The sequence below is a fragment of the Kribbella jiaozuonensis genome (assembly GCF_005233875.1).
Classification (GTDB): domain Bacteria; phylum Actinomycetota; class Actinomycetes; order Propionibacteriales; family Kribbellaceae; genus Kribbella; species Kribbella jiaozuonensis.
Window position 1 is genome coordinate 167,983 of the sequence record NZ_SZPZ01000003.1, and the last position, 56,422, is coordinate 224,404.

Below are 56,422 nucleotides of genomic sequence, written 5' to 3' on the forward strand. Positions count from 1 at the left end.
GCCGCTGGCACCACCATCAGCGCCACCATCTGCACCGCCGTCCGACGCACCCTCGTTCGCGCCGCCGTCCGCAGTACCTTCGCCGTAACCACCGGAGCCGCCGCCAGCGCCATCACCAGCACCACCGTCGGCGCCACCATCCTGCGCACCCTGCGAAGCACCACCGTCAGCCGGACCCTCACCAACGCCACCAGCACCACCGTCAGCGCCGCCGTCCGACGCACCCTCGTTCGCGCCGCCATCCGCGGTGCCCTCGCCATAACCACCGGAGCCACCGCCCGCGCCGTCACCAGCACCACCATCGGCGCCACCATCCGACGCACCCTGCGAAGCACCACCGTCAGCCGGACCCTCACCAACGCCACCAGCACCACCATCGGCGCCGCCGTCAGCCCCAGCATCGGAGGACGAGCTGTCGCCGTACCCACCGGACGTGTTGCCGCCCGCGCCGCCGTCGGCTCCACCATCGGTGCCGCCCGCGGTGGCACCCCCGTCGGCCAAGCCTTCGCCACCTTCGGACGAGGTGTTCATGTCGTCGTCGCTGAGACCCATTGTGCTGCTCCCTTCGCGAATGGCCAGAAAGATGCCCCGGACATCATCAACGGAGCACCCTGGCCATCTTGTGCGCAAAGTGGAGCCCGGCTAAACCCCCCGAGCGTTACAGCGGCAACTCGATTCAGCAGCGGAGTTTCAGCGAAGGAGATCCGCGAGTACTTTCACAAACCCGTCGGTGACATCCTCCGGCCGTACGGCGATCCGCAACCAGTCCGGCCCCAGACCAGGGAACGTATCCCCACGCCGGACCGCAAACCCCTGTGCACGCAGGGATTCCCGCACTTCCGCAGCCCCACGAACGTGGACGAGAACGAACGGCGCCGACGCCACGCCGTACGTCGAAAGGCCAGGCGCCGCACTCAGCTTGTCAAGCAAATGGACACGCTGCCGGGAAATGTCGAGCGCAGCCTGGGCCGCTTCCGTGACGGCACGCTCGTTGCTGCAGGCAATTGCCGCTGCGAGAGCAGGAGTGGACACCGGCCACTGCGGTTGAACGGCTGACAATTGTTCGATCAAACTCGGCGCCGCGAGCACATATCCGACCCGCAGCCCGGCAAGCCCCCAGGTCTTGGTCAGGCTGCGCACCACCACGAGCCCTGGGATCGAGGCCCCCGCGAGCGACTCGGGCTCACCCGGTACGGCGTCCATGAACGCCTCGTCGACGACCAGGATCCGATCGGGCCGCGCCAGCTCGCGCAACGAGTCGGCCGGGTGCAGCACCGACGTCGGGTTGGTCGGATTACCGATGACGACCAGATCGGCGTCCCGGGGTACGGCGGACGGGTCCAGCACGAACCCGTCCTCAGGCCGCAGGATGACCCGGTCGACCAGGTGCCCGGCCGAACGCAACGCCGCTTCGGGCTCGGTGAATTGTGGATGAACGACGACCGGATGCCGAGGCCGGAAGGCCCGCGCGATCAGCACGAACGCCTCCGCAGCACCCGCGGTGAGCAGCACCCGATCCGGCGACACGCCATGGCGTCGCGCGACCGCGTTGACCGCGACACCGGGCCGTGGGTACGCCGCGAGGTCCGTCAGGCTCGCCGTGATCGTTTCGACCAGCCACGGCGGCGGAGTGCCCGCGCGGACATTGACGGCCAGGTCGACGAGACCCTCGCCGACCTCTAGATCACCGTGATGCTCCAGATCAAACGCATCCACCACGCCAGGAGGTTAACGTGTCAGTGACCGTTTCGGACCAGTCGGTCCGCGCACTGGGCGATCAGCGGGGCGTGACGGCGTACCGGCGGTTCTGCAGAGACGGGTTGCGTTTGCGTACGTCGGCCAGCCGCTCAGCCGTGATCTCAGCGAACGCATGTCCGTCCGACTCGCCCACGGACGCCAGTGCGACGCCCTGCGGGTCCACGATCTGGCTGAGGCCGCAGTACTTCTTGCCGTTCTGTGCGGCGGCTGCGACGTAGCACGTGTTCTCCACCGCGCGTGCGGTGAGCAGAGTGGTCCAGTGGTGCTCTTTGAGCGGTCCGCGTACCCAGGCCGCCGGAACGACGAGTACCTCCGCTCCAGCGTCGATCAGCGCGCGGGAGAGCTCCGGGAAGCGCAGGTCGTAACAAGTCATCAGACCGAGCTTCCGGTCGCCCACCTGCACCACCACCGGGGCTACGTCGCCCGCAGTCAGCTGGTCGGACTCCTTGTACCCGAAGGCGTCGTAGAGGTGGATCTTGCGATAAGCGCCCAGCAGCGCCCCGTCCGCGCCGACAGCCAGCAGAGTGTTGTACGGACGGTGCTGGTCACAGCTGCGCTCGAACATGCCGGCCACGATCGCCACGCTGTGCTCGACCGCAGCCTTCCGCAGCGTCGCCACGAACTCGCCGTCGAGCGACTCGGCCGCCTCTGCCACCGACTCACCCTCGACAGCGAAGTCGGACATCATCGCCTCCGGCAGCACGACCAGATCAGGCCGTCCCTGCGCGGCGTCCGCGACCAGACGACCGACCAGGTCCCGGTTGGCAGCCTTGTCATAACCACTGGCGGTCTGCACCACAGCGATCCTCATCTCTCCATGGTGCCGCACAACCCGAGTGCGAGACTGCCTCCGTGGAGTTTGACGCGGTGGTGCTGGCTGGGGGCGGGTCCACTCGGTTCGGTGGGGTGGACAAGGCGATGTTGGTGCTCGACGGCATGACGTTGCTGGACCGGGTGCTGACGGCAACGGCGGGCGCGGCCAACACGACTGTGGTCGGGCCGGTGCGTACGACGTACCGCGAGGTCGGCTGGACCGTCGAGGATCCGCCAGCAGGCGGTCCGGTCGCGGGGCTCGCGGCCGGCCTCCAGCGAGGGACCGCACCGATCGTCGTGGTCGTCAGCTGCGACCTGCCCTGGCTGACCGCAGCTGACGTCACCACGCTGGTCGACGGGCTGGCCGAGGCCGACGGGCACGGGCTGCGCGACTCCTCCGGACGGGAGCAGCAGCTCGCGACGGCGTACCGACGTACCGCGCTGGCCGACGCGATCCAGCGCGTCGGCGATCCCCGGGACAAGTCGGTACGCCGGACGCTCGCCGGCCTCAACCTGACCTGGACCGAACCAACCCGATCCGGCGACGACGTCGACACCTGGGCCGATCTGGACGACTGAAACAGACTGAAAATGGATGGACACGGCTCGTAGCGTCGAGCCTGTGGATATCGCCCGCGTCGTGGCCGAAGCCCGCCCCGGTACCGAGATCGTCGAGATCGTCGAGCGCACCGGCGGGCAGCTCAGCACCGTCTACGAAGTACGCACGGACACCGACCCGCTGATCGTGAAGGTCTACGCGCCGGAGTGGGCCTGGAAGCAGGCGAAGGAAGTCCACGTTTACGGGATGCTGGAACAGGAGCTCAGCGGCTCGATCCCGCGAGTCGTGCACGTCGGTGACAGCGTCACGATCCTGACCAAGCTCGACGGGGTCCCGCTGTCGGAGCTCGAGCCGCCGGACTGGCGCGCGACGTACAAGCAGCTCGGCGAGCTGCTCGCCCGCATTCACCGCATCGGGCAGCCGGAGTACGGCTATCTGACCGACCGGATCCTCGATCCGCTGCCTGACAACGAGCAGTACATGGACCGCCAGTTCGCGAAGAAGCTGACCGAGTTCGAGCAGCTCGGCGGAGACCCGAAGCTGCAGGCGAAGATCTCCACGTACGTCGATCAGCATCGGCACCTGTTCGCCGACAACGAGGCCGCCGTCCTGTGTCACAACGACTTCCACGAAGGCAATGTGCTCGTGGATCCGGATACCTGGCGCGTCACCGGCTTCATCGACGTCGAGAACGCGATCGCCGCGGACCCGCTGATCGACATCGCCAAGACGATCCAGTACTCCGCGCACGACAACGCCGAGAAACTCGCCGGGCTCACCGCCGGGTACGGCGAGCTGCCGGCGGACCGGACCGACCTCTACCGGCTCTACCACTCGCTCGAACTATGGGACTGGTTCCAGTCGATAGGCGAGACCACTTACCTCGACAGCATCGCCCGGGACATGGAGCAGCTCGTCGCGACCTGAGGGTAGGTTGTGGAACATGCGAGCTGTCGTTTGTGAGGGTGCCGGCGGAATCGAGGTCCTCCGGATCGGCGAGATCCCGGACCCGCAACCAGCCGTCGACGAGGTCGTCATCGACGTCGTCGCCGCGGGCGTGAACCGGGCCGACCTGATGCAGCGGCAGGGCTTCTACCCACCGCCACCCGGCGCCCCCGGCACGATCGGCCTCGAGGTGTCCGGCCGGATCTCCGCGGTCGGCGCCGAGGTCGAGGGCTGGTCCGTCGGCGACGAGTGCTGCGCGCTGCTGGCCGGCGGCGGGTACGCCGAGAAGGTCGCCGTACCCGCTCCGCAGGTGATGCCCGTGCCGGACGGCCTGGATCTGGTCAGCGCCGCCGCGCTGCCCGAGGTGGTCGCGACCGTCTGGTCGAACATCTTCATGACCGCGCACCTCAAGGCCGGCGAGACCCTGCTGGTGCACGGCGGCTCGTCCGGGATCGGCTCGATGGCGATCCAGCTCGGGGTCGCACACGGCGCGCGGGTGCTCACCACGGTCGGCAGCAAGGAGAAGATGGAGTTCTGCACCCGGCTCGGTGCGGACGTCGCCATCAACTACAAGGAAGCCGAGTGGGCCTCGGTCGTCCAGGAGGCGACCAAGAACGCCGGCGCCGACGTGATCCTCGACATCATGGGCGCGAAGTACCTGACCGACAACGTGAAGTCGATCGCGTACGACGGACGCCTGGTGGTGATCGGGATGCAGGGCGGCGCGAAGGGCGAGCTCGACCTCGGTCGGCTGATGAGTCGCCGCGGCTCGATCATCGCCACCGGCCTGCGGTTCCGATCGGTCGAGAACAAGGGCCAGATCCTCGCCGAGGTCGTCGGCCACGTCTGGCCGCTGATCGCGGCGAAGAAGGTCCGCCCGATCGTCCACACCACATTCCCGCTCGCCGAGGTCGCCGAGGCACACAGGACCCTCGAGCAGTCCACTCAGCTAGGCAAGGTTCTGCTGACTCTGTAGCCAGGCCGGGTCGGGTTCGACCAACTGGATGACGTCGATCCAGGTGCCGGCGGGGTCGCGGACGAAGAAGTGCCGCTGCCCGAACACCTCGGTGACCGGCTGCGTCTCGAGCTGGACACCGCCTTCGCTCAACTGCGCTGCGACCTTGTCCACGTCGTCGACGATGAAGCCGAAGACGGATCCGCTCTCCGTCAGCGCCGATACCGCTGCCGGGACGGTCGGATGACCGCGCTCGCAGATCGCCAGCTCCCAGTCCGCCGTACCCCGGCGAAGTGTGATGAACCAGCCGAGGTCGATGCCGACCTGTAGGTCCAGGTACTGCGTGTAGAAGGCGGCGACCTCCGAAGGCCGGTCTGTGACCACGGTTGCGCCGAATGCCGCGGGTTGCATACGTTCTCCTGACTACTACAGCTGTCGTTGTTGTGTACGACAGTTGTAGTGGAACATCTGCTAGCCTGTCAACATGCCGCGGAACCCGGAACGCCGTACCCAGCTCGCCGACGCCGGCCTGGCCGTCCTCGCGGAGGCGGGCGCCCGCGGGCTCACCCATCGGGCCGTCGACGCTGCCGCGGGACTCCCTGCCGGTACGGCGTCCAACTACTTCAAGACCCGCGACGCGTTGCTCGGCGCGCTCGGGGAGCGGATCTTCGAGCGGCTCGCACCGGATCCGGCCGTCCTCGAACCGCTGGCCGAGCGCAAGCCGGATGTCGATCTGATGACCGACTACGTGCGCTACATCGTCGAGCGACTGCTCGGCCGTCCCGAACTCTCGCTTGCCCTCCTGGAACTCCGCCTCGAAGCGGCTCGGCGACCCGGCCTGCACGAGATCCTGGCGCGGACGATCCGGCAGGGGTTCGACGCCGACGTCGCGTTCAACTCGAACGCAGGCCTGCCGGGCGGCGCCGAGGAGATTCGCCTGCTGCACTTCGCGATCGACGGCCTGGTCCTCGACCAACTCACCCCGGGCACCGGTCATCCGTACGACGTGGACGCGACTACGGCCCGCCTCGTCCGCCGCCTTACCGCGAAGGACTGATCGCGACCTCGGGGTACGCGACGGGGTACGGGGGCGTGCCGGTGATGCGCCATTGTCCGCAGGCGCACCGCTGGTAGACGACCAGGCCCTCGCTGACCGGGTGGGACGAGACTGCACTCCAGCGATGCCGATGGGTTTCTGTCATGAACCCATCGTGATGTAATGGCATTATGCATCTCAACCCTTACGGCGCGGACGCCGTCCTGCTGGCGGTCAACCTGGTCACCCGGCCCGCGACCACGCCGGAGGAGCTGGCCGAGCGATGCGAGGAGAACGGCGTCGACAGCTGGCTCGTGCGTGAGCGCCGTGTGACCGCGGCGGACCTGGCGGCCGTCAACGTCGCGATCGAGGAGTGGCTGCAGGTAGTCGACGCGGAGGACGAGCAGACCCGCGTGGATCTGGTCAACGCGATGCTCGCGAAGTACACCGAGCATCCGCGGCTGACCAACCACGCCGGCGACGGCTGGCACATGCACTACCGCCCACACAACGTCCCGGTCGGTCGTCTGGTCGCGACACTCATCAGCACAGGTACGGCGCTGCACCTGGCCGGCCGTGGCATCACCCGACTCGGCCGCTGCGCCACCGAAGGCTGCGACAACGTGTACGCCGACCTGTCCCGCACCGGTCGCCAGCGCTACTGCAGCCCCACCTGCGCCAACCGCGACGCCGTACGCCGCCACCGCGCTCGCGCGTCATGAGGGCGTCCTAGGATGGGCAGATGACCGAGAGCAGCAGCGAGGGCCAGGGTGTTCCGATGGCCGGGGCGAGGACCGAGGACGGCAAGGTGCTGATCGTCGGGCCTGACGGCATGGCCGTCGAGGGGCCGCCGCGCTCCGACGACGATCACGACGACCGCGAGGACGAACCACGCTCGGTGACCGAGCTGGTCGAGCAGCCGGCCAAGGTGATGCGGGTCGCCAACATGATCCGGCAGCTGCTGGAAGAGGTGAAGTCGGCGCCGCTCGACGAAGCCTCCCGGGCGCGGCTGCGCTCGATCCACGAAGCGTCGATCAAGGAGCTCGAGAGCGGCCTGGCGCCGGAGCTGGTCGAGGAGCTGGAGCGACTCAGCCTCGACTTCACCGACGACAGCACGCCGACCGACGCCGAGCTGCGGATCGCGCAGGCGCAGCTGGTGGGCTGGCTCGAGGGTCTGTTCCACGGCATCCAGACGGCGCTGTTCGCGCAGCAGATGGCCGCGCGTCAGCAGCTCGAGCAGATGCGTCGCGCACTGCCCGGCGGCCAGCAGCTGCCCGAGGGGCAGCCCGGCTTCCCCGGTGGACCGCAGGCCGGCAACACCGACGATCCGCGCAGTGGTGGGATGTATCTGTAAACGCCTTATTTCAAAGGCTGCAACAACTCCTCGAGGACGGCGGCGACGCCGTCCTCGTCGTTTGTGGGACACACTTTGTCCACCACCGCGAGTACTTCGGGATGTGCGTTCGCCACGCCGTACGACGTACCCGCCCAGGCAAGCATCGGCAGATCGTTGACGGAATCACCGAATGCGATCGTCTCAGCAGCCGAGATCCCTTGTTCTGCAGCGAAATCGGCGAGCATCGCGGCCTTCGAGACACCGGTCGCGGAAATCTCCACCAACCCGTGACCGCCGCTATGGCTGGCCGTCACTCGTTGGCCGACCAACGGTGTCACGCGGGCCAGCAGTTCGTCCGAGTGCAGACTCGGATGCCGGACGAGCAGTTTTGCGGCCGGCTCCGAAAGTAGCTCCTCGACGGCCGCGACCAAGGTGTTGTCAGGTTTAGGCCAGCGATTGAGGTAGACCGGTTCCTGTCCGTAGCGGTCCGGTCGCTCGATCGCGAACTGCACGTCCGGGATCGCCGTACGGATCGCTTGTGCGACCTCGAGCGCGACCGCGGGATCGATCAATCGGGTCCGAATCGCCTTACGATGCAGGACGTCGTACAAAATAGCGCCGTTGGCAACTATCGCGATTCCGTGATCACCGACGAGGTCGGACAGGTCGTGCAGCCAGCGAGGTGGCCTCGCGGTGACCATCACGAAAACACTTCCGGCGCGCTGCGCGGCACGCACTGCTGTCAAGGTCCGGGCGGACACGGTTCCGTCACTGCGCACGAGCGTTCCGTCGAGATCAGTGGCTATCAGGCGGGGGTACTGCGAAGCCGTCACCAGGTCACCGTATCCTCGTGGCAGCCGGCGTCGCACTACTCCTCCCGACACCTCGGGCGCAAGCTATTGGACGTCGGTTTCAGCCCTTTTTGACTTATCTGATTGAGCTTTTGACAACGTCATCAGACCGTTACGGCAGGATGCTGCAAAGGCAGCAAGTTCCCCTGCGCGGCACGGTTGGCGCGTGATTTCATGCGTTGGGTCTGGTGGGGAACCGGCGGCTGTTCGGCCGCGTCCTAAGCGTGTTCTGGATCAGCGCGACTGATGCCGCCCCACCCCGGTAAGCACACACAAACGTCGAAGAACTGTTGTGGAATTGGCTGCAACCAAAACCTCGGCAGTGGCGTCAACAGTTATGGATCGGTGCGTCCCGCGCCCGGGACGACATGGTGGGCCGGCAACAAAGCGCGGGTCCATCAGCTAGCGGATCCGTGCGGACGAACGGTGTTCATCGTTCGTTCACTCGGGTCTTGATACTTGGGGAGCCTTGATGACCGTCAACAGCGCCAATCTAGCGGGGCCGGGGGGCAGTAGCTCCCGAGCGGCTGTCGACACATCTTCCATCAAGGAGGGGGCAATGACCGGCTGCATCGCCCGTTCCGACATCTTTCAGCACCGCCTGATGGAAGAACCGCCGCCAGCGTCCGCAACCCGTCGCACTCGGGAGCGGTACGAACAGCTCGTCCGCGAGGCAAAGGCGTTGTGCGCGTCCTGCCCGCTCTTCACCGAATGCCTGTACAGCGCCGTCGCCGAGCACGATGTGAGCGGCTTCGTCGCCGGAACCACTGCTGTACAACGGCGTTCGATCCGCAACCTGCTCGACGTCGAGGTGCAGGCCGATGACTTCGACCAACTCGCCGGTGCACGGGGCACGCGCCGGCCGGTGAGCCACGAAGAGGTCCTCCGGCTGCGCACGCAGTACCCGAACGACAGCCTGGAGTCACTGGCCATGCGGCTGGGCTGCTCGCTGTCGACGGTGAAGCGTCACCTGCGCCGTGCGCGGCGCGGTCAGAGCCCGGCAGCCAAGACGCCGCGGCCGCGGCCCGAGGTCGGCGCGGTGCTGGACGCGTTCGACACCGTCGTCGACCACCAGCAGTGCCAGCCACGCCGGACCGGCAGCACCCGGGTTGCTTGATCCGATACTCGGCCCGCCAGCGGACTATCGGACAGAAGGCCCGGAACTCCTGTACGCACAGGGGTTCCGGGCCTTTCGGTTGCCTACAGCAAGTTGATCGTGTCAACCCTTTCGATTCTGACCGAAAAGGGTTGGTCTCAGAACCAGCGGTTGAGTATCGTGGCGACGCCGTCGTCCTGGACGGACTTGGTCACCTCGTCGGCGGCCGACTTCACCTCGTCAGGAGCCGAACCCATGGCGATACCGAGACCGGCGTACGTCAGCATCTCGATATCGTTGCGTCCGTCACCTATCGCCAGCAGACCGGACGGCTCCAGGTCGTACTGCGCGAGCGCGACCTTCAGCCCGGTCGACTTGTCGACGCCCTCCGGCGCGATGTCGAGCCAGGCGGTCCAGCCGACGAAGTAGCTGACGCCGTGCAGCCCGAGGCGTTCCGCCAGGTGGACGAAGTCGCTCTCCGACTGGTCCGGGTCGCGGATGATCAACCGGGTCACCGGCTGCGGCGCGAGCTCGTCGTCGCCGACCACGCGGATCCTCGCGTCCCGGCCGAGGTCGCCGTCCGGGAACGGCGCGGTCACCAGGTAGGTGCCGTCGGACTCCTCGACCGCCATCCGCGCGTTCGGTGCGTACTTGCGGACCGACGTGATCACCGTCGACGGGTCGAAGGTCCGCTCGTCGACGACGTCACCGTCGGGGAACCGCATCGTCCGCGCACCGTTGCTGCAGACAACGAACCCGCCGGCCGGCAGGCCGAGCCGCTCGGCCACCGGTCTGGTGGTCGACCAGGCCCGGCCCGTGGCCAGGATCACCGGCACCTGCGCCGCGGTACGCCGTACCGCGTCGAGGACCGCGGGCGACATCCCCTCGTCGTGATCGATCAGCGTGCCATCGATGTCCAGGGCAACTGCCGTCGGCTTTGCCCTCATTTACCGACCGGTTCGAGGACTTCGCGGCCGCCGACGTACGGCTGCAGGGCGGTCGGGACGCGGACCGAGCCGTCTTTGAGCTGGTGGGTCTCCAGGATCGCGACGATCCAGCGGGTGGTGGCCAGCGTCCCGTTCAGCGTCGCGACCGGCTGTGTCTTGCCGTCGGCGTCGCGGTGCCGGATGTTCAGCCGGCGCGCCTGGAAGTCCGTGCAGTTCGACGTCGAGGTCAGCTCGCGGTACCGGCCCTGCGTCGGCACCCACGCCTCACAGTCGAACTTCCGGTACGCCGAGACGCCGAGGTCACCGGTCGCGGTGTCGATCACCCGGTAGCTCAGCTCCATCTTGTCGAGCATCTCCTTCTCCCAGGCCAGCAGCCGCAGGTGCTCGTCGGCGGCGTCCTCGAGCCTGCAGTAGGAGAACATCTCGACCTTGTCGAACTGGTGGACGCGGATGATCCCGCGGGTGTCCTTCCCGTGCGACCCGGCTTCCTTGCGGTAGCACGACGACCAGCCGGCGTACCGGATCGGGCCGTCGCTCAGGTCGAGGATCTCGTCCATGTGGTACCCGGCGAGCGCGACCTCCGACGTACCGGTCAGGTACAGCTCGGGGTCCTCGAGCCGGTACACGTCGTCGTGCGCCGACAGGTACCCGGTGCCGCCCATCACCTCGGGCTTGACCAGCGTCGGCGTGATCATCGGGGTGAAGCCGTTCTCCACCGCCTGCTGGATCGCCAGCTGCAGCATGCCGAGCTGCAACAGCATCCCGGCGCCCTTGAGGAAGTAGAACCGCGAGCCGCTGATCTTCGCGCCGCGCTCCATGTCGATCGCGCCGAGCAGCTCGCCCAGCTCGAGGTGGTCGCGGGGCTCGAAGCCCTCGGCGGCGAAGTCGCGCGGCTTGCCGACCTCCTCGACCACGACGAAATCGTCCTCGCCGCCGACCGGGGCCTCGTCGGAGACCAGGTTCGGCAGGGCCTTGGCGAGCTCGTCGAAGCGCTGCTCGGCCTCCTTGGCGGCAGCATCGTTGGCCTTCACGTCCGCGGCCACGGTCTTGGTCCGCTCCAGCAGGGCGGTCCGGTCGTCGCCCTTCGCCTGGGCGACCTGCTTGCCGAGCGACTTCTGCTCGGCCCGGAGCGCCTCGAAGGCGGAGATGGACGATCGACGCTCACTGTCGGCGACCAGGATCTGGTCGACCAGGTCCGTACTCTCACCGCGCTTGGTCAGGGCCGCGCGGACGACATCGGGGTTCTCACGGAGCAGTTTCGCGTCAATCACACCCTGAGGGTATCGGGGCGTGTCAGAACCGGCGAAGTGTATTCGGGATGATGGGGTGGCGTCAGGTGACCACAGAGGGGGATCTGAGCGGGCGATGAACCACCACCCACCCAGTCAAGTAGGCCGTGCGCTCACGGTCGTGCTGGGTGCGGTCCCGTTCGCGGTGATCACGCTGCTGGTCTTCGAGCACTGGTCGCCGCTGGCGCGCTGGGACCAGTCGGTCGCCGACCGAGCCGCGTCGTACGGCGTCGGGCACGAGGGCGTCGTCGACTTCTGGCAGGTCGTCGGCGCGGTCGTGCTGCCGTGGACCTCCCGGGCGGTGATCGTGATCGTCGCGGCGTACCTGTGGCACCGCCGGGCTCGGCTGCTGACGTTCTGGCTGCTCACGTCGGCGGTCGCCGAGCTCGTGCTGGTCCAGGTGGTCGAGCAGATCTTCGAGCGCGAGCGGCCGGCCCAGATGCTGGTCGAGACCGATGGCTTCTCGTACGTGTCCGGCCACGCGACGGCCGCGTTCGTGATGGCCGGCGCGCTCGGCGTCGTCCTGCCGTCGGTGCGGGGCTGGCGGCGGCGGTTCCGGCTGCTGGTGCTGCTGCCGGTGATCGGTGTCGTGTGGATCGCGTCCGGCGACCGGATCGCGCTGAACGTCAACTACGTGTCGGACGTGCTCGGCGGCTGGGCGCTCGGGCTGGGCATCCTGACCGCGACCTCGATCGGCTTCGGTCTGCGCCCGGGGCTGCGGCGCCGACGCCGACGTACGCCGTCCGATGGCGACGGTACGGCGGCCCCGCCGCGGGCGGCCGTGATCGTGAACCCGATCAAGGTCGGCGACGGGGTCGCGTTCCGCCGGAAGGTCACGCGAGCACTCGAGATCCGCGGGTACGACGAGCCGCTGTGGCTGGAGACCCGCGAGGACGACGCCGGCAACGCGATGGCCAAGCAGGCGATCGAGAACGAGTCGGACCTCGTTCTGGTGGCGGGTGGCGACGGTACGGTCCGGGTGGTGTGCTCGGCGCTGGCGCACACCGGAATCCCGGTCGGGGTGATCCCGGCCGGCACCGGAAATCTGCTGGCCCGCAACCTGCACATCCCGCTCGACCTGGACGATGCGCTGGAGCGGACGCTCGAAGGTCGCGACCGGCGGATCGACCTGGTCCGGGTGCACGGCGATGGCCTGGATACGGACCATTTCGCGGTCATGGCCGGGCTCGGGCTCGACGCCGCGATCATCTCGGACGCACCGCCGCATTTGAAGAAGCAGATCGGGTGGACGGCGTATCTGGTGTCGGCAGCCAAGAACATCAACCACCCTTCGGTGCGGGTGACTCTCGCGTTGGATGACGCGGAGCCGATCGAACGACGGGTGCGGACGGTAGTGGTGGGGAATGTGGGGATGCTGCAGGCGAACATCCCACTGCTGCCTGACGCGCGGCCGGACGATGGGTTGCTGGATGTGGTCGTGATCGCACCGCGCCGGGTGACCCAGTGGCCGATCGTGCTGTGGCGCCTGATGACTCGGACGAACCGGACCGATATGTACCTGGAACGGTTCACGGGCCGAAAGGTCGAGATCCACGCGGCTGTGGACGTCCAACGCCAGCTGGACGGCGACCCGATCGGCCCGGGTCAGTTCCTCTCGTGCGAGATCGAGCCGGGGGCGTTGACGGCTCGGGTACCTAAAAGGCGCTAGCCGACTGCTGATCCGCCCCCGCGGGGCTACGCGCGACTCCTTCGTCGCCGTGCTACGCGCCGCACCCACCCACCCGTAACTGCGCTGCCGTGCTGGGTCGGACTGTGGGTCACCCGAGCCAGCTGAGCCTGGGTGTGCTGCCGCAGAGGACACTGTGGACAAGCCGAGCGGCATTCCCGCCAGTCGACACAGCTATGTCACAGCCGTCTCGACCACCATGCGAGATCTGCTACCGATCGAGACGAGCCAGGCCGATGAGACCTGCTCCAGCTCAGCGGGTCTACCCGTGCTCGCCCTGTGCTGACGTTGCAGGCTCCAGAACCGCCTCCTGCGGGTCGGCATCAGGTGTGCTTGGCGGTTCTGCACGTCCGGCCGTTCCGGCAGGGAGGGCCATGCCTGAAGGCCGCGCAGACGCGCCGGGCTGATTTCGCGGGCCTGGCTTCTGCAGCAAGTCGATCACTGACAGACCGGTTTCGCCGCCGACCAATCGCAGCCCCATGTCAGCACGCGCGGCGACATCGAGAGGCTCCAACTGGTCCTCGAGATAGTGATGGGTTACCCGATCCAGCCCGGCGCCCAGGAGCGGCGCGGAGGTGCGAAGCGTCGCATCGAGCGCCACGCTGGACGTCGACCCTCCGTGCAGTACGACATTGCGCGCCCGATACAGCCGGCGAAAGGCAATCTGCGCCGCCTTCTGGACCTCCGTCAGCACTCGACGAGGATCGCGAACCAAGTCGTACATACGCTCGGCAGCCGCCGCGTCGCTGCGCCGCGTGGGCCGACGGGCGAACGTCAGCCGGCCGACGCCGTAGTTCTGCAGCTCAGCCAACAGGACCGCTGAACGATCATGATTGGTTTCGCATCTGTCCCTTGCGCCTGACAACTCGTCGTCCCCGGTGTGCCGATGGATCAGGGTGGTCAGCTCTGCGCGTGGCCAGGAGCACGCCACGATCGCAGCGAGCCGGTCTGCGGCAACAGCCTTCCCGCCACGCTCTTCGTCATCGACTGGATCGCCTGGATGCGTGAGGAGCGACTCGACAGCCGCCCATCCTCCCGCGACTGCGGGACCGGGCAGGCCTCCACGGTTGATGGGAGCCGCAAGCTCGAGCGCATCATCGATGATTGTTCGTTCCATTGTGATGTCGAGCAGTTGGCCGTTGTGAGCCAGCGACAACACGTCAGCACTGCGAGAGGGCGTCTCACTGGAGATTGCCGCTGGGTACCCAGCCACCCAAAGCTTGTCGAGCGGTTCGAGATCGCCGCGGCCGCGGCGTACGAACCAAGCTCTTGCGACCATCCGTTCCAAGACTTCGCGTGCCTTCGCGGCCGCGGCAAGCGGATCGCGGGCTGAGATGAAGTGAATTGACCCACCTGCCGGTCTCACTCCAGATGTAGAGAGACCGTTGTCCTGCAGCCACCGTACGACTTGAGAACTGGGCATCCAGCGCGGATGGTTCGCGATGGCGGCGCCCTTGGGAACTCGCGCAAATGCGACGAGGACCTCGTGCATCTGTTCGCTCTGAGCTGCCAACACGGCGGCGCTCTCAACGATGGTGCGCGTGTCGGCGTTCGCCTTGCGCAGATGAGTGACCCAGTGCTGGGCCAAGTACGGAGCGCTGAAGCCCAGATCGAGCAGGTGAGCCGCCAAGGTGCGTGCAAGCCGTTCTGGCTTCACGAATGGCTGTACAGACAGTGCGCCGGCCCAGCGATCGAGGTATCCGACCTTCGCGTGGTCGATGTGTTGCCGCAGCCGCCGGTGCTGTGGGCTTGGAGCGACGACGCCGCTTTGAAGAAGAGTCATGAGCTCCCTTCGCAGCTCCCGATCGCCCATGCCTCTGTCCGGACCAACCAGCCTTTGGAGTTCCGAGCGCTGCCATGACACTGCGGACGCAGACAGAACCTTTTTGGACTGCCACTCGCAGGCCTCCCACAGCTCTTCCAAGCCTAGAATCGACCCGATGTCCCACAAGCGTCGCGTCCAGGGAACCCCCTCGGAGAGGAAGTAGTCGGTCAGCCGGGCGAGAATGTGCTCAGCGAAGGCGGGTTCCTCGGGTTGCATCGCGTTAGCCTACTGGTGATATCGTGGACTTGTTCTTGAGAGAGATGCCCGCCCTGCTATGGGCCAGCATCTCTCTTTTTTTGGGTCGGAGTGAGCCGCTGCGAGCGGTCTCCAACCCGGCTGATGATCTGGGCTTGACGATGCTCAGCGCGGACGCCAGATTCCGTCAGTGTCAGACTTGGGCGCGGCCAACTGGCTAAGGCCAGCGGCGATGCCGCCGGGCACTCTGAGCAAGGCCCGCCGACATCTGGATCGGCGAGACGACGATGGGCATGGGAAGCACTAGGCCTCCCATGACCTCGGTCGGTCGAGGCGGGCGGGGCCGCCTAGCAGTCGTCCGCGGGCGACGGGGCTGCAGGTCCCGGCGACAGCCGGAAAGAATGCTCCGGGCGATAAGCCCGGGGGTGGGTGGGCAGCGGGCGAAGCCGTCGCGCCGAGGAGCGCAGCGACGAGAGGCGGCTGCGAAGGCACGCGGGGGGACGGACCAGCTTCCCCGCGTGACAGTCGCACGGCGAGCAGACGCCGGCCAAACGCAGTCACACGCGAGCGCCAGCGAGCAAACCGCGGCGGCAGCCTCAAACACCGGCGATAGCCGGCACACCCCGGCGATAGCCGGAAAGGATGCTCCGGGCGATAAGCCCGGGGGTGGGTGGGCAGCGGGCGCAGCAGTCGCGCCGAGGAGCGCAGCGACGAGAGGCGGCTGCGAAGCACGCGGGGGCTGACCGCAGTACGTCGGGGGCGGACCGCAGTACGCCGGGGGCTGACCGCAGTACGCCGGGTGGAGCTCAGTCGACCGTGGGGCCGGCTTCCTTGCGGAGGGTGTCGATGGCTTCTTCCTCTTCCGGGGAGAGTTTGGATTCGCTGGCGAAGGACTTGATCTCCTTCGCGTACGTGCGTGCATCCGCCCGGCTGTTGATCGACGTCAGCACGACCCCGTCGCCGTTGTTGTCCAGGATCGCCATCGACCACGACAGCTTCCCGCCCGTCTCGCCGAAGGCGTCGTACCGGACGACCGCGAGATGCTGCAGCGTCTCCTTCAGCTCGCCTCGGGTGACGGCCAGCTCCTTGCCGAGTTTGCGCAGTTCCGACTTCACCGTGCCAGGTTTCGGCTCGGGTTCGGACTGCGGTTCCGGCTCCGGGAGGGCTGCGGGTGTGGACTTGTCTGACGTGACGGTCCGGGCCCGGAGGGCCTGGATGGCGAAGACCAGGGCAAGCACCGCCACGAACAGGGCGGCGACCCCGAAGGCACCGGCTAACGTCGAAGACACGCACGAGAGCCTAAGGCATCCGGTGTTATGCCTGAGTATTCAGGCGATCGCACAGTGTGTGCGACCCGGGACGGATGCGGTACCTCGGGCCGTGGCAACGTAGATTCGCGGCGTGACACATTTGCCTGATCAGGGCCCACAACCGGGCGTCCATGACCTCGGATATGCCCGCCTCGACACCGACCGGTTGGAGCGTACCGGCGACGCTGAAGTCGTTTACGGAGCCGGTAAGACGCCGTCTCAGGTGGTGGAACTGCTGCGCACACTGCACGCCACCCACCCCGGGCACGCCGTCCTCGCGACCCGGCTGACCGAAGAGGCGCAGGAGGCGGTGACCGCTGCGCTGCCGGATGCCGTTGTGGATCCGGTCGGGCGGACGGCGGTGCTCGGCGAGCCCGGCGTACTGCGTGGAACGGTCGCCGTCGTTGCTGCCGGTACGTCGGACGCGCCCGTGGCGGCTGAGGCCGCGACGACGGCTCGCGTGTTCGGGGCCAACGTGGACGTGATCACGGACGTCGGCGTGGCCGGACTGCACCGGGTGCTCGGCGTACGGGAGCGGCTCGATGCTGCGGACTGCTTGATCGTCGTGGCGGGGATGGAGGGTGCGCTGCCGAGCGTCGTCGGCGGGCTGGTCGGCGTACCGCTGGTGGCCGTGCCGACATCGGTCGGGTACGGCGCTTCCTTCGGCGGACTGGCTGCGCTGCTCGGGATGCTGAACTCGTGTGCGCCCGGGGTCTCGGTTGTGAACATCGACAACGGGTTCGGGGCCGGCGTCTTCGCCGCTCGCGTCGCCCGGCAGTCCATACCGCGCGAAACGAAGGAAGCCTGATGCGCATCGCTTGGCTCGACTGCTCCGCCGGTGCGTCCGGTGACATGCTCCTGGGCGCGTTCATCGCGGCCGGGGCCGACGTGACGGCCATCAACACCGCGGTGGCCGCTGTGGACCCATCTCTCTCGGTCACGGTCTCCCAAACCGCCCGCCACCAGATCGCCGCGACCAAGGCCACGGTGGAAGTCAACGGCGAGCCCCACCCGGAGAACACCCCGGACGCCGGCCACGGCCACGCCGCAGGCCACGGCCACACCCACGCCGCCGACGAAGGCGAGCACGCCGACGCGGCGGGTCATGGCCACGGGCATGGGCACGACGACGCCGGGCATGGGGCCGACCATGAGCACTCCGGGCCCACGCGGGCGTGGGCGGACGTTCGGCGGCTGCTCGAGGAAGCGACGCTGAACGATGCCGTACGGCGGCGCGCCCTCGACACCTTCGCACGACTCGCGAGGGCTGAGGCTGCGGCTCACGGCGTCGAGCCGGACACCGTGCACTTCCACGAGGTCGGCGCGCTGGATGCGATCGCGGACATCGTCGGCGTGGCCGCGGCGTCGGTCTCGCTGGACATCGACCGGATTGTCGTGTCGACCGTCGTGCTGGGCGGCGGCGGGCAGGTTCGTGGGCAGCATGGCGGGATCCCGATCCCCGGCCCAGCGGTCCTCGCGATCCTGTCCGAGGCACAAGCACCGGTCACCGGCGGCGCAGCGCCGTACGAGATGACGACGCCGACCGGCGCGGCCTTGCTGGCCAGCCTGGCCGACGAGTACGGGACGCTCCCGCCGATGCGGATCCAGCAGACCGGCGTCGGCGCAGGCGGTCGCGACCCGGTCGAGGTGCCGAACATTCTGCGGGTCGTGCTCGGCGAATCGACCGAGAGTTCGGCGACCGAGCTCGTCTACGAGACCAACGTCGACGACCTCGACCCGCGCATCTGGCCCCAGGTCCTCGCACGGCTGATGGAGGCCGGCGCCGCCGACGCGTGGCTGACGCCGATCCTGATGAAGAAGGGTCGCCCGGCGCACACCCTGTCGGTCCTCGTCGGCAGCGCGAACGCCGAGATGGTCCGGGCGGTGATCCTGTCCGAGACCTCCGCGATCGGTCTGCGCGAGTTCGGCATCCGCAAGCACGCCGCGGATCGCGAGTTCGCCACGGTCGACGTCGAAGGTCAGCGCATCCACGTGAAGATCGCGCGGTACGGCGGTCAGGTGGTCAACGTCCAGCCGGAGTACGACGACGTGGCCGCCGCGGCGTCCGTCCTGAAGAAGCCGGTGAAGTCCATCCTCGCGAAGGCGGTCGCGGCCGGCCATGACCTCTGGGGCTAGGACCGCGCCTTAGTGCGCTTCCGCCTTCTGCGGGACGGCCTTCTGTTTGCGGCGCGGCCAGTCGTACGGCCACCACTGCGCACCACTGCGTCGCGCCCAGACGATCAACCCGATCAGCACGGCCAGCTCGACCGCGGGGCAGAGCGTGTCCCGCAGTCGAGCACTGAAGAACTCCAGCGAGTCCGACAGGCTTGCCGCGACCTGCCGCGCGTTCGGATCGCGGCCCGGTACGTACGCGATCGCGAGCATCGTCGTACGGACGACCATCAGTCCGTCCACCTTCGACGCGGCGACCGCGGCGAGGGCGACCCAGGCGATGACGTCGTACCAGGGCAGTGAGTACATCGCGGTCAGGACCCAGGCGATCGCGTAGATCGCCGTGTACCGGATCGCGGCCGGCGTCGGGTCGTCCGGATGTGTCTGCGGGACCAGCGACTTCGGGAACACCTGCGTGAGCAGGATCGCGACCACGATCAGGCCGACCCAGGCGAGGATCGCCAGGAACGTCCGGACCAGCCCGTTCGGCAGGAAGAGGGTGAAGAAGCTCAGCAGGACCTTGTGCGGCGTACCGGTCGAGATGAACGACGTCTGCGACCGCGCCTGCTGGAACGCCTGCAGTCCGACGATCGCGTACAGACCGCCCATCGCGATCGCACCGCCGCCGCAGAAGAACGCGGCCTTCCGTCGATCGGCGCGCAGCGCCCACAGCATGGCGATACCGACCAGGCCGATCGACAGCTTGGTGCACCCCGCAACGCCGATCAGGAGGCCGGCCAGGAACACGTGCCGCCGGAACGCCACCAGCGCGATCACCGCGAACATCACCGCGATCGCGTCGTTGTGAGCGCCGGCCAGCACCGACCACAGGATCAGCGGATTCGCGAGGCCGAGCATGATCACGCGCCGCCGGGCCGGCAGGTCCTTGCCGACCAGCTTCACCAGCAGCAGACCGGTGACCACCAGGCTGATAGCGATCGACAACTGCAGCATCCACACGGTGAGCTGCGCGGAGTCGCCGCCGATCAGCGACGAGAGCCACTGGATCCACGTCGCGATCGGACCGTACACACTGCGTGCGCCCTGCCACGGCCGCTCGGTCGCGGCGATCACCGGGTCGTATCCGAGCCGGATCGTATCCGCCGGCGAGGCCGTGTACGGGTCACCGCCGAGCGCCATGATCCGCCCGTACGCCGCGTAGATCAGCACGTCGCCGGAAGCCATGGGTGGCACCAACGTGATGGCGGCCGTCGTACCGATGCCTAAGGCAATCAACCGGTCGACGCGCGGTGCCCAGCCGTGCCGAAGCGCCTTGGTGGCAAGGAAAACGCCGTACCCGCCGAGCGCGATCGCGACGTAGATCATCACCGACACGAGCCAGTCGTTGGCATGCGCGTCGAACCAGTACGACGGGAGCCACGGATGCCGACCGGTCAGCGTCAGCACCACAACGGACGGTCCGAGCAGGCCGACCGCGACGATCAGCACCGTACTCACCAGGTAGAGGGCGACGGCCCGGCGGCCGTACTTGCGTCCGAGCTCGAGATCAGCGCTCATTGCGCGGACTTCCGCGGGAAGAGACTGCGGAGCGACGGGCCACCACCGTCCGCGGGGAGCGCACTGCGTGCGGCGAGCGCGCGCCGGACGTGCAGGTACTGCTTCGCGCGGTGCAGCTGACCGCGCAGATCAGTCCCGGTCGCCCGGTGCCGGACGTCGATCGGCACCTCGAGGATGCGGAAACCCTTCCGGCCGAGATCGATCGTCAGCGCGGTCTCGACCCCGAACCCGGCGGCCAGCGGTACGGCGGAGTCGAACGCGGCGCGGGTCAGGCAGCGCTGCCCGGACAACGGCTGCTCCGGCGCCCAGCCGATCGCCTCCTCGATCCCGGCCCGCGAGAGCCGTACGACGAAGCCGTGGCCGCCGGCCTTGGACCCGTCGGCACGCACCTGCGCGGGCAGGGTGCCGATGGTCATGTCCGCGCGGCCGGTCTGCACCGGCTCGATCAGCGGGCCTGCCCCGGACGCGGTGTCGGTCAGGTCGGCGTCGAGGAACAGCAGGTGCCGCGCGCGGGCTCCGTCGCGCTCAGCGACCGCGGCCGCGCCGGTCTCCATCGCGGCGGCCTTGCCCCGGTTGCGCTCGTGGCGGACCACGACGGCACCGGCGCGCTCGGCGGCTTCCGCCGTACCGTCCGTGGAGCCGTCGTCGACGACCACGACCAGGTCCACCCCGATGATCTTGTGCACAGCATCGACGGTCGCCGCGATCCGATCGGCCTCGTCCTTCGCCGGGATCACACAGGCGACGGCGCGCTCGAACGGCTCGGGGGACACATCGTTGGTGGGCACAGCATGACCGGACACAGCACCGCAGCCTAGTTCCTCTCCAGCCGATCGACCTCGTCAGCGCCGGTCGGCTGTGGATATTCGTCCTTTCGTACGACATGCCGGTCAGCCGGGCGGCCACGGATATCAGCCAGGTGGCAGATGTTCCGGGGCGCCGCCGGCAGCAGGATTTGAGGTGTCAGAACGAACACCAACCGGAAGAGGTACCCGAAATGACCCGCACAGTGACCGCCAACATCTCGCTCTCGCTCGACGGACGGGTGAACGGCACAGGTGGCGATTACGACATGAGCTGGATCGTCCCGCACGCGATCACCGAGGGCGCGCGGGACCACATGATCCGGGTGACCGAGCCCGCCACCACGGCACTGCTCGGCCGCAAGAACTACCAGGGCTTCGGCGGCTTCTGGCCGGCGGTGGCCGACGACGAGAACGCGGCACCGCAGGACCGGGCCTTCTCCCGCTGGCTGAACGAGACCGAGAAGGTGGTCTTCTCCACGACGATGACCGAGACGCCCTGGCAGAACTCCCGGATCGCCGACGGCGAGCCCGCGGAGGTGGTCAAGGAGCTGCGCGACCAGGAGGGCGGCGACATCATCGTGCTGGCCAGCACGAGCGTGATCCAGGCGCTGCTGGCCGCCGACGAGGTGGATCGGCTGAGCATCACCCTCGACCCCGAGCTGGTCGGTGGCGGGGCGCGACTGTTCGAGGACGGGCTGCCGGCCACATCCTGGAAGCTGACCGACTCCACCCCGACCGAGTCCGGCGCCCTCTGCCTGCTCTACGACCGGGTCCGCTCCTGAGCAACTTCTGGGATATTGTCGGACAATCAGACAGATTGAGTGAGCTGCCGTAGCGTGGTGGCACAAACAGAGCGAAGGGGCGGGCTATGACCGAGGCGCAGCAGGACAGCGGCAAGGCGTACGGCGTCGACAGTGAGGTCGGTGCGCTCCGGACCGTGATGCTGCACCGCCCCGGGAACGAGCTCCGCCGGCTCACCCCGCGCAACAACGACAAGCTGCTGTTCGACGGCATCCCGTGGGTCGGCCGCGCCCAGGACGAGCACGACGCGTTCGCCCAGGCGCTCCGGGACCGCGATGTCGAGGTGCTGTACCTCGGCGAGCTGCTGACCGAGTCACTCGCGGATCCGGCGGCCCGGGCGCAGGCGGTCGCCGGCGCCACCGAGGACCTCCGGCTCGGCGACACCTTGCGCGAGTACCTGCAGGCGTCCCTCGGTGAGCTGGATCCGGCCGGGTTGGCCGAGGCGCTGATGGCCGGCGTACGCAACGACGAGGTCCGGGCGGGTGGGCTCGTGACGTCGCTGCTCGCCCACGAGGACTTCCTGATCGACCCCCTGCCGAACCTACTCTTCACCCGCGACTCGAGCGTCTGGATCCGGGACTCGGTGGCAGTCACGTCGCTGGCGATGCCGGCCCGGATGCGCGAGACGCAGCTGACCGAGCTGATCTACACGTTCCACCCGCGGTTCGCCGGCGCGGACAAGGTGTACGACCACCAGCTGGAGCATGTCGAGGGCGGCGACGTGCTCGCGCTCGGTCCCGGCGTACTCGCGGTCGGGGTCGGGGAGCGGACCACGCCGGCCGGGGTGGAGCGGCTCGCGCGGCGGGTGTTCTCGAAGGGGCTCGCGCATACGGTTCTCGCCGTACCGATCGCTCAGCAGCGAGCCACGATGCATCTGGACACCGTGTGCACGATGGTCGACACCGACGCGGTGCTGATGTACCCGAACATGGCGGAGGAGATGCAGGCGCTCGCGGTCACCACCGACGGCGACCAGCTGCACATCGAGGAGCCCGAGCCGTTCCTGGTCGCGGCCGCGAAGGCGCTGGGCATCGACACGCTCCGGCGGATCGACACCGGCTTGGACCCGGTGACGGCCGAGCGGGAGCAGTGGGACGACGGGAACAACACCCTCGCCCTCGCGCCGCGGGTGTGCATCGCCTACGAGCGGACCGTCGAGACCAACGCGCGCCTGGAGGAGTCCGGGATCGAGGTCATCCGGATCTCCGGCTCAGAACTCGGCTCCGGCCGCGGTGGACCCCGGTGCATGTCCTGCCCGGTACTCCGCGCTCCAGCGACCAGCTGAGCGCTTGCTCCGGCCGTCATGTGAGCCCGACGACACGCGGAGTGAGAACGGGGCTTGTGGCGGACGACCTTCGTGAGTACTCTTCCTGTCTAGGCCCAGGCCCTGTTGCTCCCCCGTCAGCAGGACTTGGGCCGTCCACGTACCTGGGCAGATTTATCGATCATGCCTAGACCACATTGAGTAAACGAAACGCCCGGCTGGAGTCCCAGCCGGGCGTTCGTCGTACCGGAGTCAGCGGATGGTGAGCTGACGGCTGGCGAGGCCCGCTCGCGCGGCTCGCTCCTCGGTGGTCAGCGGCGCCTCGGTGGCCAGCGCCTTCTCGAGGGCGGTGGCGAAGTCGGCGGCGGGCTTCTCGACGTCGGAGGCCTCGGTGCCGGCCGGAAGCTCCCAGACCGGTGCCAGTACGCCGAGGGCGCGGAAGGAGCCGATCAAGCGGCTGCCGTCGATCAGCGCGGACGAACCGGCCGCGTGCAGGCGGGCTAGCGCGTCGAGCAGGGTGTCCTCGGTGTGCGGCATCACCCAGCGCAGGTAGATGCGGTCGCCGATCTGAGTCCAGTACGCCGCGTCGACCGACTCCAGTCGCACCGTCGGAGCCGCCGCGGCGTTCGCGCGCTCCAGGCCGGCCGCGACCTCACCGGTCGGGTCCTCGACGTTCTCGCCGACCCAGTAGTCGAAGCCCTCGTGCACCTTGGCCTCGAGCGGCTTCGAGGTGTCGATCAGGTCCTGCAGCCGCGGGCCGTCCTTCATCAGGTCGCCGAGCTGGATCGGGTTGCCCGGCTCGGTGTGCAGCGCGGCGGTGATCGCGTGCCCGAGGTCGCGGCTCGGGTCGCCCGAGGATGCGTGCGTCTGCAGGCCGATCCAGATCGTCTCGTCGTCGCGCACCAGGCCCGGCATCGCCATCGGGAGCAGCGTGACGAGGTTGATCTTCGTCCCCGCGTTGTCACCTGTCAGCTCGACCTCGACCGTGCCGGACGGGACGATCTCGCGGAACGCGATCAGGTCACACTCGGACGGCAGGCCCTCGAACGGCCGCATCACGAACGCGTCGGCGGCCTGCGCCCGGTCCTTGCCGTGGCACTGCTTGAACCGCTTGCCCGAACCGCACGGGCAAGGCTCGCGCGGACCGACGTCCACCAGGTCGGCCGGATCGAGGGTGACGGTCGTCGTGTTCTTAGCGCGCTGCCGCGACTTCTTTCCCATAACAGCGCAGTCTTGCAGGGGGAAGCACCGGAGTGCGAACTAGCTGGGGACGATGGCGTGCACCGTGCGGTGGTGGGCGGCGGTACGGACGTCCCAGCCGGACGTCAGCATGTCGACGATCGCCAGCCCGCGGCCGCCGACCGACTCCGGATGGGTGTCGTTGATCCGCTGCGGCTCGGTGTCCCCGCGACCGTCGGTGACCTCGACATGAATCCCTGCCCGGTCGATCCACCAGGCCGCGCGGACCTCACCGGCCGGCAACGGCGGTGCGTACCGGATTGCGTTCGACAGCAGCTCGGAGAGCACCAACTGCGCATCGTCACACGCCGAAGCGGTGACCCGATAGCGCTTCAGGTAGGCGGCCAGACGGCGGCGGGCATCCGCTACCGCGGACACTTCGTGCGGCAGGACGACGTCCACAACGCTTACGTCGGCGGGCAGGGTAGCTGAGGACAAGCAGGGTCTCCTCAATAGGTGTACAGCCACAGGAACATCTGCCCACGATCCGGGTCCGGAAAACACCCGCGGGTATTCCGTTACAAAGCGCGCCGGAGAACCCGCCCGAAAGCCGGGAAACCGTAACGAAATCGACGGAATTGAACGTTGCAATAACCGCCCGCATTCGCCCCACTACGTATCCAGACCACGTGACACATGCCACACAAAATCGTTCGCAAGTGTCACAAACCAAGAGCCTAGGTACGACGTCCTACCTCTTCCGGCGGTTCCGCCAGAACCCTCAGCGCGACGTCCGGGCGGTCGCTGATCACGACGTCGACGCCGAGCTCGCGGCAACGCCGGAGGTCTTCCTCGGCGTTCACGGTCCAGACGTGGACCTGGTGGCCGTGCTTCTGTGCGCGGTCGACGTACTCCGGGTGGGCGGTGACGATCTCCAGGCTCGGGCCGGCGTACGAGACCCCGGTCGGGAGCGAGCCGTCGCGGAAACGGAGCGGGATGCGGTCCATCAGCAGGACCGTGCGGAGCGCAGGCGCCGCCGTACGCATCCGGCGCAGGGAGAGCCAGGAGAAGCTCATGACCCGGACCGGTGACTCCGAACCGAGCTTCGGACGGGCCCAGCCGTAGCGGTCCAGGGCCTCGATCAGGCGGCGTTCGACGAGTCCGGCGTACCGGGTCGGGTGTTTGGTCTCGATGGCCAGCTCGACCGGGCGGCCGGCGTCCCGGACGGTCGCGAGCAGGGTGTCGAGCGTGAGCACCTTCAGCTCGTCGAGATCGGGCAGGTCGGCCTCGTCGTCGAGATCGGCCCACGGGCGCTTCCACGAGCCCCAGTCGTAGGCCTCGAGCTCCGCGAGGCTCATCGTCGAGAGCACGCCGCGGCCGTTCGAGGTGCGATCGATCCGGCGGTCGTGCACGCAGACGAGATGACCGTCCGCGGTGAGCCGGACGTCGCACTCGAGTCCGTCCGCGCCGACTTCGATGGCCCGGCGGTACGCCGCGAGAGTGTGTTCCGGATTGACTTCACTGGCGCCGCGGTGGGCTACGACGCGCGGGACCTTCCGCATGAAAGAAACTCTTTCACACGGTGAGTCAGGATTGTCGACATGGACATGCGGGCGATCGTGCTGGACGGTCCGGTGGCGCCGGAGGAGCTGCGGGTACGGCGGGTCGCCGTGCCGGAGCCGCGGCCGGGGTGGGTGCGGATCAAGGTGGAGGCGTTCGGGCTGAACCGGTCGGAGTACCACCTCCGCGCGGGCTTCGCGACGAATGCGCGGTTCCCGGTCATTCCGGGGATCGAGGCGGCCGGGACGGTGGACGCGGCGCCGGGCGGGGAGTTCGTGGCGGGGCAGCAGGTGGTGGCGATGATGGGTGGGATGGGACGCGAGTACGACGGCGGGTACGCCGAGTACACCGTCGTACCGGCGTCGTCGGTCATCCCGGTGACCACCGACCTCGACTGGGCGACGCTCGGGGCGCTGCCGGAGATGCTGCAGACGGCGCACGGCTCGCTCTACACGGGGCTGGCGATCGAGCCGGGGCAGTCGTTGCTGGTGCGTGGCGGTACGTCGTCGGTGGGCGTCGCGGCGGCTGTGCTGGCGAAGGAGCACGGGCTGACGGTGTTGTCGACGACGCGGAATCCGGAGCGGCTGGATGTTCTTCGCGAGTTGGGTGTCGACCATCCGATCGTTGACGACGGCAACGTTGCGGAAAAGGTGCGGGAGATTGTTCCGGGCGGTGCTGATGCGGCGCTCGAACTCGTCGGCACGAATGTTCTGCCGGACACCCTGAAAGCCGTCGCGGTCCATGGCACGGTGTGCTTTACCGGAATGCTCAGCGACAACTGGACGATCCCGGACTTCTACCCGATGGACTACATCCCGAACGGCGTCCGCCTCACGGCGTACGGCGGCGAGAGCTCAGACCTACCGGCCGAAGCCTTCCAGCACTACGTCGACCTGGTCGCCGCCGGCCAGCTCCCGATCCGCATCGACCAAGTCTTCACGATGGACGAAGTCGGAAAAGCCCACCGCATCATGCAAGACGGTCAGGCCATCGGAAAGCTCGTCGTACGAGTCTGACGCAGCCCCCGGGTGCGTGGGACTGCTGGGTGCTGGGTCGGCCACCTGAGCTGGCCCAGCACCCAGCTGGTTCAGGCGGTTGCCTCCGCCAAGGTCGCCGAACGACCGGCGGGGCGAGGGAGGCCGTAGTGGTCTCGGAGGGTGGTCCCGGTGTAGTCGGTGCGGAAGAGGCCTCGGGTCTGGAGGATGGGGATTACCTCGTCGACGAATACCTTGAGGCCGGAGGGAAGGACGGGGGGCATGATGTTGAAGCCGTCTGCTGCGCCTGCTTCGAACCAGTGTTGGATGGCGTCTGCGACCTGTTCCGGGGTGCCGGTGAAGGTGCGGTGGCCGCGGCCGCCGCCTAGGCGGCCGATCAGTTCGCGGACGGTTAGCTTCTCGCGGCGGGCCAGCGTCACGATCAGCGTGTAGCGGCTCTTGGCGCCCTCGATCTCGTCCTCGTCGGGCAGGTCCGCGGGCAGCTGCTGGTCGAACGGCAGGTCCTCGGGCGCCACCTTCAGCGTCTTCGCCAGCTGCAGCCGGGCGTACTCGGGCCGGATCAACGAATCCAGCTCCTGCTCCAGCCGCCGAGCCTCCTCGACCGTCGACCCGATCACCGGCACGATCCCCGGCAGGATCTTCACCGACGACGGATCCCGCCCGAGCGCCACCGTGCGCGCCTTCAGGTCCCGGTAGAACTCCTGCGCGTCCTCCAGCGTCTGCTGCGCCGTGAACACCGCCTCGGCGTACCGCGCCGCCAGGCCCTTCCCGTCCTCCGACGACCCAGCCTGCACGATCAACGGATGCCCCTGCGGCGACCGCGGCAGGTTCAGCGGCCCACGAACCTGGAAGTGCCGCCCCACATGGTCGATCGGCTGGACGCGATCCTGTACCGCCCACACGCCCTCGGCCTTGTCGGCGATCGCGGCGTCGTCCTGCCACGAGTCCCACAGCTTGTACGCGACCTCGAGGAACTCCGCCGCCCGCTCGTACCGCTCCGCATGCGCCGGCTGATCCGCGAGGTTGAAGTTGAGCGCCGCATCCGGCCCGGCCGTCGTCACCACGTTCCAGCCCGCACGCCCACCGCTTACGTGATCCACGCTGGCGAACCGCCGAGCCAGGTTGTACGGCTCGTTGTACGTCGTCGACGCCGTAGCGATCAGCCCGATCCGCGAGGTCACCGCCGCAATCGCAGTCAGCAACACCGTCGGCTCGAGCGAACCAGCCGGCCGGCGCCCCACTGTCCCGATCAGCACCGGCGAATCCGCGAAGAAGATCGAGTCGAACTTCCCGCGCTCGGCCAACTGCGCCAGCGCCTGGTAATGCGCCACCGACGTGTTCGCGAACGGATCGCTCTCCGGCAGCCGCCACGACGCCTCGTGGTGCCCGGTACTCATCAGGAACGCGTTCAAATGCAACTGCCGGCTCACAGTGAAACCCCCAAAGCATCGAGAAGCCGCGACCGGATCGCGGCGAATCCTGGATCGGCCGAACTTCGCGGAGCGGCCAGCTCGACCACTTCCTCCGCGACGATCCGGCCCTGGTCGAGCACGATCACCCGATCGGCCAGCACGATCGCCTCGTCGACGTCGTGCGTCACCAGCAGTACGGCGGGCTGATGCGCCGCGCACAACTTCCGCAGCAGCACGTGCATCTTCAACCGGGTCAGCGCGTCCAGCGCCCCGAACGGCTCGTCCGCGAGCAACAGCTCCGGCTCCCGGACGAGCGACCGCGCCAGCGCGACCCGCTGCTGCTCACCACCGGACAGCTCGTTCGGCCAGGCCTTTTCACGACCCGCGAGCCCGACCTCGTCCAAACTGCGACGCCCACGATCGAACGCACCGCTCAGCCCGAGTACGACGTTGTCGAGCACCCTTGCCCACGGCAACAACCGCGAGTCCTGGAAGACGACCGACACGTTCTCCGGTACGGCGAGTTCACCCGACCCGTCGACGTCGTAGTCCAGCCCGGCCAATGCCCGCAGCAACGTGCTCTTCCCGGACCCGCTCTTTCCCAGCAGGGCAACGAATTCGCCCGGCGCGATATCCAGATCCAACCCGTCGAGTACGGCGCGATCGTCGTACCGCCGGATCAGGTTGCGGACCTGGACCGTCGTGCTTACGAGGCCAGCGTTCGGCGCCATGTCAGGGCCCTCCTCTGGATCAGGCGGACGACGGCGTCGGAGATCAGGCCGAGGGCGCCGTACACGACCAGGCCGACGATGATGATGTCGGTCTGTCCGTACGTGCGGGCCAGTTCCATCATGTAGCCGATACCGCTGGTGGAGTTGATCTGCTCGACGACGACCAGCGACAGCCACGCGCCGGTGACCGCGAACCGCAGTCCGAGCAGGAACCCGGGCAGCGCGCCCGGCAGGACCACGCGCCGGATGAACTCCCACTGGGACAGCCCGACGGTCTGCGCGAGTTCGACGTACCGGCTGTCGATCGTGCGGAGGCCGTTGTGGGTGTGGATGTAGATCGGGATGAACACCCCGAGCAGGATCGTGACGACCTTCATCGACTCGCCGATACCCAGCCAGAGGATCAGCAGCGGCAGCAGGGCCAGCGACGGGATCGCGCGCTTGATCTGGATCGGTCCGTCGAGGACGGCCTCGCCGAGGCGGGACAGGCCGGAGATCAACGCCAGTACGACGCCCAGCACGATGCCGAGAGCCAGTCCGATCAGTGCCCGTTGGGCCGACGTCCACAGGTTCGACTGCAGCCGGCCGTCCGCGATCAGCTCACCCGCTGTGGACACCACGGTCCACGGCGCGGAGAGGATTCGTTGGTCGATCCAACCAGCGGCCGATCCGATACTCCAGATCGCCAGCAGCAGCACCGGCCCGATCGCGGCCCCGAACCGGATCCGCTTGCCCGGGCCGAGCCGCCGACGACGTACGACGGGACGCGCGGCCGCCCCACGGGAACGCAGTCCGGGCAGTGTTGTCGCGCTCATTTCGCCGCTCCGTCCGCCGCCTTGATCGCGTCCGACGCGACCGTCTGGAAGCGCAGGTCATAGAGATCCTTCGCCTGGATCACCGGATTGCCGGTCTCCTTGGCGAGCAGCTCGATGGTCTCCTGCTGCCGCTTGATCGCGTCGCTCCAGTCCGCCGGGATGTCCGGGTGGCCGGCGTTGTCGACCAACCACTGCCCGTCGGCCTCGTTGAGCCCCTGGTCCTTCACGTAGTACCCCGCGATCCATTCCTTGGGGTGCTTGTCGATCCACTCCTGCGCGACGGCCCAGGCCGCGACGTACGCGCGGATGGCCGCGGCCTTCGCCGGATCCTCGAGCGACTCGACCGGTCCGTAGAGGTGGCCGGCGTCGTCGCGCAGTCCGTGGTCGATCACGCTGGCGCCGTCCTTGCCGTACTTGGCCAGGTACCGCTTGATCTGGACGCCGCCGATCGGCGCGACGTCGACCTGCTTGGACGACAGCGCGTTCGAGTAGACGTCACCGGTCGAAGGCAGCTCGACCAGCTTCACGTCCTCCTTGGTCAGCCCCGCCTTCTTCAGCGCCTTCAGGATCAGCGCGCCCTGCGCCTGCCCCGGGCTGTACGCGATCTTCTTGCCGCGCAGGTCTCCCAGGGTCTTCACCGACACTCCGGGGGCGATCCCGAGCTTGTAGATCGGGTGGCCGATCGGATCCTGGCGGAACTTGGAGGCGACGATCTTCACGTGCAGACCGGTCCAGGTCGCGTTGATCGACGGGATCTCGGCGACCGAGCCGAGGTCGAGCGCGTGCGCCCGGAACGCCTCGGTGGTCTGCGGCCCACCACTCAGGTTCGCGAACTGGACGTACTTCGAGACCTTGTCGTACTGGCCCGAGAGCTTCAGTGCGACCTCGGTGGCCGGGTCACCGACGACGATCTTGGCGCCGTCCGGGACGGTGGTCGGCAGCGGCGCGTCGAGCGAGAGCTTCCCGGCGGCGTCACCACCGGCCTTGTCGGCGCCGCAACCGGCCGCGAGGGCGACGGTGGCGAGCGCGGCGGACAGTACGGCGTACAAGCGGGTTCTAGGCATGATGTGCTTTCGGGGTGGCGGTGGCGTAGCGGCCGTCGTGGTACAGCAACGGCTCGTGCTCACGTCGTTCGGTGTGGGTGGCAAGGCGGGCGACGACCAGGTAGTGGTCGCCGACCGCGAAACGGTGCTCGACCTGCGCGCGCAGGTAGCTCGGGGCCTCGTCGAGTACGGGCTCGCCGGAGGCCAGCCGGGACCAACGGGTCGGCTCGGCGAACCGGTCGATGCCGCTGGTCGCGAAGCGGCCCGCGATCGCGTGCTGGTCGGCGGACAGGAAGTTGATCACCAGGCTGTTCGCCGTACTGACGGTCGGCCAGCTGGATGCGCTGGTGGCGATCGCGAACGACACCAACGGTGGCAGCAGGCTGACGGAAACCAGCGAGGTTGCGGTGAAGCCGGCCGGGCCGTGACCGGCGTCCGCGGTGATCACCACGACACCGGCGGCGTGGCGACGGAAGACCGTGCGGTAGACGTCGGCGTCCACCACCCGCTCTTCGGATCGGTCGGGTACGACAGAGAGGGCAGGACGATGCAAGGCGGGAACAGACATGTCTCTCCCTTGGGAAGGAAGGTGAGCGGCGAGAGTTCGCCAGAGATGAGACAGGGGAAGCGCGGTCACCGACAGGTGGCGCTCGCCGTCCGCAGCAGATCGATGACGCGACGGCGGGTGAGGAGTGTCGTCGTCATGTCAGCTATCTTCGCACCATTGTCTATCGGCTAACTAGACAATCTCGTGATCTGGACCGGCCACCCTCACATCGGGCGAGCGCCGTGCGTTCTACTGTCGTGATGACTCGGGAGAAGGTCGAGCTGCCGCCGTTCCAGGCGCTGATCGACGCGCACTGGCGGGACGTGGCCAGGCTGGCGCGGGCGATGGCCGGGCCGGTGGACGGCGACGACGCGGCACAACGCGCCTGGGAGAAGGCGTACGCCGCGTACCCGGCACTGACGTCGGCGAAGAACCTGCGCAGCTGGCTCCTCACCATCACGGCCCGGTGCGCGACCGACGTACACCGGGCGCGGAAACCGCAGCGCCCGCTGGACGAGGCGCCACCGGTGGCCGTCGAGGGCCCGGATGCCGCCGCCTGGCCGGACCCCGACCTCTGGCGGGCGGTCAACGAGCTCCCGGAGCGGCAACGCTTCGCGATCACGCTCAAGTACGTCGGCGACCTGGACCACCACGGCGTGGCCGCCGCTCTGGACACCACGCCCGCCGCATCGCGCCGGCTCGTCAGCGACGCGCTCGCGACCCTGCGCAGCAAACTCGGAGTAGACAATGACTGATCTCGAGAGCCGGCTGACCCGGCTCGCCATGCCCGACCTGAAACCACCTGTCCTTCCCGACGCCGACGTGGCCTACACGCTGCACGACACCCCGATCGGGACGATGCTGCTCGCGATCGCGCACGGCCGCGTTGTCGCCAGCTCGTTCGGCGACGAGGAGACCATGACCACCCGCCTCGCCCGGGCCGTGTCCCCGCGCGTACTCCGGCAGGCCCGCCCGCTGGACGACGTACGGCGACAGCTCGACGAGTACCTCGCCGGCACTCGTCATACCTTCGACCTCGAGGTGGACCTCGCGCTGGCAACGCCGTTCCAGCGGCTCGTCCTCACGGACCTGCCGACGCACACGTCGTACGGCGCGACGACGACGTACGGAACTGTTGCCGCTGACATCGACAAGCCCAAGGCGGCGCGTGCGGTCGGTACGGCGCTGGGCGCGAACCCGGTCTGCGTCGTGCTGCCGTGCCACCGGGTCGTCGGCGCGAACGGAGCCCTCACCGGATACGCCGGCGGGCTGGATGCAAAACGATTCTTGCTGAATCTCGAAGCAAAAAGCTGAGTTTTCCGGAATTCCCCGGAATGGTTTTAGACTCGGCAAAACAAGGAGCAGATCCCCAATGTGGAGTGGGGATCTGCTCCTCCTGACGTGTCAGGAAGTTGTCGGCTGGTGGATCTCGAGGATCAGTCGGCGGCGGCCGCCCCAGTCGCGTTTGTAGACCTTGTAGTCGTCGATTCCGGCGGCCGCGCAGAGACGTCCGTAGCTGATCTCGTCGTGGATGAAGTGCACGCCGCTGCGGTTGTCGCTGAACTCGGTCGTGACGATCCGGTGCTCAGGTCCTTGCCGCATCCCGTTCGCGATCTCGGCCGCGGTCGCCGGTCCCCACGCAGGCCCCTCGATGATCGCGATCCCGCCCGGCTTCAGTACCCGGGAGATCTCGCAGATCGTCGAGATCTGCTCGTCCTCGGCGAAGAGTTCGTGGAACGCCGTCCACAGGCAGATCACCGCGTCGAACGAGTCCCACTTGTAGGGCAGGTCGGTCATCGAGCCGATCGCCCAGTCGATCGCGAGCTCCTCCTCGGCCGCCTTCGCCATTCCGGCCTCTATGAGGTTCGGCGAGATGTCGAGCCCGCGGACGACCTTCCCGGCCTTGCGCAGCGGCAGCGCGACCCGCCCGTACCCGCAGCACAGGTCGAGCACCGACTCCTTGCCGTCCAGCAGCTCCTCGACGGCCTTGACGATCAGCGCGTCCCGCTCAGGCGTCGTACGAGCGGCCAACCCGTCGGCCCCGAGCTCCGCGTACTCGGCCCGGCTGCGCAGTGCGGAATTCAGCATGCCGCAAGTATTCCGGTTACTCCGGGTCAGTTGTCCAGCGCCCGGGGCTTGAGACTACCTAGCGCTACCGCTGCAACCATGGAGACGACAATCGACGTGTACGTCGCACCCAGCCACGTCGGCACCGGATGGTTGTTGAAGAGCGTCTGCTGTATGTCGGTCCAGAACGGCGACCAGCCGGCCACGGTGCCCGGGTTCACCAACTGGTACGCGACGAATCCGATCAGCCACGCGAGCGTCGGCTGCCACCGGAACTTCGCCGTACCCGAAACGTCCCACTTCATCTTGCTGACCACGAAGAAGTCCGCGATCGCGACCGCGAACAACGGGATGAAGACCGAGCCGATCAGGTACAGGAACTGCGTGTAGTTGCCTAGGTCAACCAACAGCGCGAGCCCGGTGGCGAGTACGCCGATCGCGACCGAGATCCACCGGCGGTCGATGTGGCCGATCAGGTTGTGCGCGGCCATCGTGGTCGAGTAGACGTTCGCATACGCCTCGTCGACCTCGTCCACCAGCAGTACGAACAACGCGATCGCACCGGCCGGCAGTGTGACCAGTGCGGTGATCACGTCGTCGCTGTTGGTCTGCAATGTCGCCACCGCGACGACGCCGAGGGCGTAGTACCCGATCGCTGCCAGGCCGTAGCCGAGTGCAGAACCACCGAACGCGGCCTTGTTCGTGCGCGAGTGCCGCGTGTAGTCGGCGGCGAGCGGGGCGAACGACACGACACCCGCGGCGGCGAGGTCGACGGCCGGCCAGAAGCCGAACACGCTGTCCTGCGGCAGAGCGTGCACCGGCTTGCTGAGCACCTGCACGAACAGATAGACCGATGCGATCAGCACCAGCCACACCATGAACTTCCGCAGGATCCGCACACTGCCCAGCGGCCGGACCGCCATCGTCGTCGCGATGATCCCGGCCAGTACGACGAACAGCCAGCGCCAGCGTTCACTCGTCACCGCGACCGCGGCCTGCGAGATCACGATGATCTCCATCGTCGCCCAGCCGACGTTCTGCGCGATGTTCAGCACAGTCGGCGCGATCGAGCCGCGACGGCCGAACAGCCCACGCAGACTTGCCATCGCCGGCGCACCGGTGTGCGAGCCGAACACAGCCGCACCGCCCAGCACGAGCGCCCCCATCCCGCAGCCGACGACGACGGCGAGCAGCCCTTGCCACAGCGAGCCCGTGTACGCCGCCACGAGCGCACCGGTCACCGGGCCGAACAGCGAGATGCCGAAGTTGCCCCACAGCGTGAACTGGTCGAAGAAGCCGAGCGTCCGCGGCGCATCGGTGGTGAGAACGAGCGGCGCCTCGGTGCTGCCGGCAGGACGAACAGCGGTATCGGTCATGAGTGACCCCAATCCCTACGCCGGCATTACCCGGTCAGGTTCAGGCGGTCGGCGACCCAAGCTGTCGCCCTCTCAGCCCGCGCGTGTTCGGTGCGAGCTCCCGCATAGGTTTGTGCTGCTGAGTCTAACTCGTCAGCTAGTTTCGGGGTGGGCGGCCGCTCGTTCTATGAGAGCGGCGAGTTCCGGGCCGTTGGTGACGACCGGCATGTGCGCGCCGGTGTCGAAAGTCCGGGCCTCACCGTGGCTGAGCTCGGCGAGGCGCTGGACCCACTCCGCTGTCGAGAGCAGGTCGTGCTTGCCGCGGACGATGAACACCGGCGCCTTGACCTGCGAGATCACTTCGGCCAGGTCGTGATGCCGGGAAGCCTCGACGGCGCGGGCGATCGTCGGCAGCGTGGTCCGCGCGTACTGCGGAGTGACGGTCCGGATCAGCTTGGGCGAATCCGGTACGGCGGATCCGAGCCAGCGCACGGTCCGGTCGACCCAGCTCGTCATACGGCCGTCGCCTGCCGGTGCGACGAGTACGACGGCGTGTGCGAGGTCGGCGAACCGGACTGCTGTTTCGACGACGATCTGGCAGCTGGCCGAGTGGCCGACGATGACGGACCGCTCGCGGATCTTCTCGGCGAGGGCGACTGCCAGTGCGCGCGGGTGCAGGTCCTCGCGGGCGCCGGCGGGTTCGCCGTACCCGGGGAGAGTGACCACGTGGTACGGCGTGATGAGGTGTTCCACGGTCTGGGTGTACGACTCGGGGCCGAGGCCCAGGCCGGGCACCAGGACGACAGGTGCGCTCACTCCCAGGGGGCCTTGACCGGTGGACCCTTGACGACCGGGTTCGGTACGTCGGGCTTCAGTTCGCGGTACCCGAGGAACAGGCCGGCCGCGAGGACCAGCAGACCGGCGCCACCCCAGCCGTACGCCGTCGGCAGCCGGTCGACCGAGCCGTCGATGGAGCCGAGACCTGTGGACAGGACCATGATCAGCCAGACCAGGATCGGTACGGCGGAGATCGCGACCAGGCCGAGCCCGATCAGCTCGGCCGGCTCGGGTTGGCGACCGGCCTTGCGACGCGCGAGCACGTCGCGGATCCACATGAACAGCGCGCCCGCGCCGACGACCACGAGCAGCAGCTGGCCGATCGCGTCGATCACGTCGGTGCGGAGCGGGTGGTTGAGCGGTGAGCCCGGTGCCTGCGAGATGTCGCGGAGCGAGACTCGCTGGACGGAGATGACGAGCAGGCCGTAGAAGCCGGCGATCACCGTGGCCAGGCCGACGACCCGGGCAGCACGTGGGTCGCGCGGGGCGACCGGTTGATCCCGGCCGTACGCCGGGAGGTCGTGTGGCTCGGGAGCCGACGGAGCGCCGTACGGCATGCCGGGGCGGTAGCTGGGCGGCTGGGCGTGCTGCGGACCGGGCTGCGGGTGCGGCGGGACCCCGTACTGACCTGGTGGGGTGCCGTAGGGCTGGGGCGGCGCGTACGGGCCTTCGGCCGGCGGGGTGCCGCGGCCGGTGCCGTACGTGCCACCGCCGTACGGCGTGGGCGGGGCGTAGTGGTGGTCCGGTTGCTGTTGCGGCTCCTGCTGCTGCTCGGGCTGCTCGCCCCGGCCGTACGTCGGGAAGTCCTGTGACGACATTCGCTCTGCTCCCTCCCGTCGTACCTAGTTTCTCAGGTTGCCTTGATGGTCGGCCAGGCGTTGGGCAGACAGCCGGCCAGGCCCTTGGTCTGCTGCATCATCACCGGCGCGGGGGTCTTCGGCTTGGTGCAGGTCGAGTGCCCGTGCCCGAGCGCGTGACCGACCTCATGATTGACCAGATAGCTGCGGTAGAGGTCGACGTTCCCGTTGTACGCCGGGATCCCGTACATCCACCGCTTCGCGTTGAGTACCACCCGGTCCTCGACCCGGCAGGACACCTCACCACCGGTGTCGAGCGGCAGACACAGCTTGTCGGTCAGCGTCGGCGTCGCGAGGATGATCCGGAGGTCGGCGTCCACCTTGTCGGTCCGCTCGAAGCTCACCGGATGCAGCGCCTGCCAGCCGCGCGGATCCGTCAGCGTCTTGTGGATAGCCGCGGCGACGGCGGCTCCGTTGATCGACAGCCCCTGCTCGATCTCCACGCGGTACGTGAGCTTGTCGCGCACCCCACTCGCCTTGTTGAACCCAGGCACGACCGCAAGCTTCCCGGTCGACACCAGCACGTTCGGCTTCGCGTTCTTCGGCTTCCGCGTCAGAGTCGGTGCCGGCCGCAACGGAGTGGTGAACTTCTGCGTCGGCGTAGCCACCGGCTTGGGCGTCACGCTAGGCGTCTCCACCACCGGCGCCACACTCACCGGTTCCTCAGCCCCGGCAACCGCCTCAGCCGCGAGGCTGGCCCGATGCGCCACATCCGGATGCGCAACCACCACAGTCCCCAGCACCGCAAGCGCGGTGACGGTCAACCACTGCCCCTTGTAAGACTTCCGCCGACTATGCCGCCCACGCGCGCCTGCACGCTGGCCGCTCCGCCGGGTGGTCATGACACTCGACCCTACCGACTCCCCACCACGCCACGAAAGAGCAGTTTCGTTAAGTTGCCCACCATCACCTCCCGACGTGTCAGGCGGTTCTTGTGCGGAGGAACTTTCCGAAGTGGGGGACGGTGAAGGCGACCGTGCCGCGTTCGGCGGAGAAGACGAGGCCTTTTTTGATGAGGCCGTCTCGGGCTGGGGAGAGGGACTGCGGTTTGCGGTTGAGGGTGCTGGCTACCTCGGCGGTGGGGACGGAGCCGTCGTCGACGCCGATGCCCAGCTCGGCCATGGCTCGCATGTACTCGCGCTCGGCAGGAGTAGCCCGTTCGTAGCGGGAGCCGAAGAAGCCGACCGTCAGCTCAGCGGAAGCCTCGGGAGCCGCGACGGCGACGTCCTTGATGGTGATGGGAGACGTGGGCGCGTGGTCCCAGGTCGAGTGCGCGAACGCCTGCACGAAGTACGGATAGCCATCCGTCTGCGCATACAGCTCGTCCAGCGCCTCCTCGTCGTACTGCACACCTTCGCTCTCCGCCGGCACCATCAGCGCGCGGTCGCACGCATCACGCGCCAGCCGGTCGACACGGACGTAGCGGAACAGCCGCTCGGAGTACGACTTGCTGGCCGACAGCACAGCCGGCAGATGCGGCAGCCCGGCACCCACAACCACCAACGGCGCACTCTGCTGCGAGATCTCATGACAAGCCGCGCACAGCGCAGACAGGTCGTCCGGACTGATGTCCTGCATCTCATCGATGAACAGCCCGACCCCAACAGACAGGTCACCAGCCAGATCAGCAGCGTCGGTGAACAGCTCGATCAGGTCCATCTCCAGATCACCGGAGTCGGCCCGCCCCTTCGCAGCCGCCACGTCCACCGGCGGATGCCACCGGATCCCCTTCCGGTCCTCCGCCCCGGTCCGCAACGCAAAAGCCTTGAGTACGGCGCTGAACTGGTCGACCCGCTCATCGTCGCGGTGCCGGTGCCCCAGCTCCCGCATCGCCGTGTGCAGCGCCTGCGCGATCGGCAGCCGGATGCTCTGCTCCGGCCGCGCCTCGATCTTCCCCGTACCCCAGGCACGCTTGATCGCCTGCGAGCGCAACGTGTTGAGCAGCACCGTCTTGCCAACACCCCGGAGTCCGCTGAGCACCAGGCTCCGCTCCGGCCTGCCTGCCGCGACCCGCTCGAGGACCACCTCGAACTGCCGCACCTCGATGTCGCGTCCGGCCAGCTCAGGCGGCCGCTGACCGGCGCCGGGCGCATAGGGATTCCGGATCGGATCCATGCTTTCACTCTATGAGCCCGTCTAGCGTTTTCCGTAGATTGACCAATCAAGGACCAGAGCGTGTCGCGACCGGTCTCTACAGCTTTCTAGCGAAATGACTAGAAAACGATAGACACCACGAGCGAGCCGAAGAGCACTATCGTTCCGGCATGCAGCTGGAGTGGGCTCGCCAGGCGGGGACGTTGTACGAGCGGGTGCACCAGCAGTACGTCGGTGGCGCGCGCAAGCTCGAGGCGCTCATCAACGAGCTGATCGGTGAAGAAGAAGGCATCAACTACCTGACCGCGACCGCCCGCGCCAAGGACCCGGAGTCGTTCCTCGCGAAGGCGGCGAAATCGCATCCGGACGATCCCGGCCGACCGAAGTACGACGACCCGCTGAACCAGATCACCGACCTGGTGGCCGCGCGGGTGATCACGTTCCTGGTCGAGGCGGTGGACCGGGTGTGTGAGGTGATCGAGGAAGAGTTCGAGATCGTCGAGCACACCGACATGGGCGCGCACACCCGGGCGCAGGGCGTGTTCGGGTACGCCAGCAAGCACTACCTGGTCCGGTTGAACGCGCACCGGCGCGAGCTGCCGGAGTACGCCGTACTGAAGAACCTCGTGATGGAGATCCAGGTCCGTACGGCGGTCCAGCACGCGTGGGCCGAGTTCGAGCACGACATCCGGTACAAGCTGGACATCCCGCCGGCCCGCAAGCCGGAGTTCGACCGGCGGTTCCTGCTCGCCGCAGCGTTGATGGAGCTGGCGGACAACGAGTTCACCGAGATCGACCGGCTGTACCGCGAGCTGGCGGCGACCGCGTCGGACAAGGCCCCGCTGGACCTGACGACCGGCACGCTCACGACGTACCTGACCCGGCGGTACCCGGACGCGCCGCACGCGAAGACCACTCACTACGCGTGGATCCTCGGAGTCCTGCACCGCCTCGGCGTCACCACCGAGGAGCAGCTCACGGACCACCTCAGGGGCATCGACAGCGAAGCAGTCCAGGCCGCCATGACCCACAGGGCCCCGGCCGGCACAGTACGTCGCCTGGACGACGACCTGCTCGCAGCCAACGGCCCTGCCTACCTGACGCTGTTCCCCGACGAGGAGCGCCGCCAGAAGATCCTCCGCGGCCGCCTCAAGGCCCTGACCCGCGCCGGCATCATCCAGTCTTGACGAGAGCGTCCGCCGTACGTCGGGCCCACGCACTGGTTGTGATGAGCCCGAGGATCAGGACCAGCGCGCCGCAGCCCGCGATGATGTACCAGCAGAGGCGGGCGGCGTCGACGAAGCCGGTCTCGAGCGGGCCGACCAGGCGGGCGGTCAACACGGTGCCGGCGATCGCGACGCCCAGTGAGGCGCCCACCTGACGGCTGGTCGAGGCGATGGCTGCTGCGACACCGGCCTGGGAGCGGGGCATGCCGGAGACGGCCGCGTTGGTGATGGGCGCGTTCAGCATGCCGAAGCCGAGTCCGAAGACCAGATAGCCGATCAGCAACTGCGCCGTGGACGTAGTGGTCCCCAGCCGGGACAGGATCAGGCCGGACACCGTCAGCATGGTCCCGGCGACCACCAGCGGTATGCGCGGACCACGGTGGCCGACCAGCCAGCCCGAGATCGGTGCGAACACCACAGTCATCGCCGCCATCGGCAGGGTCAGCAATCCGGCGTGCAGTGCGGTGAAACCGCGTGCCGACTGCAGATAGAGCGAGTTGAGGAACAGGAACCCCGACAGCGCCGAGAACCCGCACACCGCGATCAGCGTGGCTCCAGAGAACGGCGCACTCCGGAAGAAGCGTGGCTCCAACAGCGGCTGGTCCCGGCGGCGTTCGTAGTACACCAGCGTGACCGCGGCCGTCACGCACACCGCGAAGCACCCGATGATGAGCGGCGAACCCCACCCCGCCGTACGGCCCTCGATGATCCCGTACGTCAGCCCGCCGAGCAGCAGTACGACGAGCACCTGCCCGACCGGATCCATCCGTCGCGGCACGGCGGCCCGCGACTCCGGTACGAAGAACGCCGTCATCAGTACGGCGGCCACCGTCACCGGCACGTTGATCCAGAAGATGAACCGCCACCCGGCCGCGTCGACCAGCGCACCGCCGACCACCGGCCCGACGGCCATGCTCAGCCCGACCACGCCGCCCCAGACGCCGATCGCCTGCGCCCGCTCGCGCGGATTGGTGAAAGTGTTCGTGATGATCGACATCGCCACCGGGTTCAGCATCGATCCGCCGACCGCCTGCAGCACCCGGAACGCGATCAGCAGGTCGATACTCGACGCGACCCCGCACAGCAACGACCCGATCCCGAACAGCACCAGACCGGCCTGGAACGTACGCCGCCGCCCGACCCGGTCCGCGGTCGACCCGGACACCATCAGCAGACTCGCCAGCACCAGCGTGTACGCGTCGATGGTCCACTGCAGCTTCGACACCGAGGCCCCGAACTCGGACCGGATCGCCGGGAGCGCCAGGTTCACGATCGTCGAGTCGAGCCCGACGATGAACAGGCTGGAACAGCAGATCCCCAGCACCAGCAGCCGCCGCCCCCGCGTCAGCTCCTCCACCCGGCTCCCTTCATCCTTGAAGACTTTACTACCGGGTGGGAAAACGGTTTGACGGACTGTCGGCGGAGCCGCCTAGGCTTGATCTATTCGCCTGGTCAGGTGCCTCTTTCATCCCTCTATGCCTTGTTTGTGAGACGTCATGTCTTTGCGCCTCATCCCCTTCGCCGACCCGGGTGTGCCGGACACCCGATCCGGCCTCCGACTCATCGTCTGGCTCGAGCACCAGCAGCTCCGCGGGCAGGCCCTCGCAGTGTTCTGGGGGCTGGTCTACTTCGGCGGTATCGCCGCCGCTCCGGTTGCCGTCGGTCTGGCTGTCCAGGCCGCGATCGACCTGTCCTGGCCCAAGCTGATGCTGGCCGGCGGGCTGCTGCTCGCCTTCGGCGCGGCCAAGGCCGGCGCCGACTCGTTCTTCCACCGCGCCGTGGTGACGAACTGGATCAGTACTGCGTCCCGCCTGCAGCAGCTGCTGATGCGCAAGGCCGCGGAGCTGGGCTCCTTGCTGACCCGCCGGATCGCTGCCGGCGAGGTCGTAGCCGTGAGCAGCGGCGACGTCGAGAAGATCGGCTGGTTCGTCGAGGTGCTGGGCCGGTTCGCCGCCGCCCTGCTGACCTGCTTCGCGGTCGTGATCGGTCTGCTGTTCTACGAGCCGCAGCTCGGCCTGGTCGTCGCCATCGCCGTACCGGTGCTGGCGTTCTCGATCGTGCCGCTGATGGGTCCTGCTGAGCGTCGCGCCGACGAGCAGCGGGCCAAGGGCGGCCGTGCCACCGAGCTGGCTGCCGACACGGTCGCCGGTCTGCGCGTACTGCGCGGCATCGGCGGCGAGCAGCTGTTCCTCGACCGCTACCGCGAGGCCTCGCAGCAGTACCGGAGCAGCGCGGTCCGCAGTGCGCGCATGTGGTCGCTGATCGCGGCGCTGCAGGTGCTGCTGTTCGGGCTGTTCCTGGTGGTCGTGGTCTGGATGGGGGTCCGGATGGTGACGTCCGGCCGGATCTCGGTCGGCGAGCTCGTCACGACGTACGGGTTCATCACGTTCATGCTGGTGCCGCTGCACACGTTCGAGGAGACGGCGAGCGCGTTCATCTTCTCGAAGGTGTCGGCTCGTCGCGCCGCGCGGGTGCTGTCGCTGCAGCGGACCGACGAGACCATGGGCACCGCCGATGCGCAGCTGCCGCAGGGCGACCTGTTCGACCCGGTCACCGGTCTGCACGTGCCGGTCGGCAGCTTCACCGCGGTCGTCGCCGGCGACCCGGATGCTGGTGGTCTGCTGGCCGACCGGCTGGGCGGCCACAGCCCAACAGCTGACGGCGAGGCGTCGGTGCTGCTCGGCGGCGTCGGATTGGACGACATCCCGCTGCAGTCCGCGCGGACCGTCGTACTCGTGCAGGACAAGGACCCGGTGCTGTTGTCGGGGACGGTGCGCGAGCTGTTCGACGTACCGGCGAGTGGTGCGGTCTCTCCGGAGACGGCGCTGGACGCTGCGCAGTGCGCCGACATTCTCGACGTACTGCGGCAGACGCTGCCTGCTGGTGAGTCCGATGCGATGAACGCAGTGCTGACCGAGCGCGGACGCTCCCTGTCCGGTGGTCAGCGGCAGCGCGTGGCGTTGGCTCGCTCGCTGTACGTCGACCCGCAGGTGCTGGTGCTGGACGAGCCGACCAGTGCGGTGGATGCGCACACCGAGGCGCGTATCGCCGACGGACTGCAGCTGCTGCGCGCCGGCCGGACCACCGTGGTGTTCACGTCCAGCCCGCTGATGCTGGACCGGGCGGAGCGCGTGGTGTTCGTGCCGGACGGCCGCGTCGACGCGGTCGGTACGCACCACGAGCTGCTACACACCAACCCGCGGTACCGCGCGGTTGTGACCCGTGAAGACGAACAGACCGTTGAGGAGTTGGCGTGAAGCGCCCTCTGTACGACCCGGCAGCCCCACAGGAAGTAGTGCGGCTCCCGGTGGCAGGCAGCGCGACTGTGCGCGCCTACCTGAAGTCACTGTTCCGCCGGCACCGCCGTGCGTTCGGCTGGCTGACGCTGGTCAACGCCGTAGCGGCGCTGAGCGGGATGGTCGGGCCATGGCTGCTCGGCAACGTGGTCGAGAAGCTCTCGCAGGGCCAGACCGACGTGAAGCTGCCATACGTCGTGACGGGCTTCGTCATCGCCCTGGTGGTGCAGACGATCTTCGTCCGGCTCACGCGACTGCGCGGTGCGGTGATGGGCGAGGAGATGCTCGCGGATCTGCGCGAGGACTTCCTGGTCCGCTCGGTCGGACTGCCGCCTGGCGTGCTGGAGCGCGCCGGTACGGGTGACCTGCTGTCCCGGATCACCACGGACATCGACCGGCTGTCGCACGCCATGCGCGACGCCGTACCGCAGCTGACGATCGCGGTGATCTGGGCCGGACTGCTGATCGGCGCGCTCGTCGTCACCGCACCGCCGCTGGCCGTCGCAGTGGTGATCGCTGCGCCGATCCTGATCATCGGCGGTCGCTGGTACTTCCGGCGCGCACCATCCGGGTACAGGTCGGAAGCAGCCGGGTACGCCGCGGTCGCGTCCGCGCTGGCCGAGACCGTCGACGCCGGCCGGACGGTGGAGTCGCACCGGCTCGGCGACCGCCGGATCAAGCTGGGTGATACCCGGATCGGTCAGTGGGTCGCCTGGGAGCGATACACGCTCTACCTGCGGATGATCCTGTTCCCGGTGATCAACATGACCCACACCGTCGCGTTGGCGGCCGTACTGGTGATCGGTGGCGGTTTCGCGATCCAGGGCTGGATCACTGTCGGCGCACTCACCACAGGTGCGCTGTACATCCAGATGCTGGTCGAGCCGGTCAACATGATGATCCGCTGGTACGACGAGCTGCAGGTGGCCCAGGTATCGCTGGCCCGATTGGTCGGCGTCCGCGAGGTGGAGACCGATGCGGCAGTCGGCGATGCCGAGCCGGACGGCCGGACTGTGCTGGCGGACGACGTGCGGTTCGGGTACCTCGAGGGTCGCGACGTACTGCACGGTGTGACGCTGACGGTCGAGCCGGGTGCTCGGGTGGCGCTCGTAGGGCCTTCTGGTGCAGGGAAATCGACACTCGGTCGGCTGCTGGCCGGCATCTACTCGCCGCGCGTCGGTGACATCACCTTGGGTGGTGCGGCGCTCGACAAGATGTCTGCCGAGCAGGTCCGCAGCCACGTGGCGCTGGTCAACCAGGAGCACCACGTGTTCGTGGGCAGCGTCCGCGACAACCTGCGGCTGGCCAAGCAGGACGCGACCGACGCCGACCTGTGGGCGGCGCTGCGTTCGGTCGACGCCGACGGCTGGGTGGCCGGCTTCGACGACGGGCTCGACACCGAGGTGGGCTCCGGCGGGGTCTCACTGACGCCGGCCCAGGCGCAGCAAGTCGCGCTGGCCCGGCTGGTGCTCGCAGACCCGCACACGCTGGTCCTGGACGAGGCGACCTCGTTGATGGACCCGCGCGCGGCCCGGCACCTGGAGCGGTCCTTGGCGACCGTTCTCGAAGGCAGGACCGTGGTGGCGATCGCGCACCGCCTGCACACCGCGCACGATGCGGATGTGATCGCGGTCGTCGAGGACGGCAAGATCGTCGAGCTGGGCGGCCACGACGAACTGGTCGACGCCCAGGGTGCGTATGCCGCGCTCTGGAACTCCTGGCACGGCGAACGCTGACGCACAGATGGGTGGATCCGCGGTTATCCACAGGCGCAACCGCGATCCCGGCGGATCCACCCATCCCCGTGTGAGGATTGACGCGTGCTGCTGACGACGCTCTTCTCCTTGCCCACCACCATGGCCCTCGATGTGGACGACGAGGGCCGGACGCTCGTGCTGTATGACGGCACCGGCACCCGCCAGGTCAACGAAGTCGCCCCGGACGGGACCTGGCGAGCGCTCACCGACCTCGGCGACACGTGCCGCGGCGCCCGGTTCGTGCCGGGCAGCAGCCACGTGATCATCGAGCACGACACCGGCGGCGACGAGCGCGGTCAGCTCTCCATGCTCGATCTCGACGAGCCCGGGCTGCCCACGCTGACCCCGTTGGTGCACGACTCGGAGTACATCCATCACCTGGTCGACGCGCGGGCCGGGCGGGTGCTCTACACAACCAACCGCCGCAACGGCGTCGACTTCGACCTCGTCGCGCGCGACCTCACCACCGGTCGCGAGACCGTCCTGTACGACGAGGGCGGCTGGGTGATGGGCGTCAACCCGTCACCGGACGACAAGTGGGTCGTTCTCGCGAAGGCCAGCACCCCGGCGAACTCGATGCAGCTGCTGCTGGTCGAGACGTCGGGCCGGACCATCACCGAGCTCACCCCGGAGGACGCGCACAACGACCAGGGCGCCGTGGCCTGGCTCCCGGACTCGTCGGCGTTCCTCGTGTCAACGAACGCGGACCGCGATCGCATGGCCCTGCGCCGGTACGACGTGGTCGACGCGGCGTGGAGCGACGTACTCGTGGATGACGCTCGCGACCTGGCCGGTTGGCCCTCGCCGGACGGCGAGCACCTGTTGGTCGCCGTACTGGAAGACGGCGAGGTGGCGCTGGCGCTGCATCGGTTGGAGGACGGTTCGCTCATCGCACCGCTCGACCTGCCTGCCGGCGGTGTCGCGGCGTTGTCGATGGCGACGCCGGATCCGATCTGGTCGTCCGACGGTTCGTTCGCGGCGATCACCTACAACTCGCCGATCACACCACCGACTGTCTACCGGTTTGTCCCGGGCGGGGAGCTGACCGCAGTTCGACCGGTCGAGGTGCCCGTCAAGCTGGAGCATCCGGAGAGTCTGCGGGTGCCGTCGTTCGACGGCGAGCAGGTGCCGGTGTTCGTGTTCCGGCCGACCGCCGAGGATCTGGGCTCCACCGTGGTCCACGTGCACGGCGGCCCGGAAGGTGCGGCGCTGCGGATGTGGAGCCCAATCATCTCGGCGCTGGCCGGCGAGGGGCACACGGTCGTCGTGCCGAACGTCCGCGGATCGGCCGGGTACGGCAAGCGCTGGTACACGCTCGACGACCGGCAACTGCGGCTGGACTCGGTGAAGGACCTGGCCGCGATCAACACCTGGCTACCGACAATCGGCGGCGACCCGAAGAAGGCGGCGCTGTGGGGCGGTTCGTACGGCGGGTACATGGTGCTGGCCGGTGTCGCGTTCCAGCCGGACCTGTGGGCAGCCGGTGTGGACATCGTCGGAATCGCTTCGCTGGTGACGTTCCTGGAGAACACCTCGGACTACCGGCGGTCGATGCGCGAGCGCGAGTACGGCTACCTGGCCACGGACCGCGAATTCCTGGAGTCAGCCAGCCCGCTCAGCCGGGTCGACGACATTCGGGCGCCGCTGTTCGTCATCCACGGCGCCAACGACCCGCGCGTGCCGTTGTCGGAGGCTGAGCAGATCACCGACGCCCTGACGAAGCGCGGGGTCCCGTGCCAGCTCCTCGTGTACCCCGACGAGGGCCACGGCCTCGCCAAGCTCAAGAACCGCCTCGACGCGTACCCGCAGGCCTTCACCTTCCTGCGAGAGCACCTGGGCTGAGCGTCGTGGCGGTCGCGTCCAGCCGTACCGGCAACCCCAGCGGTACGGCGAGGTTCAGCGCCTCGTGACCGATCGCCGCGCCCTCGACCATCGGTACGCCGAGGGGCTCGAGCCGCTCGCGGACGACATCCAGCGGATCCTGCACGCCGCTGAAGTCGCCGATCACCAGCCCCGTCACCTGATCGAACCACCCAGCGCGCAGCAACTGCGTGAGCATCCGGTCCACTCGGTACCCGGCCTCGTCGACCTCCTCCAACACAACGACGCCGACCGGCGGCGCATAGGTCGGCGTACCGAGGCTGGATGCAAGCAACGCCAAGTTGCCGCCACACAGCCTGCCGGAAGCGACCCCGCCGACCACCGTGCGCGCGCCACCCGGCGCGAGCAGGTCGGTCACACTCTCCGGCTCGAACAGCAGCGCCCGCAGCCGCTCCCGGCCCACCTCGTTCTCCAACTGCTCCACAGCAGCAGCCATCGGACCGTGCAGCGTCACCAGACCACGTGCGTTCAGCGGCTCGTGCAGCGCGGTGATATCGCTGAACCCGAGGAACCACTTCGGTACGGCGACCAGTTCGTCGAAGTCGACGTACTCGAGCATCCGCTGCACGCCGTACCCACCACGCGCGCACAACACGGCGGCGTACTGCGGATCGAGCCACGCGTTGCGCAGGTCCTCCGCGCGGGCCTTGTCGTCGGCAGCCAGGTACTGGAACCGCTCATGCCCGGCCAGCACCGACGGCATCACGTCGACCTCGAGCCCCCACGACTTCAGGTACTCCAAGCCGATCTGGAGCCGTGCGCCGTCCACGCGCCCCGACGGCGCCACCACAGCAACCCGGTCGCCACTCCGCAGTCGCTGCGGCACCACCACGTCAGTCACGCCGAGGACGCTACCAATCGACCCGCAGCGTCGTGCTCTTGGAGACGCCGTTCACCGTCACACCCAGCTGCGCGGTGCCCGGGCGCAGGGCGGTCAGCTGACCGGTTGCCGGGTCGTACGACGCGACCGCCCAGAACGGCGCGGTCTTCGCCGGACCGATGTACAGGAACGTCGAGCCCCACCAGTCAGCGGACACCGGGAAGCTGACCGGCACCCTCCGGTCGTCCTGGACAACCGTGGCGGACGCGGCAGCCGACTGACCTCGGCGGAGGGACGTCGGCGCGGCCAGCTCGAGAGAGTCGACGTGCGGCCGTAGCTCGACCTGGAACCAGGAGCGCTCGGGCGCCGACCAGTTCCGCTCACCGGCCGGAGCCGCAGTCGCCTTGAGGTCGATCCCGACCAGCGCCCAACCGGTAAAGCCGCCCGCGTCAGGTGCTGCGGCCGGGCTCTTGCCCGAGTTGCCGGTCAGCGGCAGCAACACACCGTCGGTCCGAGTCGCGGCGAACGTCCCGGCGTGGGCCGCCATGTACGCGGCGCCCTTGCCGGTCGAGGCGCGGAAGTCGGCCAGCCACTGGACGATCATCGCGGCTTCCTTGCGGTCACCGAGCTGCGAGTTCTGCGTCGGCGACGGGTCGTCGATCGGGTGGTGAGCCATCACGACGACGTTCTTGATCGTCTTGTTCGTGGCCGCGTCGCCGAGCTGCTTGCGCAGGTCAAGGATCTGGTCGAACCCGCCGGCCCGCAGCGACCCCAGCGACGAGTCACGCAGGATGAACCGCGTGCCCTTGTGGTCGAACGTGCTGGTCGCCGCCCCGAAGACCTTCTTCCACTCGGACAGGTCGCCCGGTCCGTAGGTCTCGTGGTTGCCGGGAACGTAGTGCACCGGCACCTTGCCGGCCACCTCTTCGTCGATGATCTGCTTGGCCAGCGCGATGTCCGGCCCGAACGCCCGGTCGACGAAGTCGCCGTTGATCACCAGGAAGTCGGGCTTCTGCGCGAGCGCCTCACGGATCGTCCGCCGAGCCTGCTTCACGTAGTCCGAGTTCGGGTCGTCGGAGGTGAACTGCGCGTCCGACATCACCGCAAACCGCCAGCGGCCACTCGTCTCCACTGTCCCGTCAGTGACGACCATCGGGTCGACCACCTTCGCAGGCGGAGCCATAGTGACCGGCGGCGCGCTCCGGACGGTCAGGTCGTCGATGACGATCCGCCCCGAGTACTGCCGGGTCGGCGAGGTCTCCACGACGTAGATCCGCCAGAACCGCAGCGGATACGTCAGCCCGGGCGGGATGTCCGCCTCGACGTACTTCCAGCCGGTCCAGTCGACCGCGGCCGCGAGGTTCAGCGTCTGCGCGGTGCCGCCGGCCGCGTCATAAGCATTGGCCCGCAGCCAGGCGCCCTTGCCGTCGCCGTAGATCCAGGCGCCGAGCTTCTGCGGCTGGCCGGGCAACGTCTGCTGCGGAGTCTGCGAGAGGTACGCCGCCCGCGTGGCCGTGCTGCCCGTCAGCGAGTAGTCCAGCGCGATCGCCTGCCCGCCGTCATGTCCTTCCGCAGCGGACCGCGACGCCGTCGCCGCACCGACCGGTACGGCGTTCGCCGCCCACTTGGTCAGGTCGTCGAGCTTGTCGACCACCGTGCTGGTCAGACCCGAGGTCACGCTCAATTGGGTGCTCAGGGCACCGACCTTCGCGGTGATCACGGTCGAGACCGCGTCGTCGGTCAGCGCGTTCACCTCGAAGCCGTTGCGCGCGGCAACAACCTTGACGACGGCGGGGTCGTAGCTGAGCTTGACGTCGCGCGGCTCGATCCAGGTCGAGAACCCGTCGGCGTCGTACCCGTCGACCTCGAAGAAGCCCTTGGCGGTGGAGTCGGCGAGGGACACCTGGCGCGTCGAGGGAGCGAGGCGGGTCGGCGTACCGAGGACTGTCATCGGGAACCTTCCGTTCGCCGCGCCGCGGGTCGCGGTGACGATCACGTCGCCCGCGCGACGGCCGGTGACGACGCCGTGCTGGTCGACGCGGACGTTGCTGCCCGCGTACCACGACGGCGTACCGGAGGCGGGTGCGTAGGTCTCGTCGTACCCGGTGGCGCTGAGGACTCGGCTGAGCCCGGTGAGGACGCGCGAGCTGCGGGAGATGTCGGCGTCGGGACTCTCCTGGGAGGTGCCGACGGACTCGACGCGGAAGCCCTTCAGCCTGCCGGAGCCCTTGACCGGCAGCAGCCCGAGACCGTTCGGGATCAGCCGCTCGCCGCCGTCGGACGGGTCGTTCACGACGTCCGGCGCGGCCTTGCCCGGCGTACGGGCGAGCATCGTCGAGGAACCGCCGCCGTCGAGGTTCAGCGCGTCGTCAGCCCCGAGGCTGATCATCAGCTGGCCCATCTCCTTCAGCGACAGCCCACGCGATCCGGTCGCCCGGCCGTCGACGGTCAGCAGGATCATCCGGCTGCCGTCGGCGTCGAACCCGATCGCGGTCCGCGGCGCGAGATCCGCGTCCGGTACGCCGTCGGGGACCTTGCCGTCCTTCGCGAGCTGGGAGTTGCCGCTGATGCCGACCGCGACATCGGCCGCGTCCGGGCGCAGGCCGTACTGGACGTCGACCTTGTCGCCGACCTGGAGCGCGGCCAGCGCGTCGGCGCCGGCCTCGCGGCCGATCAGCGCCTGCTCGTTGGCTGCCAACGGGGTGGTTGCCGGAGTGGTGGCCGACGAGACGACGACACCGTCGCGAAGGATCACCTCGCGGACGGTCGGCAAGCCGTCAACGGTCCTGGTCCGGGCCGCGTCGCCCCACTCCGGGGTGTAGAGGCCGATACCGCCTGAGTTGACGGCCGGCGAATTCAGGTTGGTCAGTTCGAGCTTGGTCGCACCGTCGGCAGCCGTCCCCTGCAGGAAGAGCTGGGCGATCTTGCCGAGGCCGTCCTTACCGATCACCGCGGTGTCGTTGTGGCCCGAGGCTGGGGCGTTCAGCAGCTTGCCGCTCTGCTCGACGCCGACGCCGAGCGGCGCCGTGGTGTCGTTGATGTCAAAGAAGTCGCCGTTGACGCCGGCGATCGCACCCTTGCGAGCGAGCTGCTGACTGAGCGGCTGGCCGCCGGACACCTTGCCGCCGTTGTTGACCAGGTCGACGGTCACGCCGTGCTTGTCCAGGTCGGTGTCGAGGATGTCGCCGCGCTGCCAGCCCTTCGGGTCGAGGCGGTCGAACGACGTGTAGTTCACCCCCGGCGCGACCGGGCTGTCGACGCGCGACGTCAGTACGCCGTCCTGGGCGATCTGGGCGTCGGTGATGCCTCTGGTGGTCTGTCCGAGGGCTGGATCGACGAGTACGCCGGCGAGTAGGCCGCCAACGCCTACGGCTGTGGTCAGAGCACGGACGAGCGACACAGGAGCCTCCCCAGCGGACGGACAGCTGTGACAAACTAACTTCTCTACGCGAGAAGCGGAAGGTCCTTCACCAATTGTTCAGTGCCGGTTGGCGAATCCGGTCTCGTACGCCACCACAACAGCCTGGACCCGGTCTCGCACCCCGAGCTTCGTGAGCAGCCTGGCGACGTGCGTCTTCACGGTCGTCTCGGCCACCACGAGCTCGGCCGCGATCTCCGCGTTGGACAGTCCGCGCGCGATCAGCCGCAGTACGTCGAGCTCTCGGTCGGTGAGGCTGGCGAGCTCGGTCGGCAGGCCTTGGGCGACGACCGGTTCGACGAAGCGCTCGACCAGCCGGCGGGTGATGGCCGGCTCGATCAGTGAGTCCCCGGTGGCGGCGGCGCGGACGGCTGCGATCAGGCGGGTCGACGGCGAATCCTTGAGCAGGAACCCGGCTGCCCCGGCCTGGAGCGCGCGGTAGACGTACTCGTTCTGGTCGAACGTCGTGAGCACGATGATCGTCGGCGGGTTCGGTTGCCGGCGGATCTCCTCGGTCGCGGACAGCCCGTCGAGCTCGGGCATCCGGATGTCCATCAGGATCACGTCCGGGGCGGCGAGCTGGGCCTGGCGGATGGCCGCAGTACCCGTGTCGGCCTCGGCGACCACCTCGATATCGCCCTCGGCCTCCAGGATCACCCGGAAGCCGGTACGCACCAGGGTCTGGTCGTCGGCCACCAGCACGCGGATCTTGTCGGGCACACGCTGATTGTGCGTCATCCGCAGGGCCGATGCCGTCATCCCTGTGGACGACGCCGGGTCCGGATGATCGTCCTTGCGCCAGACGTGGACGACAGGCGCCGAAATCTACCTTCGCTGCATGGGGTCAAACGACCCGGGGACGAAGGGACAAACCGATGAACGAGCTCTTGAAGGGGATCAGGCCCCTCGACTACGTGCTGGCCGGCCTCATGACTGCTGCCGGTGCGCTGCTGATGGTCGAGAACATCACGGCCACCGACGCCAATCTGCCGCACGCGATGTCGACGACCACCTGGGTGATGCTTCCGGTCTTCCTGCTGGTGACGCTGCCGATCCTCTGGCGCCGCCGCAACATCCTCGCCGTGGTCGGTGTCACCGCCGTCACCACGCTGGCCCACGTACTCGCGTTCGGCTGGGTGACCCGATGCGGCGTCGTCATTCCACTGGGCTTCGCGCTCGCGTACGCCGTTGCGCGGTACGCCGGATCCTGGCTGAACCAACTGATCGGTCTCGGGGGCATCGTCGTCCTCGAGCTCGTGATGCTGTGGCGGGACGCGTCGATCGACACGGTGGCCGGCGCGCTGGCGATCGCACTGCCGGGTATCGCGCTCTTCTACGGGATCGGCGTACTCGTGCAGAATCGAGTCACCAAGCGGTCCGGGGGGATCGCACCGGTGCACGAGCACACGGCTGCCTGAGCGGATCGCTGGAGTAGGGAGCGGGCCATGGTCTTCACCGGGATCAAGCTCCGCGATTGGGGGATCGCGGGTGGTCTCACCCTGCTCGGCGTCCTGCTGATGCTGGAGAACACCCAGACGACCGACGCCCAGGTGCGCAACGCCATCGCGGAGGGATCGATGGTGCACGCCCAGAGCTCGCACTCGTTCTGGATGATTCCGGTGTTCGCGGCGGCGACGACTCCGGTGCTGTGGTGGCGGCGAGGCATCCTCGCCGTCGCCACGGTCTCCGTGCTGGCGATGGCCGCGCACGTCCTGTTGTTCGGCTGGGTGACCCGCTGCGGCGCGGGTCTCCCACTCGCGTTCGTGATCGCGTTCCTCGGGGCACAGGCGAGCAAGCGGACGACGGCGTGGATCGTGTGCGGGCTCAGCGTCGTACTGACCGTGTTCGTGCTGGTGATCGACGCGACGACCGGCCCGGGCGCGATCATCCTGGCGCTGCCGATCGTGTGCATCGTGTTCGGCGTCGGGCTGGCGGCTCGTCGTCGTACGGCGCTGAACCGGGAGCTCGCGGATCGCGAAGCCGAACTGCGGCAGCTGCGCGACGAACGAGCGGCGCTAGATGTCGCGGACGACCGGGCGCGACTCTCGCGGCAGCTCGACGGGTTGCTGCAGGAGCGGCTCGCCGACCTGACGACGGCGGCCGAGTCCGCGGACGGGTTGCCGCCCGCGGAGGCGAGGGCGGTACTGGAGTCGATCGAGTCGGGTAGCCGGCAGACGCTGGACGACATGCGGGAGATCGTCGGGCTGCTGCGCGGAGATGATGTCGCGTTCGCGCCGACGCCGACGGTGGCTCATCTCGACACGTTGCTCGCGCGACTCCGTACAGCGCATTCGCAGTTGGTCGTCACGGGCGATCCGCGCGCATTGCCTGCCACTGTTGAGCTTTCGGCGTACCGGATCGTCGAGCATCTCGTGACCGCGCTGGCCGATCAGGCCGATGCGCCGATCGTGGTGTCGGTGCGGTTCGAGGCCGATGCGCTCGAGATCCGCGTGAACGGGCAGGTGGGCGAGGCGGCCGATCTGAAGGCGGCGATTGCCCGCGCCAAGGAGCGCGCGAAGCTGCTGGGTGGTTCGGTCGACGTGAAGGTCACCAAGGGGCGGGCGGGCGCAGTCGCCCAGCTGCCGGTGGTCGGTTGAGCGACATGAACACCGGACGCAGGCTCGAACAGGTGGGGATCGTGGTGCTGGTCATCGCGGTCATCGCCGTACCGACTGCGATCCACGGCTGGCCCACGTCGGTCGGCGGGAACGTGTTCACCGCGGTACTCATGGCCAGCGGGCTCACGCTGATGTGGTGGCGGACCCATCCGCGGCTGGTCGCCATCCTCGGCGGTGCGCTGATGCTGGTGCCGGTCGCGCTCAATGCCTACGGCTGGTTCCCGGATACCGCGTTCGCGATCCTTGCGTTGCTCACGCTGGTCGCCGCGCTCGGCTGGTCCGGGCGGGCGTCGTGGGTGGTCGCGGGCGTGCTGGCGGCGTACCTGGCCGTGCTTTGGTTCGTCCTCGGCGGGGACATCGAGGTTCCGTTGGTGATGTTCAGCGTGCCGAGTTTCCTGGCCGGGACCGTACTGCGGTTGCACCGCGAGGCGGCCGAGGCGCTTGCGCGGCGTGGGCGTGAGCTGGAGGAGGAGCGCGAGCTGTTCGCGGAGCTCGCCGTACGGCATGAGCGGGCGCGGATCGCGTCGGAGCTGCACGACATCGTCGGGCATGCGATCAGCGTGATGGTGATCCAGGCGGCGGCCGGGCAGCGACTGGTGGATCGGGATCCGGTCGGTACGTCGGAGGTGTTCGCCGGGCTGGCGGAGTCGGCGCGGCAAGGGCACGAGGACCTGCGGCGGCTGGTCGAGCTGCTAGGTGGGGTGGAGGTCGGTGGACCGGATCTGTCGCTGATCGAGGAGATCGTCACGCGGGCGGCGCGGAGCGGGCTGGACGTGTCGTGCCGGTTCGAGGGCTCGCGCGACGGGGTGTCGGCGCCGGTCGCGCATGCGGCGTTCCGGGTGGTGCAGGAGAGCCTGACGAACGCACTGCGGTACGCACCGGGTGCTGCCGTTCGGGTTGTCGTGAACGGCGCCGGGCGGGATCTCACCGTTCGGGTGGAGAACGGCGATGCGGTCCAGCGGCGACCGCTGCTGTCCGGCACGGGGCGCGGGCTGGCCGGCCTACGGGAACGCGTGCAGGAGTTGGGCGGTCAGCTGGTCGCGGGACCGGTCGCCGGCGGTTGGCTGGTCGAGGCGACGATGCCCGGCGGCGGCGACCGCCGACGTGCCTGGCGGGCCGGAGTCGGTCGTCGCAGCTGAAGTCAGTTGGTGCTGACCGGGCGGCCGGAGGTCTGCCAGGCGTGCATGCCGCCGTCGAGGTTGATCGCCTCGCGGCCGAGCTGGTTCAGGAACTGGGTGGCCATGCTGGAACGGCCGCCGACGGCGCAGACGCACAGCACCTTCTGGTCGAGCGGCACCTCGCCGACGCGATCCTGCAGCTGGCCGAGCGGGATGTGTACGGCGCCGTCGATGTGCCCGCGATCCCACTCGTCCGGCTCACGCACGTCGAGCACGAACGCCTCCGCGAGCAGGTCGTCGTCGAGCTCGGCCACGACGACCGAGGGGATCTCCTGGTTCCGGAACATGCCCCAAGCATGTCAGACCCGCGGGCCCGGCACCTGTCCGGTTCCGGAAGGCGGTTGCCCGGAGTCCGGATATGGGATTGACAGGCGGCGGCGGATTTCGGACCGTGGCTCGAAGGAGGCTGCGGTGGCGCTGATTCAGGGGATCCCGGGAGAGTTCGAGCCGCAACCCTGGGGTGAGGCAATCCTGCGGAGTCGTGAACTGCTGCTGCTCCGGATCGCCCGCCGGCCGCCGGACCACGAAGTACGCCTCCCTGGTCTTGCCACCACGCCGCTGCATGTCGTCGAGGACCACACCGGTCGAGCGCTGACCTGGCGTCAGGACGGTGACGACCTGGTCGTCCGGCTACCCGACTCGGGTGAGTCACCTGTCGTCCGCGTCGCGTTGCAGGGCAAGCTGCGGATCGTCCCGCAGGACACGGTCACCGCGAACGCGGACGGCGTCTGGGACCTCACCCCGACCGGTACGACGGCCCACCTCGTCGCCCGTCGCGCGATGGATGTCGCCGTACGGTTCGTCGGCATGGTCGAGCCGGACAGCCAGCACCACATCCGCCTGGCCGGCCGGCGGTACGGCGTGACCGGGCAGCAACTCACCCGGACCACGATCGGCCCGTTCCCGATGCCTGCGCTTCGGGTCGTACCGCTGGCGATCCCGATCGGCGTACGGCGGGTGCTCGTCGCGCAGGTCGGCACGGTGCTGGCGTCGATCCACCCGGGCCGCGACGAGGTCACCGTGGTCGTGACGAACTTCGGTCGGACCGTGGCGCGTGGCGAGGTCGAGCTCCCGTTGCCGGCGGGGTGGACCGCGACCGAACAGGTCTGGACCTTCGACGGTCTCGAGCCGGGCCGCTCCGTCGGCTGGGCGACCCGTGTCGCTGGTCCCACCGGCAAGCACGAGATGCGGGTCCGGTTGGAGGCGGGCCGCCGCTCGGCCTCCTCACCGTACGTCGTCACTCTGTGACCACTTGCATCCTGAGAGCGCTTCCCCTGTACTGGCAATGAATCGATCTACCGCCCCGATCGAGGAGTCACGCGCATGCGCAGAAATACTGTCCGCCTGCTCACCGCCGGAATCCTGCTCGTCACCGGCACCGCCGTCGCTCCGGCCGCGGCCACCTCTGAAGTCATCGCACCGACGACGGCTGTCCGTGCTCCGGCGCTGCCGTCCAAGGCGCCGGCCGGTGCGATCGATGCGACCGGCTACTGGACCGCCGAGAAACTGCGGAACGCCATCCCCGCCGACCTTCCGGCCGGAATCCCTTCAAAACAAGGGACTTCCACGTCGA

Annotated in this window: 55 protein-coding genes and 1 riboswitch (2 of these 56 running past the window's edge); of the genes, 24 read left to right on the forward strand and 31 right to left on the reverse strand. The window is 68.4% G+C overall.

The features are described from left to right. From FDA38_RS20445 to FDA38_RS20455, 3 genes are all read right to left on the reverse strand, one after another. Window positions 1-552, reverse strand: partial view of a BatC protein gene (locus FDA38_RS20445; RefSeq protein WP_137255707.1) — the 5' portion only. It extends 36 nt beyond the left edge of the window; the window shows 552 of its 588 coding nt (coding positions 1-552); it begins with the start codon at window positions 550-552; its stop codon lies off the left edge, out of view. A gap of 138 nt (window positions 553-690) precedes the next feature. Further along, window positions 691-1,719: an Rv2231c family pyridoxal phosphate-dependent protein CobC gene (cobC, locus tag FDA38_RS20450; RefSeq protein ID WP_202877770.1), complete on the reverse strand. Its 1,029-nt coding sequence runs from the start codon at window positions 1,717-1,719 to the stop codon at window positions 691-693. Window positions 1,720-1,777: 58 nt separating this feature from the next. Next, window positions 1,778-2,569, reverse strand: coding sequence for a carbon-nitrogen hydrolase family protein (locus tag FDA38_RS20455; protein ID WP_137255708.1), 792 nt, complete (start codon window positions 2,567-2,569; stop codon window positions 1,778-1,780). A gap of 41 nt (window positions 2,570-2,610) precedes the next feature. On the opposite strand from FDA38_RS20455, the gene mobA reads away from it, so the two are divergent. Genes mobA through FDA38_RS20470 form a run of 3 tightly spaced genes read left to right on the forward strand, consistent with a single transcriptional unit; the run spans window position 2,611 to window position 5,051 of the window. Next, entirely contained in the window at window positions 2,611-3,150 is a 540-nt protein-coding gene (gene mobA / locus FDA38_RS20460; protein WP_137255709.1) for a molybdenum cofactor guanylyltransferase, read from the forward strand. 16 nt (window positions 3,151-3,166) lie between these two features. Further along, entirely contained in the window at window positions 3,167-4,057 is an 891-nt protein-coding gene (locus FDA38_RS20465; protein WP_137255710.1) for a phosphotransferase family protein, read from the forward strand. 16 nt (window positions 4,058-4,073) lie between these two features. Beyond that, window positions 4,074-5,051, forward strand: a complete 978-nt coding sequence (locus FDA38_RS20470) for an NAD(P)H-quinone oxidoreductase (protein ID WP_137255711.1) — start codon at window positions 4,074-4,076, stop codon at window positions 5,049-5,051. On the opposite strand, the gene FDA38_RS20475 is transcribed toward FDA38_RS20470, so the two are convergent. Then, window positions 5,025-5,441: a VOC family protein gene (locus FDA38_RS20475; RefSeq protein WP_137255712.1), complete on the reverse strand. Its 417-nt coding sequence runs from the start codon at window positions 5,439-5,441 to the stop codon at window positions 5,025-5,027. The genes FDA38_RS20470 and FDA38_RS20475 overlap by 27 nt on opposite strands. A gap of 73 nt (window positions 5,442-5,514) precedes the next feature. Here FDA38_RS20475 and FDA38_RS20480 point away from each other — a divergent pair, with 73 nt between their 5' ends. After that, the gene (locus FDA38_RS20480; protein WP_137255713.1) at window positions 5,515-6,087 is read left to right on the forward strand and encodes a TetR/AcrR family transcriptional regulator; all 573 of its coding nucleotides are present in this window, start codon (window positions 5,515-5,517) and stop codon (window positions 6,085-6,087) included. Here the strand turns inward: FDA38_RS20480 and FDA38_RS42285 are convergent. Next, window positions 6,071-6,232 (reverse strand): hypothetical protein, encoded by a 162-nt coding sequence (locus FDA38_RS42285; protein WP_170989815.1) that lies wholly within the window; start codon window positions 6,230-6,232, stop codon window positions 6,071-6,073. The genes FDA38_RS20480 and FDA38_RS42285 overlap by 17 nt on opposite strands. A gap of 25 nt (window positions 6,233-6,257) precedes the next feature. Here FDA38_RS42285 and FDA38_RS20485 point away from each other — a divergent pair, with 25 nt between their 5' ends. Together FDA38_RS20485 and FDA38_RS20490 are read left to right on the forward strand one after the other, a co-directional pair. After that, window positions 6,258-6,788: a CGNR zinc finger domain-containing protein gene (locus tag FDA38_RS20485; protein ID WP_137255714.1), complete on the forward strand. Its 531-nt coding sequence runs from the start codon at window positions 6,258-6,260 to the stop codon at window positions 6,786-6,788. Between the two features lie 20 nt (window positions 6,789-6,808). Next, on the forward strand, window positions 6,809-7,420 hold the full coding sequence (locus FDA38_RS20490) for a bacterial proteasome activator family protein (protein ID WP_137255715.1): 612 nt from the start codon (window positions 6,809-6,811) through the stop codon (window positions 7,418-7,420). Between the two features lie 5 nt (window positions 7,421-7,425). On the opposite strand, the gene FDA38_RS20495 is transcribed toward FDA38_RS20490, so the two are convergent. Next, entirely contained in the window at window positions 7,426-8,235 is an 810-nt protein-coding gene (locus FDA38_RS20495; protein ID WP_137255716.1) for an HAD family hydrolase, read from the reverse strand. Between the two features lie 577 nt (window positions 8,236-8,812). Between FDA38_RS20495 and FDA38_RS20500 the strand changes: the two genes are divergently transcribed. After that, a complete protein-coding gene (locus FDA38_RS20500) occupies window positions 8,813-9,370 on the forward strand; it encodes a WhiB family transcriptional regulator (protein WP_233714819.1) in 558 nt (185 codons plus the stop codon). 137 nt (window positions 9,371-9,507) lie between these two features. Here the strand turns inward: FDA38_RS20500 and FDA38_RS20505 are convergent, their stop codons facing one another. Together FDA38_RS20505 and serS are read right to left on the reverse strand one after the other, a co-directional pair. Beyond that, window positions 9,508-10,296 (reverse strand): HAD family hydrolase, encoded by a 789-nt coding sequence (locus FDA38_RS20505; RefSeq protein WP_137255718.1) that lies wholly within the window; start codon window positions 10,294-10,296, stop codon window positions 9,508-9,510. Then, on the reverse strand, window positions 10,293-11,567 hold the full coding sequence (gene serS, locus FDA38_RS20510; RefSeq protein WP_137255719.1) for a serine--tRNA ligase: 1,275 nt from the start codon (window positions 11,565-11,567) through the stop codon (window positions 10,293-10,295). Before serS ends, FDA38_RS20505 begins: the two co-directional genes overlap by 4 nt. Before the next feature lie 139 nt (window positions 11,568-11,706). Between serS and FDA38_RS20515 the strand changes: the two genes are divergently transcribed. Continuing rightward, window positions 11,707-13,254, forward strand: coding sequence for a diacylglycerol kinase family protein (locus FDA38_RS20515; protein WP_233714820.1), 1,548 nt, complete (start codon window positions 11,707-11,709; stop codon window positions 13,252-13,254). A gap of 280 nt (window positions 13,255-13,534) precedes the next feature. Here FDA38_RS20515 and FDA38_RS20520 read toward each other — a convergent pair whose 3' ends face one another. Continuing rightward, the gene (locus FDA38_RS20520; RefSeq protein ID WP_137255721.1) at window positions 13,535-15,313 is read right to left on the reverse strand and encodes an integrase; all 1,779 of its coding nucleotides are present in this window, start codon (window positions 15,311-15,313) and stop codon (window positions 13,535-13,537) included. A gap of 785 nt (window positions 15,314-16,098) precedes the next feature. Further along, window positions 16,099-16,581: a DUF4446 family protein gene (locus tag FDA38_RS20525; protein WP_137255722.1), complete on the reverse strand. Its 483-nt coding sequence runs from the start codon at window positions 16,579-16,581 to the stop codon at window positions 16,099-16,101. A gap of 112 nt (window positions 16,582-16,693) precedes the next feature. Here FDA38_RS20525 and larB point away from each other — a divergent pair, with 112 nt between their 5' ends. Together larB and larC are read left to right on the forward strand one after the other, a co-directional pair. Further along, the gene (gene larB / locus FDA38_RS20530) at window positions 16,694-17,410 is read left to right on the forward strand and encodes a nickel pincer cofactor biosynthesis protein LarB (RefSeq protein WP_137255723.1); all 717 of its coding nucleotides are present in this window, start codon (window positions 16,694-16,696) and stop codon (window positions 17,408-17,410) included. Further along, window positions 17,410-18,738: a nickel pincer cofactor biosynthesis protein LarC gene (larC, locus tag FDA38_RS20535; RefSeq protein WP_137255724.1), complete on the forward strand. Its 1,329-nt coding sequence runs from the start codon at window positions 17,410-17,412 to the stop codon at window positions 18,736-18,738. The genes larB and larC overlap by 1 nt, the downstream gene beginning before the upstream one ends. 9 nt (window positions 18,739-18,747) lie before the next feature. On the opposite strand, the gene FDA38_RS20540 is transcribed toward larC, so the two are convergent. Together FDA38_RS20540 and FDA38_RS20545 are read right to left on the reverse strand one after the other, a co-directional pair. Then, the gene (locus FDA38_RS20540; RefSeq protein ID WP_137255725.1) at window positions 18,748-20,292 is read right to left on the reverse strand and encodes a putative hexosyltransferase; all 1,545 of its coding nucleotides are present in this window, start codon (window positions 20,290-20,292) and stop codon (window positions 18,748-18,750) included. Then, entirely contained in the window at window positions 20,289-21,080 is a 792-nt protein-coding gene (locus FDA38_RS20545; protein WP_202877772.1) for a glycosyltransferase family 2 protein, read from the reverse strand. Before FDA38_RS20545 ends, FDA38_RS20540 begins: the two co-directional genes overlap by 4 nt. A 209-nt stretch (window positions 21,081-21,289) precedes the next feature. Between FDA38_RS20545 and FDA38_RS20550 the strand changes: the two genes are divergently transcribed. Together FDA38_RS20550 and FDA38_RS20555 are read left to right on the forward strand one after the other, a co-directional pair. Further along, window positions 21,290-21,880, forward strand: a complete 591-nt coding sequence (locus tag FDA38_RS20550) for a dihydrofolate reductase family protein (RefSeq protein WP_137255726.1) — start codon at window positions 21,290-21,292, stop codon at window positions 21,878-21,880. 86 nt (window positions 21,881-21,966) lie between these two features. After that, the gene (locus FDA38_RS20555) at window positions 21,967-23,184 is read left to right on the forward strand and encodes an arginine deiminase (protein WP_137255727.1); all 1,218 of its coding nucleotides are present in this window, start codon (window positions 21,967-21,969) and stop codon (window positions 23,182-23,184) included. Window positions 23,185-23,415: 231 nt separating this feature from the next. On the opposite strand, the gene FDA38_RS20560 is transcribed toward FDA38_RS20555, so the two are convergent. From FDA38_RS20560 to FDA38_RS20570, 3 genes are all read right to left on the reverse strand, one after another. Next, entirely contained in the window at window positions 23,416-24,384 is a 969-nt protein-coding gene (locus tag FDA38_RS20560) for a DUF5926 family protein (RefSeq protein ID WP_137255728.1), read from the reverse strand. A gap of 39 nt (window positions 24,385-24,423) precedes the next feature. Next, window positions 24,424-24,840, reverse strand: a complete 417-nt coding sequence (locus tag FDA38_RS20565; protein ID WP_137255729.1) for an ATP-binding protein — start codon at window positions 24,838-24,840, stop codon at window positions 24,424-24,426. 239 nt (window positions 24,841-25,079) lie between these two features. Continuing rightward, entirely contained in the window at window positions 25,080-25,904 is an 825-nt protein-coding gene (locus tag FDA38_RS20570; RefSeq protein ID WP_137255730.1) for a glycerophosphodiester phosphodiesterase, read from the reverse strand. A 39-nt stretch (window positions 25,905-25,943) separates the two neighbouring features. Here FDA38_RS20570 and FDA38_RS20575 point away from each other — a divergent pair, with 39 nt between their 5' ends. Next, window positions 25,944-26,918: a zinc-binding alcohol dehydrogenase family protein gene (locus FDA38_RS20575; RefSeq protein ID WP_137255731.1), complete on the forward strand. Its 975-nt coding sequence runs from the start codon at window positions 25,944-25,946 to the stop codon at window positions 26,916-26,918. 71 nt (window positions 26,919-26,989) lie between these two features. Here FDA38_RS20575 and FDA38_RS20580 read toward each other — a convergent pair whose 3' ends face one another. From FDA38_RS20580 to FDA38_RS20600, 5 genes are read right to left on the reverse strand one after another with little or no spacing between them, the layout of a single operon-like run. Further along, window positions 26,990-28,327: an LLM class flavin-dependent oxidoreductase gene (locus FDA38_RS20580; RefSeq protein ID WP_233714821.1), complete on the reverse strand. Its 1,338-nt coding sequence runs from the start codon at window positions 28,325-28,327 to the stop codon at window positions 26,990-26,992. Beyond that, window positions 28,324-29,040 (reverse strand): ABC transporter ATP-binding protein, encoded by a 717-nt coding sequence (locus FDA38_RS20585; protein ID WP_137255732.1) that lies wholly within the window; start codon window positions 29,038-29,040, stop codon window positions 28,324-28,326. The genes FDA38_RS20580 and FDA38_RS20585 overlap by 4 nt, the downstream gene beginning before the upstream one ends. Beyond that, window positions 29,016-29,855 carry an ABC transporter permease gene (locus FDA38_RS20590; protein WP_137255733.1) on the reverse strand — a complete coding sequence of 280 codons (840 nt, stop codon included), beginning with the start codon at window positions 29,853-29,855 and terminating at the stop codon, window positions 29,016-29,018. Before FDA38_RS20590 ends, FDA38_RS20585 begins: the two co-directional genes overlap by 25 nt. Further along, window positions 29,852-30,919, reverse strand: coding sequence for an ABC transporter substrate-binding protein (locus FDA38_RS20595; protein ID WP_137255734.1), 1,068 nt, complete (start codon window positions 30,917-30,919; stop codon window positions 29,852-29,854). The genes FDA38_RS20590 and FDA38_RS20595 overlap by 4 nt, the downstream gene beginning before the upstream one ends. Continuing rightward, entirely contained in the window at window positions 30,912-31,466 is a 555-nt protein-coding gene (locus tag FDA38_RS20600; protein ID WP_137255735.1) for a flavin reductase family protein, read from the reverse strand. The genes FDA38_RS20595 and FDA38_RS20600 overlap by 8 nt, the downstream gene beginning before the upstream one ends. 239 nt (window positions 31,467-31,705) lie before the next feature. Here FDA38_RS20600 and FDA38_RS20605 point away from each other — a divergent pair, with 239 nt between their 5' ends. Next, the gene (locus FDA38_RS20605) at window positions 31,706-32,200 is read left to right on the forward strand and encodes an RNA polymerase sigma factor (protein WP_137255736.1); all 495 of its coding nucleotides are present in this window, start codon (window positions 31,706-31,708) and stop codon (window positions 32,198-32,200) included. Beyond that, window positions 32,193-32,759 carry a methylated-DNA--[protein]-cysteine S-methyltransferase gene (locus FDA38_RS20610; RefSeq protein ID WP_137255737.1) on the forward strand — a complete coding sequence of 189 codons (567 nt, stop codon included), beginning with the start codon at window positions 32,193-32,195 and terminating at the stop codon, window positions 32,757-32,759. The genes FDA38_RS20605 and FDA38_RS20610 overlap by 8 nt, the downstream gene beginning before the upstream one ends. A 90-nt stretch (window positions 32,760-32,849) precedes the next feature. On the opposite strand, the gene FDA38_RS20615 is transcribed toward FDA38_RS20610, so the two are convergent. The 6 genes from FDA38_RS20615 to FDA38_RS20640 form a co-directional block, all read right to left on the reverse strand. Continuing rightward, a complete protein-coding gene (locus FDA38_RS20615) occupies window positions 32,850-33,533 on the reverse strand; it encodes a class I SAM-dependent methyltransferase (protein ID WP_137255738.1) in 684 nt (227 codons plus the stop codon). Window positions 33,534-33,559: 26 nt separating this feature from the next. Beyond that, a complete protein-coding gene (locus FDA38_RS20620; RefSeq protein WP_137255739.1) occupies window positions 33,560-34,888 on the reverse strand; it encodes a purine-cytosine permease family protein in 1,329 nt (442 codons plus the stop codon). Continuing rightward, window positions 34,884-35,002, reverse strand: a riboswitch (TPP riboswitch). Its footprint overlaps the gene before it by 5 nt. An 18-nt stretch (window positions 35,003-35,020) precedes the next feature. Beyond that, the gene (locus FDA38_RS20625) at window positions 35,021-35,683 is read right to left on the reverse strand and encodes an alpha/beta fold hydrolase (RefSeq protein ID WP_137255740.1); all 663 of its coding nucleotides are present in this window, start codon (window positions 35,681-35,683) and stop codon (window positions 35,021-35,023) included. After that, on the reverse strand, window positions 35,680-36,522 hold the full coding sequence (locus FDA38_RS20630) for a hypothetical protein (protein ID WP_137255741.1): 843 nt from the start codon (window positions 36,520-36,522) through the stop codon (window positions 35,680-35,682). The genes FDA38_RS20625 and FDA38_RS20630 overlap by 4 nt, the downstream gene beginning before the upstream one ends. Window positions 36,523-36,554: 32 nt before the next feature. Beyond that, entirely contained in the window at window positions 36,555-37,403 is an 849-nt protein-coding gene (locus FDA38_RS20635) for a DUF3152 domain-containing protein (protein WP_137255742.1), read from the reverse strand. Window positions 37,404-37,482: 79 nt separating this feature from the next. Then, the gene (locus FDA38_RS20640) at window positions 37,483-38,676 is read right to left on the reverse strand and encodes an ATP-binding protein (protein WP_130445616.1); all 1,194 of its coding nucleotides are present in this window, start codon (window positions 38,674-38,676) and stop codon (window positions 37,483-37,485) included. A gap of 149 nt (window positions 38,677-38,825) precedes the next feature. Here FDA38_RS20640 and FDA38_RS20645 point away from each other — a divergent pair, with 149 nt between their 5' ends. After that, window positions 38,826-39,842: a GTP pyrophosphokinase gene (locus FDA38_RS20645; protein WP_137255743.1), complete on the forward strand. Its 1,017-nt coding sequence runs from the start codon at window positions 38,826-38,828 to the stop codon at window positions 39,840-39,842. On the opposite strand, the gene FDA38_RS20650 is transcribed toward FDA38_RS20645, so the two are convergent. Next, window positions 39,829-41,238: an MFS transporter gene (locus FDA38_RS20650; RefSeq protein WP_137255744.1), complete on the reverse strand. Its 1,410-nt coding sequence runs from the start codon at window positions 41,236-41,238 to the stop codon at window positions 39,829-39,831. The two genes, FDA38_RS20645 and FDA38_RS20650, sit on opposite strands and share 14 nt — an antisense overlap. Before the next feature lie 139 nt (window positions 41,239-41,377). Between FDA38_RS20650 and FDA38_RS20655 the strand changes: the two genes are divergently transcribed. The 3 genes from FDA38_RS20655 to FDA38_RS20665 all read left to right on the forward strand — a co-directional run bounded on the left by FDA38_RS20655 (window position 41,378) and on the right by FDA38_RS20665 (window position 46,776). Next, on the forward strand, window positions 41,378-43,138 hold the full coding sequence (locus tag FDA38_RS20655) for an ABC transporter transmembrane domain-containing protein (protein WP_137255745.1): 1,761 nt from the start codon (window positions 41,378-41,380) through the stop codon (window positions 43,136-43,138). Next, on the forward strand, window positions 43,135-44,913 hold the full coding sequence (locus FDA38_RS20660; protein ID WP_137255746.1) for an ABC transporter ATP-binding protein: 1,779 nt from the start codon (window positions 43,135-43,137) through the stop codon (window positions 44,911-44,913). Before FDA38_RS20655 ends, FDA38_RS20660 begins: the two co-directional genes overlap by 4 nt. 84 nt (window positions 44,914-44,997) lie before the next feature. After that, complete coding sequence (locus FDA38_RS20665) at window positions 44,998-46,776, forward strand: S9 family peptidase (protein WP_233714822.1); 1,779 nt, start codon at window positions 44,998-45,000, stop codon at window positions 46,774-46,776. Here FDA38_RS20665 and FDA38_RS20670 read toward each other — a convergent pair. The 3 genes from FDA38_RS20670 to FDA38_RS20680 all read right to left on the reverse strand — a co-directional run bounded on the left by FDA38_RS20670 (window position 46,748) and on the right by FDA38_RS20680 (window position 51,773). Then, window positions 46,748-47,656, reverse strand: coding sequence for a S66 peptidase family protein (locus FDA38_RS20670; RefSeq protein WP_137255747.1), 909 nt, complete (start codon window positions 47,654-47,656; stop codon window positions 46,748-46,750). The genes FDA38_RS20665 and FDA38_RS20670 overlap by 29 nt on opposite strands. Window positions 47,657-47,666: 10 nt before the next feature. Further along, window positions 47,667-51,035: a phosphodiester glycosidase family protein gene (locus tag FDA38_RS20675; RefSeq protein ID WP_137255748.1), complete on the reverse strand. Its 3,369-nt coding sequence runs from the start codon at window positions 51,033-51,035 to the stop codon at window positions 47,667-47,669. Window positions 51,036-51,113: 78 nt separating this feature from the next. Further along, window positions 51,114-51,773, reverse strand: coding sequence for a response regulator (locus FDA38_RS20680; protein WP_233714823.1), 660 nt, complete (start codon window positions 51,771-51,773; stop codon window positions 51,114-51,116). Window positions 51,774-51,928: 155 nt separating this feature from the next. On the opposite strand from FDA38_RS20680, the gene FDA38_RS20685 reads away from it, so the two are divergent. Genes FDA38_RS20685 through FDA38_RS20695 form a run of 3 tightly spaced genes read left to right on the forward strand, consistent with a single transcriptional unit; the run spans window position 51,929 to window position 54,810 of the window. After that, window positions 51,929-52,471 (forward strand): hypothetical protein, encoded by a 543-nt coding sequence (locus FDA38_RS20685; RefSeq protein ID WP_137255749.1) that lies wholly within the window; start codon window positions 51,929-51,931, stop codon window positions 52,469-52,471. A gap of 27 nt (window positions 52,472-52,498) precedes the next feature. Further along, window positions 52,499-53,650 (forward strand): sensor histidine kinase, encoded by a 1,152-nt coding sequence (locus tag FDA38_RS20690; RefSeq protein ID WP_137255750.1) that lies wholly within the window; start codon window positions 52,499-52,501, stop codon window positions 53,648-53,650. A gap of 5 nt (window positions 53,651-53,655) precedes the next feature. Then, window positions 53,656-54,810 (forward strand): sensor histidine kinase, encoded by a 1,155-nt coding sequence (locus tag FDA38_RS20695; RefSeq protein ID WP_137255751.1) that lies wholly within the window; start codon window positions 53,656-53,658, stop codon window positions 54,808-54,810. Between the two features lie 2 nt (window positions 54,811-54,812). Here FDA38_RS20695 and FDA38_RS20700 read toward each other — a convergent pair whose 3' ends face one another. After that, the gene (locus FDA38_RS20700) at window positions 54,813-55,136 is read right to left on the reverse strand and encodes a rhodanese-like domain-containing protein (protein ID WP_137255752.1); all 324 of its coding nucleotides are present in this window, start codon (window positions 55,134-55,136) and stop codon (window positions 54,813-54,815) included. Window positions 55,137-55,260: 124 nt separating this feature from the next. On the opposite strand from FDA38_RS20700, the gene FDA38_RS20705 reads away from it, so the two are divergent. Together FDA38_RS20705 and FDA38_RS20710 are read left to right on the forward strand one after the other, a co-directional pair. Continuing rightward, window positions 55,261-56,097 (forward strand): hypothetical protein, encoded by an 837-nt coding sequence (locus tag FDA38_RS20705; protein ID WP_137255753.1) that lies wholly within the window; start codon window positions 55,261-55,263, stop codon window positions 56,095-56,097. A gap of 75 nt (window positions 56,098-56,172) precedes the next feature. Further along, window positions 56,173-56,422, forward strand: the 5' portion of a protein-coding gene (locus tag FDA38_RS20710) for a trypsin-like serine peptidase (protein ID WP_137255754.1). 692 nt of this gene lie beyond the right edge of the window; only the first 250 of its 942 coding nucleotides appear in the window; the start codon lies at window positions 56,173-56,175; its stop codon lies off the right edge, out of view.

Bases quoted from the DNA above. Each gene is read 5' to 3' on its own strand.
- FDA38_RS20455 (WP_137255708.1), bottom strand. From the start codon at position 2,569: ATGAGGATCGCTGTGGTGCAGACCGCCAGTGGTTATGACAAGGCTGCC.
- FDA38_RS20465 (WP_137255710.1), top strand. From the start codon at position 3,167: ATGGACACGGCTCGTAGCGTCGAGCCTGTGGATATCGCCCGCGTCGTG.
- FDA38_RS20470 (WP_137255711.1), top strand. From the start codon at position 4,074: ATGCGAGCTGTCGTTTGTGAGGGTGCCGGCGGAATCGAGGTCCTCCGG.
- FDA38_RS20475 (WP_137255712.1), bottom strand. From the start codon at position 5,441: ATGCAACCCGCGGCATTCGGCGCAACCGTGGTCACAGACCGGCCTTCG.
- FDA38_RS20480 (WP_137255713.1), top strand. From the start codon at position 5,515: ATGCCGCGGAACCCGGAACGCCGTACCCAGCTCGCCGACGCCGGCCTG.
- FDA38_RS42285 (WP_170989815.1), bottom strand. From the start codon at position 6,232: ATGACAGAAACCCATCGGCATCGCTGGAGTGCAGTCTCGTCCCACCCG.
- FDA38_RS20485 (WP_137255714.1), top strand. From the start codon at position 6,258: ATGCATCTCAACCCTTACGGCGCGGACGCCGTCCTGCTGGCGGTCAAC.
- FDA38_RS20490 (WP_137255715.1), top strand. From the start codon at position 6,809: ATGACCGAGAGCAGCAGCGAGGGCCAGGGTGTTCCGATGGCCGGGGCG.
- FDA38_RS20500 (WP_233714819.1), top strand. From the start codon at position 8,813: ATGACCGGCTGCATCGCCCGTTCCGACATCTTTCAGCACCGCCTGATG.
- FDA38_RS20505 (WP_137255718.1), bottom strand. From the start codon at position 10,296: ATGAGGGCAAAGCCGACGGCAGTTGCCCTGGACATCGATGGCACGCTG.
- FDA38_RS20520 (WP_137255721.1), bottom strand. From the start codon at position 15,313: ATGCAACCCGAGGAACCCGCCTTCGCTGAGCACATTCTCGCCCGGCTG.
- larC (WP_137255724.1), top strand. From the start codon at position 17,410: ATGCGCATCGCTTGGCTCGACTGCTCCGCCGGTGCGTCCGGTGACATG.
- FDA38_RS20540 (WP_137255725.1), bottom strand. From the start codon at position 20,292: ATGAGCGCTGATCTCGAGCTCGGACGCAAGTACGGCCGCCGGGCCGTC.
- FDA38_RS20550 (WP_137255726.1), top strand. From the start codon at position 21,290: ATGACCCGCACAGTGACCGCCAACATCTCGCTCTCGCTCGACGGACGG.
- FDA38_RS20555 (WP_137255727.1), top strand. From the start codon at position 21,967: ATGACCGAGGCGCAGCAGGACAGCGGCAAGGCGTACGGCGTCGACAGT.
- FDA38_RS20560 (WP_137255728.1), bottom strand. From the start codon at position 24,384: ATGGGAAAGAAGTCGCGGCAGCGCGCTAAGAACACGACGACCGTCACC.
- FDA38_RS20570 (WP_137255730.1), bottom strand. From the start codon at position 25,904: ATGCGGAAGGTCCCGCGCGTCGTAGCCCACCGCGGCGCCAGTGAAGTC.
- FDA38_RS20575 (WP_137255731.1), top strand. From the start codon at position 25,944: ATGGACATGCGGGCGATCGTGCTGGACGGTCCGGTGGCGCCGGAGGAG.
- FDA38_RS20585 (WP_137255732.1), bottom strand. From the start codon at position 29,040: ATGGCGCCGAACGCTGGCCTCGTAAGCACGACGGTCCAGGTCCGCAAC.
- FDA38_RS20590 (WP_137255733.1), bottom strand. From the start codon at position 29,855: ATGAGCGCGACAACACTGCCCGGACTGCGTTCCCGTGGGGCGGCCGCG.
- FDA38_RS20595 (WP_137255734.1), bottom strand. From the start codon at position 30,919: ATGCCTAGAACCCGCTTGTACGCCGTACTGTCCGCCGCGCTCGCCACC.
- FDA38_RS20600 (WP_137255735.1), bottom strand. From the start codon at position 31,466: ATGTCTGTTCCCGCCTTGCATCGTCCTGCCCTCTCTGTCGTACCCGAC.
- FDA38_RS20605 (WP_137255736.1), top strand. From the start codon at position 31,706: ATGACTCGGGAGAAGGTCGAGCTGCCGCCGTTCCAGGCGCTGATCGAC.
- FDA38_RS20610 (WP_137255737.1), top strand. From the start codon at position 32,193: ATGACTGATCTCGAGAGCCGGCTGACCCGGCTCGCCATGCCCGACCTG.
- FDA38_RS20615 (WP_137255738.1), bottom strand. From the start codon at position 33,533: ATGCTGAATTCCGCACTGCGCAGCCGGGCCGAGTACGCGGAGCTCGGG.
- FDA38_RS20620 (WP_137255739.1), bottom strand. From the start codon at position 34,888: ATGACCGATACCGCTGTTCGTCCTGCCGGCAGCACCGAGGCGCCGCTC.
- FDA38_RS20630 (WP_137255741.1), bottom strand. From the start codon at position 36,522: ATGTCGTCACAGGACTTCCCGACGTACGGCCGGGGCGAGCAGCCCGAG.
- FDA38_RS20635 (WP_137255742.1), bottom strand. From the start codon at position 37,403: ATGACCACCCGGCGGAGCGGCCAGCGTGCAGGCGCGCGTGGGCGGCAT.
- FDA38_RS20640 (WP_130445616.1), bottom strand. From the start codon at position 38,676: ATGGATCCGATCCGGAATCCCTATGCGCCCGGCGCCGGTCAGCGGCCG.
- FDA38_RS20645 (WP_137255743.1), top strand. From the start codon at position 38,826: ATGCAGCTGGAGTGGGCTCGCCAGGCGGGGACGTTGTACGAGCGGGTG.
- FDA38_RS20655 (WP_137255745.1), top strand. From the start codon at position 41,378: ATGTCTTTGCGCCTCATCCCCTTCGCCGACCCGGGTGTGCCGGACACC.
- FDA38_RS20685 (WP_137255749.1), top strand. From the start codon at position 51,929: ATGAACGAGCTCTTGAAGGGGATCAGGCCCCTCGACTACGTGCTGGCC.
- FDA38_RS20690 (WP_137255750.1), top strand. From the start codon at position 52,499: ATGGTCTTCACCGGGATCAAGCTCCGCGATTGGGGGATCGCGGGTGGT.
- FDA38_RS20695 (WP_137255751.1), top strand. From the start codon at position 53,656: ATGAACACCGGACGCAGGCTCGAACAGGTGGGGATCGTGGTGCTGGTC.
- FDA38_RS20700 (WP_137255752.1), bottom strand. From the start codon at position 55,136: ATGTTCCGGAACCAGGAGATCCCCTCGGTCGTCGTGGCCGAGCTCGAC.